The organism is Haloarcula sp. R1-2 (genome assembly GCF_011627385.1).
Classification (GTDB): Archaea; Halobacteriota; Halobacteria; order Halobacteriales; family Haloarculaceae; genus Haloarcula; species Haloarcula marismortui.
In genome coordinates this window covers 222,608-278,216 of the sequence record NZ_JAANTG010000004.1, presented here as the reverse complement: position 1 = coordinate 278,216, position 55,609 = coordinate 222,608, and the positions used below count along the sequence as shown (strand labels likewise).

The window sequence follows — 55,609 nt, the reverse complement described above, 5'->3', positions numbered from 1 at the left end:
GATACTCTCGCCAGAGCGTATATGCCACCCCGTCGTATAGCAGTTACAACGGAACGCTATGTCCGATATGCCGAATTTGTTGTACGTATGCCCTGCCGGCGAAGACGCGGACACAGCCATACCTGACGCACCGGTCTCAGTCACGGCAGTCGCCACCGTGAGGGACGCGCTGTCGGAACTGGCCGAGCACGGCTACGATGCCGTCGTCTGTGAACAGCACCTGTCAGGGTCAGAAACCGGGCTAGATGTGTTAGCGGCGATACGTGAGCAGTACGACGCGCTCCCGGTCGTTCTCTGTACGGCCGAGCCAGACGGGACGGTCGCCGCTCGCGCGACACGGCTTGATGTAACCGAGTACGTCCCTCGCAGCGAAGTGTCGCTGACAGATCGGGTGTACGACATCGTGACGCAGGGACGCGAACCGACAGGCCGGGACGACGAGAGCGACCCACCGGCGGCTCCCGATGACCGGCCGACGCGGCTCCCGCCGGAACTTGCAGACTCTTTTGATGCCATCGCCGGCAGTATCTCCGACGCCGTCGTCACCATCGACGCCGACAGCGAGGTCGTATACGCAAACGACGAGGCTGTCGAACTGACGGGCTACGACCGCAAGGAACTAGTTGGCGACGACTTCGCGAAAGTCATTCCCGAACATCTGCGAAGCGCTCACTTCGAGGGATTGGATCGATACCTTCGGACTGGCGACCGGAACGTCGACTGGGACTACCTCGAACTGCCGCTCGTGACCGCCGCCGGAGACCAGCTGACCGTCGCGGTGTCGTTCGGCGATTTCGAGCGAAACGGGCAGTGGTTCTGTACGGGCGTTCTCAGGGACATCTCCGACCGAAAGGAGCGCGAACGGGCCCTTGAAGAGACGAACCGGCGACTCGACCTGGCGCTGGACGGAACGGACACCGGCGTCTACGAGTGGAATCTAGAAACTGACGAGATGGTCTGGGACGAGGCGACCGCGGAACTCTTCGGGACGACACCGACGGCCTTCAAAGGCACCGCCTCGGCGTTCTACGAGTATATCCACCCCGACGACCGCCAGTCGCTCGAAGCGGCGTTCGAGCGGGTGTCTGAAAGCGATGAACGAGTCGACGCCGAGTTCCGTACCGACGTCGACGGGGAGACGCGGTGGCTCCGGACGCGCGGAGTCATCGAGGAACGCGACGCACAGGCTCCGCGTCTCGTCGCCATCGCCACGGATATCACAGCACGCAAGGAGCGCGAACGGACGCTGCGTGCCAACAACGACTCGCTACAGGAGCTGACACAGCTTGCTACCGGAAACGGACTCAGCGAGGCCGAGACCGTCGGTCGAGTCATCGAAATCGGGCTGGACCGACTCGACATGGCGTTTGGCTACCTGAGCCGTATCGAGGACGGAGTCCACGAAATCCAGACGGTCACTGGGAACACCCCTCTCGAATCCGGGACAGAGACGCCGCTTGCGGATACCTACTGCCAGCGAGTGCTCGACTCCGGTGACCTCTATGCGATTGCCGATGCCACCACCGAGGGGGGACACGCGGCGGACGTGTACCAGCAAAGCGGCATCGCGTGCTACGCCGGTGGCCTCATCACGGTCGCCGGCGAGCCATACGGAACGCTCTGTTTCGGGGACGAACAGGCCCGGTCGGAGTCGTTCTCCGATAGCGAGGAGGCGTTCATGAAACTGCTCGTTGAGTGGGTCAACCACGAACTCGAACGCCGCCACCGTGAGGACGAACTCGAACGGTACGAGAACATCATCGAGGCGGTCGACGACGGCGTGTACGCCCTCGACTCCGAAGGGTACTTCCAGTTCGTCAATCAGGCGATGACCGACCTGACGGGCTACTCCGAGGAAGAACTGCTTGGCTCGTACACCGGCTTCATCAAGAACGACGGCGTCGTCGAGCGCGCCGAATCCATCGTTCAGGAGATGATATTCGAGGACCGCGACGACGAGGAGACGTTCGAACTGGCGATCCAGCAGGCGTCGGGAGGGTCGTTCCCTGCGCAAGACCACATGACGCTACTGTACGACGACGACGAGCGATTCGCCGGGACCGCAGGCGTTATTCGGGATATCACGGAGCAGAAACGGCGTGACGAGGCGTTGTCCGGACTACTGGACACGACCCGGTCGCTCATGCAGGCACAGACGCCCCAGGAAGTCGCCGAAACGGTCATCGAGGCGACCCGGTCGGACCTCGGGTTCGACCACTCGCTTGTGCGGCTGTACGACGAGGAGACGGACACGCTCCGGCCAGCCGCTGCCAGCGACAAAGTCCCGGACCGGCCAGTATACAACGCCGACGAGGGGTTTCCCGGAGAAGCGTTCGAGCGCGGCGACCCGCTGGTCATCGACGAGTTCGACCGGGTCGACAACTACGACTCCGACGTTCTGTCGGCGACGATGTACCTCCCGATAGGTGACCACGGTGTCGTGAGTGTCGGTGCGCAACAGGGACACGAGTTCACCGAATCGGATGTCTCCGTCGGGAAGATTCTCGCGTCCAATGCAGCCGCCGCGTTCGACCGCGTCGAGCGCGAGCGGAGCCTGTTGCGGTACGAATCAGTGGTCGAAAATGTCCGTGATATGATGTACGTCCTCGACGACGAAGGCCGGTTCCAGCTGGTCACCGAACCGCTCGCGGAATGGCTCGGCTACGAGCGGGCGACGCTTCTGGGCCAGCACCCGCGCATTGTTCTCGATCAGGACGCGATTGATGAGTTTACATGTCGCATCGGTGACCTCTGTCAGCAGGGCGGAACCGGGGCGGTCCAGCTCGAAACGGCGCTGGAAACGGCACACGGAGAGCAGCGCCCGGCAGAGATCGAGGTGTCGCTGATCGACGCGGACCAGTTTCGTGGTACCGTCGGCGTCGTCCGGGACCTGACTGAACTCAAGCAGGCGCGGGCAGAGCTGGAAGACGAACGCGACCGGTTCTCGTACCTGTTTAACACGCTTCCAGACGCCGTCATCGAGACGGAGACAGTTGCGGATGAGTCGGTCGTCAGATCAGTCAACCCCGCGTTTTCCGACGTGTTCGGGTACGGTCAGGACACGGCCGTCGACAGTCCCCTATCCGACCTCCTCCGGCTGCCGGACACTACGAACGACGAACTACCCCAGTTTGACGATGGACAGGCAGACGGCGACCCTTTCCAGACTGAACTCCGACTGATGACCGAGACAGGGTTCCGTGACTTCCTCTTCCGGGGCGTGCCATACAGCCGGGACGGCGACAGCGTCCGCGGGTTCGGTATCTACACGGACATAACCGAACAGCGCGAGCGTGAGCGCCGGCTGAAACTGCTCAACCGGGTCCTGCGGCACAATCTCAGAAACGACCTGACCGTCGTCCTTGGCATGGCTGACGCGCTGGACGAGCGAATCGACGATGAGAATCATCGCTCCATTCTCCACAGGCTCCAGCGAAAGGCCGAAGAGATGGCGTCGCTGAGCGAGCGCGCACGCGATATGGAGCGGTCCGTGCGCCGCGACCAGTTTGGCACGGGCCCGGTCGAGGTGTCAGCGACTATCACGGATATCGTGTCATCGCATCGTGATAAGCACGCCGGCAAAATTGAAACACACCTCCCGGAGACGCCGGTTACGGCGGGTGACGGGCGGCTACATCGAATTCTGGGCGAACTCGTCGAAAACAGCCTCGAACACGGCGGCGATGACCCTTCGGTCCGCGTCGACGTCCAGGTGGACCGACAAACCGTCTCTATCACGGTCGCTGACGACGGGCCGGGGATTCCACAGCACGAACTCGATGTTGTGACGGGCGACGAACCAATAACGCAACTGCGCCACGGAACCGGACTCGGCCTGTGGCTGGTCGTCTGGGTGGCCGAAACCTACGGCGGCACGGTGGACTTCGGTAGCGGTTCGGACGGCGGGGCAGTCGTCACGCTGAAACTGCCCCGGATAGACGTCTAGATAGTGTCGCGGATCCGGTCGGCGAGCACGCTGTACTGCTCCGTGCCCGTCCCTTTCTGGACCACGGCAGTGACGCCGTGCTCTGTGGCGGCATCTGCGACATCGTCGTGCTCACGGGCCGTAAACAGCAGGAACGGGATGTCAACGCCGTTCTCCCGAAGCGCGGCACACAGCTCCATCCCGTCGAGCCGGGGCATCTTGTAGTCACTGACGACTGCGTCGAAATCGCCGTCAGTGGCCAGGTCCAGTGCCGCCTCTGGGTCGGCCTCCGTCGTTATTTCGAATCCGTCTTCCTGTCCCAGAAACGTCCCGACGATTTCTAGAACGTCTACGTCCTCGTCTACCAGTAGGACCTCGATACTCATCGATTCTATGTCTGTGGTTCCCCGATAAAAACTCTCGGTCACCGCATCGCATCTAGGTCGACCACGACTCGCTTGTCCACGGTAATCCACGTCGATAGCTTGGCAATGCCGGAAAGCCCCCGTGGTGACACGGTACAGCGGTCCGGTTCACCGGTGTACTCAACCACGGTCATCGACAGCTCGTGCGGGGCCTGCGCCTGTTCGGTGGTCGCGCTCCCTGCACCATCCGGGTCGAGATTCATCGGTAGTAGATATCTCTCGGGGAGAGTGTAAAACGGCTGCTAAGAGGTCTCTATACCGCTCCGGAGAGCTATGCCGCCTGCCCGGTGTCGACTTCGCCGTTGATACGAACGAACCCGTAGTCACACTCCGGGCAGTGCCACTTGACTTTGGTTCCCAGATGCATCGTCGTGCTCGCGACCTTCCAGAAATCGCGGTACTCTTCGCATTCAGGGCAGTAGTGTTCGAGTTCGAGGCTCATATCGAGTAGTTTCCGCGGGGGTACAGTTGAATTTCCCGGTTCCACTCGGGACGGCGAAGCAGGCAAACCACTCGAACCCCTGTCTTTCAGTATGACTCCGAGTGCGTACGAGCCGACCCATCCAACAGCACTGGCTGCCGATGCGGAGGCACCGCCGCCGTCGGCGACTGCAACGGCGACGTTCGGCATGGGCTGTTTCTGGGGCCCGGACGCGCGGTTCGGCGCGACATCAGGTGTGGTCAGGACCCGGGTCGGCTACGCTGGCGGAACGGAACCGGACCCGAGCTACTATTCGCTGGGCGACCACACCGAGGTTGTGCAGGTCGAGTACAACCCTGACACGGTGAGCTACGAAGCGCTGCTGGACGTGTTCTGGGCGAATCATGCACCGTTCTCTGCACCCCTGAAGCGCCAGTACCGCGGCGTGGTGTTGGCACACGACGACCAGCAGTGCGAGGCCGCCAAGCGGACACGAGACGACCTCGAATCGCGGACAGGGAAGACCGTTGAGACGGCCATCGAAACACTCGACCAGTTCTATCTGGCGGAAGACTACCATCAGAAGTACGAACTCCGCTCGACGCCAGTAGTCGCCGACGAACTCGAAGACACCTACGGCGACGCGTTCGTCGATTCGACGGCCGCCGCCCGGCTCAACGGCTTCGTCGCCGGCCACGGCGAGGACGACGAACGCGAGGCGCTGTTTGCCGAACTGGATATTTCACCGGCTGCGCTCTCGGAGGTCCGCCGCCGACTCTGAACGCGGTGCCGGCGGTCCACAGTCGCCACGAGGCTCGGTCGCCTATGCTTGCCACGGGACTCGGCCGCCCACGCTCCCAAAGGATTCGCCCACGGCTATAAGACGCTGGCAGTGTCAGATTTAGCTATGACTATCTATACCGGCCGCGGCGATCAGGGCCAGACAGACCTCCGGAACATGGAGCGGGTCTCGAAGGACAGCCGCCGCATCGAGGCGTACGGCACCGTCGACGAAGTGAACGCGCTGGTCGGCGTCGTCAGACCGACCGGTCACGACGACATCGACGAGAAGCTCCGCGTCGTCCAGAACCATCTCCACATCGTGCAGGCCGACTTCGCCAACCCCAGCCCAGAGGAGGGCGACCCGCGGATACAGGAGTCCCACGTCGAGACGCTGGAAGAACTCATCGACGAGGCCGACTCAGAGCTGGACCCGCTCGAATCGTTCATCCTCCCATCCGGGTCCGAACCCGGGGCGAAGCTCCACCACGCCCGCGCGGTCTGTCGCCGCGCAGAGCGCCGCTGTGTCTCCTTCGCCGCCGAGGAGGCTGGCGTCAATGAGACGGCTATCATCTACCTGAACCGGCTCTCTGACGCCCTGTTTACGCTTGCCCGCCTCGTCAACAAGCGTGAAGGCATCCGCGAGGAGAACCCCGAGTACTGACGACTACACCACTTTTGTCCGGCAGGTAGGTATCGGTGACTCGACGCCACGCCAGCGCCGGCGGTTCGCAATAGCAAAGTGACCGGCCCGGAAGGGTGAGGTATGAAAGCGACCGCGAAGGCACATCCGATTCAGGGGCTGGTCAAGTACCACGGGATGCGCGACGAGGAACTGCGACTGCCGTACCACGACAGCATCTCCGTCTGTACCGCGCCGAGCCACTCGAAGACGACGGCCGCCTTCGACCCGAACCGCGAGGAGGACGTGTACGTCATCGACGGCGAAACGGTCACCGGCCGCGGGGCCGAGCGTATCGACGCCGTCGTGGACCACGTCCGCGACCTCGCCGGCATCGACCACGGCGTCCGCTTCGAGTCGGCGAACAACTTCCCGACGAACATCGGCTTTGGATCGTCCTCATCCGGCTTTGCCGCCGCGGCGATGGCCCTTGTCGAGGCGGCCGGTCTCGACATGACGCGACCGGAAATCTCGACCGTCGCACGCCGCGGCTCCTCCTCGGCCGCCCGCGCAGTGACGGGTGCGTTCTCTCACCTCCGGACCGGCATGAACGACAGGGACTGCCGGAGCGAGCGCATCGAGACGGACCTCGAAGACGACCTGCGAATTGTCGCCGGGATGGTCCCATCCTACAAGGAAACCGAGGAAGCCCACAAGGAGGCCGCCGAGAGCCACATGTTCGAATCCCGGATGGCCCACATTCACAGCCAGATCTCGGATATGCGCGACGCGCTGTACGACGGCGATTTCGACGCTGTCTTCGACCTCGCCGAGAAAGACTCCCTGTCGCTGGCCGCCGCAACAATGACCGGCCCCGCCGGCTGGGTGTACTGGCAGCCCCGCACCATCGAGATATTCAACGCCGTCAGAGAACTCCGGAACACCGAGGACGTGCCGGTGTACTTCTCCGTCGACACCGGCGCGAGCGTCTACATCAATACGACTGAGGAGTACGTCGGCCGCGTCGAAGAGACGGTCGCCGACTGCGGCGTCGACACCCGCGTCTGGGATGTTGGCGGCCCCGCACAGATTCTCGACGAGGACAAGGCGCTGTTCTGAACTAGTCGACTGGCTGCCGGAGGCGGATCTCGACTTCGGTTCCTCCGAACCGGCTCTCCGACACCGAGATCGACCCATCCGACTCCCGGACGATCCACTGCGTGAGCCACAGCCCCGTACCCGTGCTGTGCGTGAGCGGTGTCTCCGTTCCAGTTGTGAGAACCGCCTGCTCCGTCTCAGGGAGCCCCGGCCCGTTGTCAGCTACTCGGAGCACGACGCGGTCACCTTCGACCGCCGGTTCGACTACCACGTCGACCTGAGGCGTGTCGGCATCATTGTGTTCCACTGCGTTGTCGAGGACGTTATCAAGCGCGTACGGCAGGAGTTCGTGACCGACGACATGGCCCTCGACCTGCAAGTCTTGTTGGAGTTCGATGGTCGTGTGCTCGGCTTGCAGGCGGCCGGCCCGGTCACAGAGCAATACACGTGGGTCGAAGGTTGTCTGTTCTGTCTCGTCGCTGTTTTGTAGTTTCTCAATCTGGTGGGCAGCCTCACTCAAACCACGGATATCCTCGATACGGTCCGCAATAATGTCGATATGCTCGCTCTCCCGTTCGTCGCTGAGTAGCTCCAGATGCCCGCGGATGACGGTCACGTCGTTGCGGATGTTGTGCCGAAACAGGCGGTTGAGGACCGTGAGTCGCTGCTCGCGTTGTTTTTGCTCCGAGATGTCGTGGACGAACAGCGATGCACCGTCCGTGCTCTCGCCGGTGAGTGGCGCACCCCACAGCCGCACGTCGAGCGATGACCCGTTGGCGTGCCGGTGACAGGATTCGACGCCGGTGAGCGATTCACCGTCGACAAGTGACGTCAGCAGCCTATCGAGCGTCTCCGGTGATTCGGCCAGCGTGTCGGCATACGGGCGCCCGACTACCTGACTCTCGTCCCAGCCAAACAGTCGCTCGGCACCGTCGTTCCAGAACTGAATCGACCTTTCAGCGTCCAGCACCACCACTGCGGCAGGTATTGACTGGACCATGGCTGAGAAGCGCTCCGTTAGCGACCCGACCGAATTCGCCAGTATTTCCACCTCCGTCTCGCGGTCGAGCCGAGCGTCCAGCAGCGCCAGTAGCTCAGACAGCAGCGTCCGAGACAGCGCCTCTCGCTCACGGACGGCGCCGTTCTGATACACGTCCAACAGCGCTTCGCGCGTTTCTGTGCGCCCTTCTTCAGCTAGCGATTGAAACAGCTCACCAACAAGTAACTCAGCGCCGTCGTCCATTTTAGGCTAGCCTAATCGGGGGAGTACATGAATATAAATGGAGCGATGGTCGCCGATTCGACTCTCTGCGGAGATAGGTCTATCAGCGTCTAGTTCCAACCGGGCAGTATGCGCGTCGCCGTCCTTGGAGCTGGATACGCCGGACTCACGCTCGCCAGAAAGCTCGAACAGACTCTCCCCGACAGCGTCTCACTGGTCGTCGTCGACGAACAGACGGAGCACCTCGTCCAGCACGAACTCCACCGGGTCGTCAGACGGCCGTCACTGGCCGAGGAAATTACCGTCGACCTCGATGACGTCCTCGACTGTGAGATTCGACAGGCAACGGTCACCGATGTTGACCCGGATGCCGGCGTGGCGACGCTGGACGGGTCGGAGACGCTGTCCTACGACGTGGGCGCGGTGTGTCTCGGCGCTCGGACGGCATTCTATGGGCTCCCGGGTGTGCGCGAGCACGCGACGCCACTGAAGCGCCTCGACGACGCCCACGTGATCCGCGAGCGGTTCCTCGAACTCGGTGACGGCGACCGGGTGGTCGTCGGCGGCGCTGGCCTGTCTGGCGTGCAGGTAGCCGGCGAACTGGCCGAGATGCGCGAGGACAGCGATATCGAGGTCCTCCTGCTCGAACAGGAAGACGCCGTCGCGCCGGCGTTCCCGGCGTCGTTCCAGTCGGCCGTCCACGACGCGCTGGTCGACGCCGGCGTGACAGTCAGGACCGGCACCGGTGTGGCCGAGGCCGATGCCGATGTCATTACGCTCACGGACGGCTCGGACCTGACGATGGACCAGTTCGTCTGGACCGGCGGTATCGAGGGGTCGCCGGCGCTTGACGCCGACCGACCCGTCGTCCGGGCGGACCTCCGACTCGGCGAGTCGACGTTCGCCGTCGGCGACGCCGCTCGGGTCGTCGACAGCGACGGCGAGGCTGTGCCAGCAAGCGCAGCGGCGGCCATCCGCGAGGCCCGCGTCGCCGCCGACAACATTGGAACACTCGTCGAGCGGTTACAGGGTAGCTCCGGCGAGTTCCAGCCCCGACTGACACAGTACCAGTTCAACGTGCCAGGGTGGCTCGTCTCGGTCGGCGACGACGCCGTGGCGAAGGTTGGTCCCTCTGTTCTCACCGGGCGGGCCGCGCTGGCGCTCAAGACAACTGTCGGCGCGGGCTATCTTGGAACGGTGGGTGCCGTCCAGAATGCCGTCGACCTCGTCAGCGAGGAATTGGATCTTACCGGCGAGGTAGAGAACGAGTAGAAATACTGCGACAACTGTCGACCGGCGCGTCAGTCCTCGCCGTCCGCGGTTGCGTTCCCGAGCACGTCGTCGGGTTCGATCCAGATGACGAATTCGTCTTCGCCGTCGCGGTCGACGACACCGTTGATGTAATCGCCGTCGACTGGGGCGGTGTTCACTTCGGATTCAGCGACAGGCACGACCTGCCGGACCTCGTCGACGATCCAGCCCATCGCGCCCTGTTCCTCGAACACACCTGCATCAAAGACGACGATGAGGTTCTCCGACCCGTCGCTTTCGATATCCATCATCTCCTTGGGGTTGAGGATCGTCGTAATCTGCCCCCGGAGGTCAACGACGCCCTCGACGTAGTCGTCGGTGTTGGGAACGCGGGTGACCGACTCGCGTTTGACAATCTCCTCAACGTAGTCGATGTCGAGACAGTAGTACTCGTCGCCGAGCGCGAATTCGAGTACCCGGACCAGTTCTTCTGTCTGGGTCGCGTCGTCGTCGATAGCCGCGGCGCGAGCACCACCCTCGGTCGTGGCGGTGTTGTCCGACGCCATCGCCTCCTCAATGAGTTCCTGGTCCGGCAACTCGACGCCAGTCGGCCCCTGCATCGGGCTGGCCGACGCCGACAGGTCATCCGTCGGCTGGTCGGCAACACCGGCGTCGACGTTCTCAGGGGTCATCTGTGCGGAGGCCTCTGCCGCTCGCTGTGCGGCGGCCATCGCGTCGGTGTCGCTCTGGTCAGTGGCGGCGCTGTCGGAGTCAGTGTCGGTGTCGCCGTCATTGGCAACCTGTCCATCGGCCGCAGCCGCTTCGTTAGACGCGTCATCGCTGGCGGCGGTCGCCGGTTCCGCGTCGGCGGCCTCGCCCGCCGTCGCCTCGGTTTCGCCCTCATCGTCGGGCTGTTTGCCGGACCCGTCCGCGGAGGCTTCGTCCTGCTCCGCGGTGTCGTCGGTAGTTTCTGCCTTGTTCCCCTCGCGCATCTGTCGGATGCGCTCCGCTCTGTCCATGCGTTCGTCGTCACTCATGCTGGTACCTCTGTGTCGGTAAAGCCGAACTGCTCGTCGAGTTCTTCGGCGATGTCCTCGAAGACAGCCGCCATGTCGCACGATTCCTCGGTCGCGAAGATAGACTGGCCGGCGCTGAACGCGCGCTGGAGCGCGACTCGCTTGCGGACCTCCCAGACAGGGCTGTCCGGGAACGCCATGTTGAACCATTCGAGCATCGTCTCGTCCTCGGACGTGGTCTCGACGCGGTTGGCGACGACGCCGAGTGTGTTGATCGATGCGTCGGTCTGGCGCTCCATCGCGGCCATCTGGTCCATCAGCAGTTCGATGGCCCGCTCGGAGGTGGCCTCAGTCAGTGCCGGAATGAGGACGTTCTGTGCGGCGTACATACCGGTGTCGGTCAGCTTCCCGTAGAACGGCGGGCAGTCGATGATAACGTAGTCGTAGTCGGCATCGAGTGTCGACAGCGCCCGGTCGAGCGTGTCGAGCGCGTGTGACCCTGTGACCATCTCCGGCGTGATGTTGATAGCGAACGAAGCCAGCGCGGCCTGGTCGATATCCCCGCCCTGGGTGTTGACCCGGGCGATGAGGTCGGCGATGGTCAGTTCGTGTTCGGCCTGGAGCATATCGATGCTGGAGGGGATCACGTCCATCTCCTCGCCCTCGCAGATTAGCTCACCCAGCGCCGATGGGTCGCCGGTCAGTGCGTCGAACAGCGTCGGCGGGTCGGCGTCGTACGCCTCGACGAGGCCGACGCCTTCCGTGGCGTTGCCCTGCGGGTCGAGGTCGATAAAGAGGACGTCCCGGCCGCGGTCGTTCAGTGCACCGGCTACGTTGATAGCAACTGTCGTCTTTCCGGTCCCGCCTTTCGCGTTGGTCACACAGAAGCGGGCTGGACCGGTTCCTGATTGCCGGTTCATCATCCAAGTATCCACAGGTCGACTCCGAGCCACTATAAAAATGTGGTCCCGATTATCAACGTCGCAACTGGGGGACGGAACGCGGACGAGACGGAAACACCCGCGAGCGTGTGCATGACGGCCGTCTGACGGTGTGCAAGATTTATGATTGTGTAGATTGAAGAGTCAGTATCATGACCATCAACCCGCGCGATTACGACCTCGACGAGTTACGGAAGATGGCTCGTCAGCGGGGCAACGGGATGGGCGACGAGGACGTCCCGGACCCGACGGACCTTGACATGGGGCTTGACGACGCCGATGAAGAGGTGCTTGCAGGAAGTTCGTTCCGCTCCGGGCTGTACCGTGAACTGCTGCCGTTCCTCAGTGGTGACGCACAGGAGAAGCCCTATCTCGAAGCACTGCCCGAGACCTACGCCGCAGAGTTCGTGGTCTTCGAGTGGCTTGAGTTCCTCCTGATGCACTCCGGGTATAAGGGAGCCGACGAAGCGCTCGATTACTATCGCTCGATCGACTGGCTAACCGAGGACGTACAGGACGACCTCTCGGATTACCTGCTTGGTATCGACGAGTCCGCGACCAACGACGACAACGAACTGAGCGTTGACGACCATATGCTAAGTCTCGTCTATATTGCGAAGCTCACTGCGATGACGTAACGTCCGTTTTCAGGACCAATTCTTTCCACCGAATTCCTGTTATTGAGCGGGATTCAGTATCAGCTCCCCGAGGGGACAGCTATCAGTCCTGAATACTAGGGAGAGGATATATATCGGGCGGTCGACAAGGACGACCGTATATGAGTGACGAGGATGCGGACGACGACACCGGGTCCGAATCGGACGCCGGTGTGTCGTCAGACGGCGCTGCCGCTGTTCCGGTCGGGGTCAAGCTCGGGAGCACCCGGACCGTCATTGCCCTGCCGGGCGAACACGGCACGGAGAACCAGATTATCAAGACACTGACGTGCATGGCGACGTACGAGGACGCCCTGACCGGCGAGGAGAAGATCCTCTACGGCGAAGAAGCGGCCCGCGAGTATCCGGACCGCGTCGAGTACATGCTTCGGTCGGGGCTCCCCGAGGACGCTGACCGGGCCGAGATGACCAAGACGTTCTTCGAGGCCATCATCGAGGAGCACGACATCCCGGCAAACAGCGGCGTCGTGTACGCCATCCCGACTATCGACAATCCGACCGGACTGGAGAACCTGCAGAACGTCATCGAGAACTCCTCTATCGGGCTGGACCTCGTCGAGAGCTATCCGGAGTCGCTGTGTGGCTCCATCCCGGCCTTTGGCGACGATCTTGAAGCTATCGACGAGATCTTCGTCGCTGTCAACATGGGGTCGACGAACCTCGAAGCCTCCGCGTACCGTCGCGGCGAGCAGCTCTCCCCCTTCACGACGGGCGCGGTGACCGGGAACGAAGTCGACCGGATGATCGCCAACTACGTTGAGGAAGAAACGCAGGGCCGTGTCAACATCGACAACCAGACTGCCCGAGAATACAAGGAAGAACACGCCGACTTCGTCGATTTCGAACCGTTCACCGATATCATCCAGCAGCCCGGCGGCGGCTCACACGAGTTCACTATCGAGCGCTCTGTGATGGACGCGGTCAACGAGTACCTCGACGACGCCGTCGACGAACTGGCGAACACGTTCCTGCCGGAGCTGGCAAACGACTACATGAAAGTGTACCAGCTCGCGCTGGACCGCCCGATCGCCATCACCGGCGGTATGGCCTGCATCCCCGGCATCGTCGACGAGTTCGAAGAACGACTCAGTGCGGAGCTGAACCGCGACATTGATGTCATCGCTGCCGACGAACCGGACATCGCGCCGACCATCGGCGCACAGCGGATCGCGGCGCGTCTCGTCGAGACCAACTAGGGATTCCGCCAGCAGTCCAGCCACCGCTCGATTCTGGGCTCGGACTGTTCCATCTTGTGACCACGATCGGCCGAGAGCAGTTCGAATACGTCAGTGTCGATTCCGAGGCTGGTCGCGCCGGTCGAGAGACCACCACCCTGTCGCTCCTGCGACGACCCCCCACCGAGTTGGGTACGTGGCATACACTCGGCTACAGGAGCCTGACACCTAAAGCCAAGTCAGACAACCGGCTGACGGACGCGGAACGGGCCCAGCGACTGTGTCTTTCCCCATCCCTGTTCTCGCTAGCCGCTTCGGAGAACCGTCAACTCTCGTTATTAATTGTGGCTGTTTACCACCCCTCATGTGATGTACTGCCACTAAGCGGCTGTTACAGCCTGTCTCCCGCCCAGACCGACTATGGTCAGGAGAAAATTTATATCCTTCAGTAGAATATATACAATTATAATGGATTGCACCAACTGTGGCACGCGGATGTCATACAACGACCAGACGACAAAACTCACCGAGTTCGTCTGTCCCAGTTGTCACGAAACCGTCATCGACTGGAAAGCCGAGGCCCGCAACGCCCGCGTTCACTGACCGGTCCCGTCCGCTTTTTGATCGATAGTCCACTGTCAGCCACTGCTCTGGCTATTGACTCTCTTTTCCGAACCGTTCCTGACTTCGACAGCGGCCCATGCTGGCGCTCCTGCGTCGGCCGGCGATGTGTCGCCGAGCGCTTTGCTGCCCACATCAACGATGGTGCCCACAAGAGTGTGCATATTCGTTCAGAAACGATTGCCGAATCTTTTTATATTTCAGGAGGAGATAACGAGGCAATGGCAGATTCGTCACGCATCGGCTGTCTCTTCGTCGACGCCTGTACGGACGAGCAGGCGACGGCGTACGACTGGTGTCAGGAGGCGGTCGACGGTGCGGAGCGATGTGCACTCTCTTCGGTCGAGCCGACCGAATACGACGTCCTCTGGTGGCATCGGGACGAACTGTTCGACGAGCGCTCGCTGGCTGACGCACCGGCGCTGGCTGCGTACGTTCGCGACGGCGGGACCCTCCTGCTGACGCTGAGTGCGCTCCCGGCTGTCGAACCGCTGGGGTTCGAGGAGGTCGCGCCAGACGCCACCGGCTGGGAAGAGGTTCCGGAGCCGACCGGCCACCTCTGGCAGGCGCTGTACGACGACCACCCGATTCACGCAGACTACGACACCCTTCGCGTTCACACCCGCGGTGCCGGTGTCACGATACCCTACGCGAGATACGAGTCTATCGCGCCCCGGTCAGGGGACGTGCTCGCGAGCACAATCCGGGGCGACACCGATGTAGTCAAACAGATGGCGATACTCTCTTGGGAGCCCGGCGACGGGCAGGTACTGGGCATCGGGTCCTCCGTCGCGTTCGCACAGCCGACCCACGACGTGTGTCAGGGCAACCGCGAGACGCTCATCGAGAACGCACTGGCGTTTCTGGCGGCAGACGAACGGCACCCGCTGACCGGCCGCCCGAAGGATGTTGACACGCTCGGGCAGTTGCGCGAGCGTCTCGACGACGACCCGAGTCGTCCGTCCTATCATGTGACGCCGCCGGCAAACTGGCTCAACGACCCGAACGGGCTCATCCACTGGAACGGTCGCTATCACCTGTTCTACCAGTACAACCCCGCCGGACCGTTTCACAACACGATCCACTGGGGCCACGCCGTCAGCGACGACCTCGTCCACTGGGAGGACCGCCCCGTCGCGCTCACGCCCTCGCCCGACGGGCCGGACCGGGATGGCTGCTGGTCCGGCTGTGCGGTCGACAACGCTGGCGTTCCGACCGTGCTGTACACGGGCGGCCGCGACAAGCGCCAGCTCCCCTGTATCGCCACCGCTGCGGACGACGACCTTACGGCCTGGGACAAGGACCCGGAAAACCCCATCATCGAGGAGCTACCGGCCGAACCGGAAGTGCTCCGCACCGAGGACTGGGAGGGAGAGTTCCGGGACCACTGCGTCTGGCGCGAGAACGAAACTTGGTACCAGCTCATCGGAGCCGGTATCGAGGGCGGCGGCGGCGCGGCGCTGCTGTACGAGTCCGCCGACCTCCGGAACTGGGAGTACCAGGGGCCGATCCTTGCTGGCGACCGCGACACCGCCGGGACTGTCTGGGAGTGCCCGGAACTACTCGATTTCGGCGACAGACAGCTCCTCCACATCTCGAACTACGAGGACGTGGTGTACTTTCTCGGCACCTATGAGGACGGCGAGTTCGATGTCGACCGGCGCGACAAGCTCGACCACGGCGACTTCTACGCCCCGCAGTCGATGTGGACCGACGACGGCCGCATCCTGACATGGGGATGGCTTCCTGAAGCCCGCGACGTGAGCGGGCAGTGGGACGCCGGCTGGTCCGGTGCGATGTCGCTGCCCCGGGAGTTGTCGCTGGCCGACGACGGCGGCCTCTGCCAGCGGCCAGCTCCTGAGCTCACAGAGCTACGGGGCGAGAACACCAGTTACGACGTGGTGCGCCTCGATGCCGGCGATACCGAGCAGTTGTCAGTCGAGAGCCGGTCATTCGAGCTTCGTGCCACGGTTCGACTGGAAGACGCCGAGGCCATCGAGCTGTCCGTCCTCGAATCGCCGGACGGCGAGGAACGGACGCCGATTCGATACTCGTATGAGAGCGAAATCGCCGTCGACCGGTCGGCCTCAAGCACTGACCCGCAGGCAACCGGCGACACCCAGACGATGCGAGTCCGACCGTACGACGCGCCGCTGTCGCTGCGTGTCTTCGTCGACGGGAGCGTTGTTGAGGTGTTCGCCAACGAACGGCACTGCCTGACCAGCCGTGTGTACCCGACCCGCGAGGACGCCACCGGCATCTCGCTGTCGGCCGAGGGCGGGCACGCGACTATCGCGTCGCTGGACGTCTGGGAACTGGACTCTGTCTGGTAGACAGTCCCGGCCGAATTCCTGTGAAAAGACCGCTTTGAGACGCTTTACTTCCGCTCAGCCTCGGCTCGCGCGCCGTAGCCACCGGTACTGGTATCGTTGTGTTTCCCGCGCCGAATCAGCTCTCGGTCCGTCAGTGGGAGTGTCTCGCCGTCCAGCGGGATGTGCCAGTGCCCGAGCGACCCGATAATGCGTGTCCGGCTCCCCTCCACCTCAAGCCGGAGCGTCGGGCCGAGTGAGCCGCCGAACCGGCGCATCTGCTCAGACTCGGACAGATGGGCGATTTCGTCTAGCGTCTCGCCGTCGAAGTCGTAGTAGTTGAAGAAGCTCTGGACCAGCACCTCGTCGCCGTGGGGAAACGCCATCCACGAGTAGGACTGGAACGGCGCGTTTTCGGGGTTCGTAGCGACGAGGCCCGACTCGTTTAGCGGGACGTAATCGCCGCGGAGGTCCTCGGCGACAAAGCCATACAGCGCGTCGAACCCCTCAAGGCCCGGCGCGAACGTGTGGAGGTGGCTGGAGATAAAGAGGTAGTAGAGGCCGTCCCGATACACGACGTGGGGTCGTTCGAGTTCCTGATTGACGCCCACAGCGTCCAGCAGTGGGTCTTCGAGCTCCCACGCCAGCGGGTCGCCCGTCGGCGAGCGAGCGATGCCCACGCTCCCGTTAAATTCCTGTAGCGCGTCGTCGCCACCACAGACGTCGCTGCCCTCCGGTACTGGCGTGTTCGCCTCGAACAGGAGCCACGTCTCGCCCGTTTCTGGGTCTTCGAAGAACCACGGGTCGCGGAAGGTGTATATCATCCTGCGGGACTGGTCTTCGCGCTCGTAGCGGTCGCCGTCGGGCTGGAGCAGTTCGTGATGGGTCCACGGACCGCAAAGCTCGAACTCGTCGGCCGTTTCGATGCTGCCGCCGCCCGCGCCGACGATGCGTTGTGTGTAGGTCAGGTCTTCGGCCCCTTCCTCGCCGGCCGCAGTGTAGAACAAATAAACGCTGCCGTCGTCGTCATACAGTGCCGACCCGGCCCACTGGCGCTGGCCCAGCGGCTCCTCGAACACCGGGCCGGCGTTGTGCCAGTTGCGACCGTCGTCGGAGTAGAAACAGCGGATGGTCGCCACATCGTGGCGCTTACCGGGCAACAGGTCCGATGGGGCGGTCAGCGAGAAACAGACCCGGTAGCCATCGACTGTCGCCAGCGTGCCGTCGCGGTTACGGAGGAACCAGGTATCCCAGATATGGACCTCGGGAATCTGTTCGGTTTGGGGCGGGTAGACGATGGGGGCAACGGTGTCGTCAGTCCGCTCGATCCGACTCGCCTGCTCGCGTGTCCACCCGGCGCGCCCCTTCGTTCCGGAACAACCCTCGCCGAGCGCCTCGTTTGTCATACCTCACGTTGGGCCGACCACGGCTATAAATGTTGCCGGGAAGGTACCACGGGTGTTGTATGAAGATTTTCTAATACGTGTGTTCTCGGGGGAGGGCTGGCTGAAAAAAACAGACAGTTAGTAGTTCAGAACCGGCAAGCAGTGCGTTACTCGCTTGAGTCCTCACTTCCGCTGGCACCCTCTGGGCCGGTGATATCGAGCGGCCGGACCCACTCATACCAGATGAAGACGACGCCGAGGCCGTACCCCAGCGCCCAGACAGCGCTCCCGACCCAGGGGTAGCCAAGCGTGCTGAATCCCCAGTTTGCGAGGCCCGGGAGGATGATAGCAGCGAGAACCGTCAGCACTAATATCGCTGTGTCTCGGGTATTCACAGTTGTGGCCTCCCAATCGCTGTGCCGTTCATACCTCAAGATAGGCTCGGACACTCGTGAGTCTGTCGGAACACCGAACCGTGACCGGGACGGAACTGACGCCGTAGCCGTCCCATTTTTATCATCGTATGCCCTACCCCGGATGTCGGGAATGTCTCAGAACCACACAGACCGGTCGTCTTCGGAAGACATCGAGTGGTGCTACGATGCTGTCCATCGTGTGTCGCGGACGTTTAGTCTCACAATTTCGGAACTCAACGAACCGATGGCCCGGGACATCTGTCTGGGCTATCTTCTTTGTCGTGTGGCTGACACGATTGAGGACGCCGGCCATCTCCCTCCAGCGGTACAGACCGAACTCTTGCAGACGTATAGTCGCTCGCTCGAACCATCGAGCGGGACGACCGTGTCATCGTTCCACGACGCCGTCGAGGAGTGGATTCCCACGACGACGAACGCTGACTGGGAAGTCGTCGAGAACGCGGGCCGTATCGTCGACGTGTTTCACACGCTTGACGACCACTCCACGCAGACCATCCGCGGGCCGGTCCGGGAGCTCGTCGATGGGATGGCGATGTTCGTCGACCGCTACGCCGACGCCGGTGGGCTTCGAATCAAGACGCTCGACGAACTCGAAGAGTACTGCTGGTACGCCGCAGGCACTGTGGGCACGCTGGTGACCGGGCTGGTTTCCCATGAAGCCACCGACGAGCAGATCGCCCAGATGGAGGAAAACGCCCGCTCCTTTGCCCTGCTGCTCCAGCTCGTCAACGTCGCCAAGGACGCCGCAACGGACATGGAAGAGGAGAACAACGTCTACCTCCCGCTGGAACTACTCCACGAACAGGGGCTTGATCACAGCGACGTGAGCGACACCGGCAACGTCGATTCGCTGGTGCCCGTCATCGAGCAGGTCACCGAGCGAGCAGAGGGCTATCTCGACGACGCACAGGCGTGGCTCGAAGCCATGCCCGAAACCCGCGGTAACACCCTCTCAGCGTGGGCCATTCCGTTCCTGCTCGCGGTCGGGACGATCCGTGAACTACGCGAACGACCCGCCGACGTCATCGAGCAGGGCAACGTCAAAATTTCTCGCGAGGAGGTCCACTCCGTGACACAGCAGTTCGGCGGCGACAACGACCCCTCTATCGGGGAACTGCGGGCCAAAATCCGCCAACAGCCGCTCCACCAGTACTGACGACCACCAGAGACATTCCCTTTTGCAGTCGCGTCCGTGGCCCGGCCATCGTTGCACATACACACGGACAGCGCCCCGCTCTATCGGTGACTGCTGGCCTCCGCCTCGCGTGCGTCGTACTTCTGAACGAGTTCGCGGAGCCACCAGAGCTTCAATCCGCCCATCGCAAGCGTTGCGACTGTGGCGCTGACCGGCCGACGACGCCAGGCAGCGTACAGAGCAACGACCGACGCTAGCGCGCCGCCGGTGTTACAGATGTTCGGGTACCTGAGGCCCATGGTCCCGTTGGCCTGTTCAGTGATCCACCACCGCTCTGCCAGCACAGCACGGGTCATCCAGGCGTCCTCGGTCTCGGGCGGGGCAAACAGGACTGGATTGACCAGTGTCCACAGGAGGGCCGCAGTCAGGAGCCGCCAGTCCCGCTGATACACTGCGTACACGATGACAGCGCCGGTCGGCACGCGCGACCAGCCGCTCTTTGGATTCGCATGGCGGGTCCAGAACCAATCCCGCACGCTGTCCGCTCGCACTGTTGTCATATATCCAACTCAACGTGGTCGAGGGAAAACGCTACTGCCACTCGAAGCCGGGGACAGAACACTCATGTCCGCCCTGTGTGAACGCCGTCTATGGCCACAGCGGCGTCGGGACTCTCCGAGCCACAGGTACTCGCCCGGACGAAAGACCGGCTGTTTGCGGACCGCGAGGACGCCTACGTCGTCGCGGACACGCAGTTCGCACAGCAACGTTGGCTGGACGACACCCCTATCGAGGCGGCCGTGCAGGCGACGCTCGCGCCGTTCAACCACGTCCGGGTCGGAACGGGCTATCCCGACCTCGTCGGCGTACAGACGCTCTCGACGGACCTGTTGTCCGTCGACCGACTCGGTGACCGGCCGCCGCTGATCGCCATCGAGGCGAAGGGGTACACCGGCAACGGTGGCGTCGACGCTGAGCGCGGGGTCGTGCAGGCCCACGACCGACTCAACGAGGCCAACGTGGCCTTCCTGACCGCGCCACGGAGTGGCATCTCCACCGCCGCGCGGACGATGGCCCGCGAGCTAAACGTCGGCGTGCTGGGCGTCGACTCCGATGGCTCGGTCTCGGTCCTCGAACGGCCCCGCGTGGTCGGCCACGGGTCGATGGACGCCGCTTCGGCGATCCGGTTCCAGGCCAGCGCTCAGGGTGTCGCCGACCAGAATTTCGGACTCAACCATCCGAAGAACTACATTGCGGTGCCGCTGGCCGTCCACCACGAGGGCGACACGCGGGACCTGCTTGCGTCTCACGTGGTCAGAGCCGTCGACGGTGCTCTCGCCGGGGCGGCGTTTCTGAACCTGATCGACACCGGTCAGGGCACGCTCACGCTGACGCCGCTGGGTCGGGAGGTTGTCCGGTTCGCGCTCCGGACGGTCGGCGACATAGACGCCGCACTCCGCCGGTTCGAGGACTGGCAGCGGTCCCGCAAGCGATTCATCGACATCGCGCCACAGTGGGGCCAGCTCGTCCGCCGTGTCGTCTCAGACTATCCAGCCACGGAACTCCTCGTTGACGGGCTCTACGCCTGCCATCGGGACGGCTACGAGTCCCCGTCGCTCGTCGAGTTCGTCGAGTACCTCCACGCGCTGCACCCCGAGTTCACCGTCGAACTGTTCCTCCGCGGCGACGAGACCGTCCGCCAGCGGGTGTTGACCGGCGACGGGGAACTCCGCCGCTCGGAACTGGCCGACGGCAGCGTCTATCACTCCCCCACTGTGTTCCAACTGAAGGCGATCTACTACCACGCCGGCATCGTGACTGACCGGGGCGCAGAACCCTCGAATCTCGACCCTGAGACGGACGAGTGGGCGCTGTGTGACCCGCTCGCGTAGCGGCGGGCATCCAGGCGCTCCAGTAGCTCTACCGACACATAACGCTGAAGCGTGGGTAGCCCCTACTGTGATACAATGTCTCAGACCCTGGAGCTCCCCAACGGCGATGTCGTCTCGCCCGACGACGTGTTCTGCTACAACGACTACCCCTACCGACTCGTCTGGCTGGATGACGATACCCACGAGTTCGCGCTCTCCCCGCTGTACTGGGGCGACAGCGGCATGGACATCCCGTTCCGCGACCGGGAGGCACTCGTCGACCAGTGGGAAGTCGATTCTCACGGACAGATGACGGCCGAAGAGTGGGCGGACTGGCTCGACGACGCGACAGAGGACCCCCGCTACAGCGACGACGAGGTCACGTCGCTTGCGGCCGCGCTCCCGACAGAGTGGGACTCCACGGGCGGGGACCCGGACTCCGGCGGCGGAATTCTGGACCGCCTCGGACTGTAAGCGCTGTCGCCGGACTCTGAAAGGTATTAATCCGTTCGTCCTGCAACCCCTGTCATGGAACCACTCTGGCTCGCCGCTGGCGGGGCCGCTCTCGCCGTGGGCCTCGCGCTGGCGTTTGCGATTACCCGCCGCTCATCCAGCAGTGCGTCGAAACGCGCCCACGAGGCCGCACAGGAGCGAGAACCGCCGGTCGAACTCGGGGAGACCTACGAGTTCGGCATCACCGAATTCAGTGACCACCACTCCGGCGACCGCGTCGCTGTTGGGAAAGTCGAGGGCTTCGTCCTATTCACCGAAGACGTGCCGTCGTCGGTGTCAGCCGGCGACGTGATCCGAGCGACGGTGCTGTCGTTCAACCGGGGCCACACCTCCGCCGACGCTCGATTCGTCGAACGCGCCTGAGCGAATTGAGCGTCGGCAGTAGCGGAAGCGAACACAGCCTGGCCGACGCCGACTCGCCAGTCCCGATGTGGATGGAGAAACCGATATGTGCCTACCACGATAAAACAGGGCATGAGCGAATCGGACGGGCAGAGCACGCCACAGGACACCCGGGAGGTCATTATGGAGGCCACCTTTCGGGCGCTGAGCAAGCACGGCTATAAGGACTTGCGGGTCCGGGACATCGGCGAGGAGATGGAGATGTCTCGGCAGGTGATCCACTATCATTTCGACGGCAAGTACGACCTGATATCTTCGTTTCTGGAGTACATTATCGACCAGTACGAGGGCAGTGTCGAAGTCGATGATGAAACCGACCCCCGTACAGAACTCGATGTCCGCATCGACCGGTGCCTGTTCGGTCCGGAATTCGACGACTTTTCACACTGGGACCGGATGAAGGTGTACCACGAGCTGTACGCCTACGCGCAAAACGACGACGAGCACCGGGCGCTGTTCAACGAGCACTACGACCGACTTCGCAAAAGCATCTCCACAGTCATCGAAGACGGAGTCGAGCAGGGCACGTTTCGCGATGTTGACGCTGAACTGATGGGGCAGCTCATCACGGACGTGATTCACGCGGCCCGCGGCCGGCGGATTGCGCTTGGCCACGAGGACGCACCCGACGAGGCCAAGCGGGCCGTCAACGACTTTATTCTCGACTCGCTGTACCCGCCGCAGTAGATTGGGCTGAAAAGGCAGCGTCAGAGGGGGCTAATACCGACGCTGAGCGCCCATGTTCCAGTTGCCGACGCCGCGACGACGAGCGCCCCGCCTGCAAGCGTCACGTTCTTCAGGAAACTGTTCAGTTCGTCCTGCCGGTCCTCGTCCGGCACGGCCCAGAAGTCGTGCATCGCAACCGCCGAGACGATGAGGAACACGGCGAGGGCGACCGCTGCGACGACTGGGAAGACACCCACGGTCACACCGAGCCCGCCAAGGATGAGGAGCCCACCGGACGCGAGGACGGAGAATCTCGGCGCCGGGAGGCCCTTGTACTCGGCGTAGCCGGCCATCTGTTCGGTCTGCGTAAAGTGGCTCAGGCCCGTAAAGGCGAGCACGCCGCCGAAGAGGACACGGCCGGCGACGAGCAACACGACGTTGAGTTCGGGTGCCATCACAAACTCACCACCGAGCCCACGCGGGCGTTTCCAGCAGTGTGATTCGGGATAGTAGCGGAATTCATTGTGGGAGTCGATTCTGGCTGCATCGTTAGAGTTCCGGCACGTCTGACGGCATATCGAAGTCGTGGTAGTACTCGCCTTTCTCTTTCGAGAGAATGTCGAGGACAGCGGCAGCACCGTCACCGGCTGCGATGACCGCTTGCCACTTCTCCGCTCGACCCATCGCACCGGTCGCGTACACGTTCTCGACTGACGTTTCCATGTCGACAGTCACGTCGACGACATCTTCATCGGTGAACGCACAGCCGAGACCCTCGGCGAGGCTTCGGTCACCACCAGTCGCGAGAACGACGTACTCCGCGGTGTACTCGTCGTCGTCCGTTGTGAGGACAAATCCGTCGTCAGTCTGTTCGATGGCCGTGACTTCTGTCTCGTACAGCGTTGCGCCACGGTCCCGGGCCTGCCCACGGGCAATCGTGAGGAACTCCTCGCCGCTAATTGAGCGCACGGCGGGGTAATTGAACAGGTGCGCCTTGTGCATCCACGACTCGTCCGTATCGAAGGTGATCGTTTCGAGGTCGTTCTTCGCAGCGTACTGTGCCGCACTCAGGCCGGCGGGGCCGCCGCCGACAACTGCTACATCTGCCATGTTACAGGACACGGACCGCCCACAGAAGAGTTTTACCATCTGGTAAAATATAGTCGAAGCCTCACGTCTGGCCCTGACCCACGCGACGCCCCCACTTACAGAACGTACGGTCCGCGCTGTCGAATCGGCTCGCCGTGCGGGCGACCCGAGACGGCGACGACGCGGAGTGAGTCATCGCTCTGGAGCGTCACCGACCGCGTGTCAGTGACCGGCAGCACATCACCCGCAGTGAACGGTTGCCCCTCGACCGTTCCGTCGCCGGCGACACCGTAGAGAAATCCGGACCACCCTTCCGGGACCGACCACGTCCATGTGTCGGCCACGGCGGCATCGAGATACTCCATCGGCGTGTGGAGGCTGATCGGTGAGCCCTCGCCGATAACTGTCGTGACCGTCGCGCCGCCCTGCTCCGCCGTCGGCAGCGTGTCGACCGTCGCATCGCCGTAGTCCGGGTCAGCGTCCTTCTCCGCCTGCGGCAGGTTCACCCAGAGCTGGAGGCCGGTGCAGGCCTGCCCGTCGGCGGGGAATTCGGAGTGGCGCATCCCGCTCCCGGTCGTGATACGCATCGCGTCGTTCTCGTATGCGGTATTTGCAACGCCCAGCGAGTCTTCGTGCTCCATACCACCCTCAATCATGTACGAGACGATCTCGAACCCGCGATGGGGATGCATCGGAAACCCGTTGTCGGGGTCGATGTAGAACTGCTCGAACAGGACAACCGGGTCCAGATTGTACGGATAGCTGTCCGTCGGAAACGCACGATTCGAATTCACGCCCGTCCCATGCCGGACTTTCTCTCCGGATAGCGGCCCGACAGCCGACGCCTGCGACTCGCTTTCGGTCATACACCTCTTTGTTTACCGAGCGGTAAAAACGGCGTGGCTGCAGCGCAACCGACCGCTATCTAGACTCCCCGTGGCGCTACGACGGTGGTACCAAACTCGTGCTGCGCTCACCGAGGCTAATTCTGGATACTCTGTGTGGCAACTCCAAATTACGAGAATGGTCCCAAACGGTCGTACGCCCTCCTTCAAAAGCGTGCAGTGAGCGGATGGGTTGGGGCGGATTCGAACCTCTGAGAGAGGCTTATAGCCTCTCTCAAGCCCGCAGCTCGCGTAACTCGCTGCGGACGCCGACTTCCTGGAAGGACATCGGTGTGGACTTAGCCAGTTCTGCACGAAGCGAGCAGTGTGGTGCGCTACGCGCGCGCGTGGTGAAGTACGACTATCACCATGTACTCCGAAGAGATTCCACCATCGGCAGCGATAGAGCAGTACCTAACCGCCCGAGGAAACGAACTTTCGGACGCGACGATACAGAATCACAGGTATCGACTCAAACAGTTCAGGCTCTGGTGCGAGGAAGAGGGGTTCGACGATATGCGCGAACTTTCGGGTCGAGAAACGGAGTCATTCCGTCTGGCTCGAGAGGATGATGACTTGGCTCCGATGACAGTTCGGAACCAGATGATGACGCTCCGCGTATTCACGGAATGGTGTGAGACGCAGGGTTATGTGAAGCCGGGCACCGCTGATCGGATCAGAACGCCCGCCGTCGCAAAGTCTGATCGGAGCCGTGACGATCACGTCTCTCAAGAAACAGCCGAGGAGATAATCGAGGCCTATTCGAAGTATGACTTCGGTTCGCTCCGACACATCCTCTTCTACCTCATATATCGGACGGGTATGCGAACTGGTGCCGTCAGAGCCCTGGATATTGGCGACGTTGATCTCGGACAAGATGCCTACATTTCAGTCCGACATCGGCCAGAGACAGGTACGCCTCTGAAGCGAGGTGCCGAGGGTGGCGAGCGACATATCTCGTTACTGGACGAAGAACTGGTTGAGGCTCTCGAGGCCTATTTTGAGCGGAATCGTCACGAGGTTGAAGACGATCATGGACGCAAGCCGTTGCTCACGAGCAGGGAGGGACGTATTGCGAAGACGACGATCCAGTCTCATATATACAGAGCAACGCAGCCGTGTGAACGAACAGGCAATTGTCCACACGACGAGAATCCCGATATCTGCTCGTACAGATCTGCTGATTCGGCCTCACAGTGCCCGTCCTCGGTTAGCCCCCACGCAATTCGGCGATCTTCGATAACCATGTTTCTTGACGCTGATGTAGAGAAGGACGTCGTCTCTGGCCGATGCAATGTCAGCAGAAAACGGCTCGAGGAGCACTACGATGCCAGGAGTGAGGAGCAGAAGCGAGCTCGTCGTCAACGTCAACTTGATGACTCACTCTGACAGAACAATCTACTAATCTACCGACTCCGAAGATAATTCTGGAAATATACACCAGAACACTATATTCTTCCCAAAATGAGTATAAATTAGCCATCAAAATACCATAAATCGAAGCACTTAGGTAATCAAATATACAAATTTTAATATGGCAATTCATCCAGACGTGTCGGATACGGAAGACTCAGACGAATCGGATACAGAAGATTCAGACGAATCGGATAACGACGAGAGTATTCGAAATAAGAAACAGTACTCGATGTACCTCGACGAGGAGCTCCAAGAGGAACTGGATGATATCTTCAAGAAATTTAATGCGCGTCGAAAACTGAACGATGAGCCACATGTTGAGAAGAACCGGCACTTCCATCAGGGGCTGATCGAGGCAGCGCTTCTGGATGCCGACTGGGAAGATTATGTCGAAAGGCGATTCGAGAAAACGTCGGAATAACTCTGACTCTGTCTGTCCACACACCCACCCCTTGCGTCATCTGCGCTAACCAAGGATAGTATGGGGGAGACTCTGACGCATGTTCACCCCCACCCCTTACGTCATCTGCGCTAACCGAGGAGAGAGTAAGAACAAGCGGGCGTCGCTTCTGACACCCAGTGTGTGGATTATATAAAGAATTGATTCTCCTATGACGCTCCTGTCGCCCATGACAGGTGGTTTTAAATACATGGGTTGTCACAGTCTTGTCATCATGATGTTTGACGAGGAGGTGGATATCTTCACCAACGAGGATGTGTTGCGTACAGACTGGGTGCCTGATGAGATCCCTGAGCGGGAGGACGAAATGGACAAGATTGAGTTCGCAATGAGGCCCATCACGAACGGATCAACTCCTCACAATCTATTCCTCTACGGAAAATCGGGACAGGGTAAGACGGCGGTTACAAAGTTCATGCTCGAAGATCTGCAAGAATACTTCGAGAGCGAGGAGAGTGATATTGATAAGGAGCTCAATATCAGTTACGTCTCTTGTCAGGATGCAGAATCTTCTTATCAAGTACTCGGCGAGATTCTAACCGTACTGGAAGACGACACAGAAAAGCGTCCGAAGGGATTCTCGACTGGAGATCTCAATAAGCGCTTGTTCGATAATTTGGAGGAAAGTGGCGGATTCCATATTTTGATTCTCGATGAGATAGACGCTGTTGGCTCGGATGACAGTATTCTCTATCAGATTCCACGTGCTGCAGCTAACGGAAAAATCGAAGAAGCACAGGTGAGCATCGTGGGAATCTCGAACGACTTCAAATTTTACAACCAGTTCTCTCGTAAGGTGGACGATACCCTGTCTGCTGTAGAGATTCACTTCGAGCCGTACGACGCTGATCAACTTCGGACTATCCTCCAGCAACGGGTGGAAATTTCGTTCAAAGATGGTGTCCTTGAGCCGGGTGTGATTCCACAGTGCGCTGCTTTGGCTGCACAGGATCACGGTTCGGCTCGACAGGCGATAGAGTACATCCATCGAGCTGGGGAACTGGCCCGACACAACGTGGATGAAAGCGTTACAGAGGAACACGTCTCGCGAGCTCAGGATCAGATCGATCGGGAAAAGCTGATCGAAAACTTCCGTTCGATGACGACTCAGGATAAGTTAGCTCTCACTGGGCTGCTGGTTCTCGAGCTCAAATCAGAGACACCATCTCGGACGAAAGAGATCTACGATGAGTATGTGAACGTAACGGAGATGATAGACGCTGAAACCTATACACAGCGTCGCATGTACGAACACCTGCAGGCAATGACGACACATGGGTTCGCGGACTCGAAGGAGATCAATCGAGGCCACCGAGAAGGACGTCATCTCGAATTCGAGCTCGCGATTGGCGTCGACGAAGCCCTGGATGCCTTGGAGCAGGAGCCTCGGTTCAATGGCCTATCGGAGAAGCTGTATGAGATCCAGTCAGTCCAGTAGTATGTCTCAGATGTATCGCTCGTGACGTACGGGGTGACGTAACTAATTCTTCTCAAAACCGCTTATGACGTAAGGGGTGTGTGACGACGAATTGCGACATACCCCCGGACGGTATCCGGGAGCGCTTATGACAGAAGGGGGGTGTGTGTGTTCGACTACCTCTGTTCCCAATCACGCTCAGTATTTGGCTCAGGCATCTTCTTGAAGTTCGACTTTTTTGTGAAGTTAGAGTGATTCATATATGGGGCAGGACTCTCCTCCAGCATACTGTCTTGAACGAGCTCCTCGTTAGTCTCGAACCCGACGAGCTCAACCGAGTTCGCCTCCTCGTCGACATACGTGCTGACGAAGATATCCGCATTTTCGTGATCATAGCCCTGCTTCAGGAGCAACCACCCGTTCTGATACGTAGTCGCCTTGACATCAACCGTGACAGTCTCTCCGTCGATCTCGAGCAGGCAATCGATACCGTCGTCACCCGTGGCAGAGATCGAGCGATCAACCTCAGCCTCTTCGTAGAGTAGGGACATGGCTTTCTCGGCCATGAGGCCCGTCTCGTGGAGCTCCAGGCCGTCGTCGGAGGTGTAGTTCGTGTCTGCCGTCCTTCCGTCCTCGTACGACTGGTTGCGGGCTCGAGCAATTTCTTCGACGTCGACCATCTCTTCGTCGGTGAGCTCGATCCGGACTCGGCCAGAAACTCGGCCATCCTTCGTGCTCGACGACGTGCTGTTGCAGTACGACTCGACTGATTCCTTACCGAAGTCAGTTAGACTCATTGCGACAGAAGCTCGCCAGACGTTGCGCTCAACTGACGAGTATTCGAGAACGGCAGCGGTTCACACGAGTATGTAGATGGAAGGAGTCAGCGCCGGATCAGACTATAAACGCCAGCTGCGAGGAAGAGGACGACGACGCCTGGTGTCCCCCAGATGGTGGCCACGATCATCGTCATACAGACGATCGAGAGTACTGGGCCAACGTCTATCCTCATTCGTCTGCCCCCAGGAAGTCTCGTAGACGCATCGTCCGATCCGACACACTCCAGGTATCCGGCGACCCATTTCGCTGAACTTCTCTCTCGATCAGGCCCGCTCGTCGGAGTGCAGCCAGCAGTGACGCGTTAAGCTCGAAGTCAGCTGCCTGGAACGTCGACTCGGACTCGGGTAGTTCCTGGAGGAGATCCTCGTGGCGCTCGACCGTGTCCAAGACGTACTCGGACAGGAACGGTGTGTCAACCTCGTCTACACTTATTGCCTCCAGTACGTCCTCACAGTCGTCTGTGAGCTCCCAGTCGACGACACGCCCGAAAGAGCTGCCTGAATCTTCGACGAGGCCAGCGGATTTCAGAGTGTACAGCTCTGAGCGCCCAAATTCGTCCAGGTGCTTGCACCGGAACGTGCTCCCGTTCAGCTCCGAGAGCATCTCGACGTGCTCGTTAACGAGTCGGAACTGTCGGAGGCGATCTGTGCTCGATTCTTCGGCTGCTTCAACTTCTCTCTCTTCAACAGACATTTGCGACGAAAAACGAGGCTCGCTTCTGGGCCCCCCGGTTGCATGTATCTGTAGTCTCGTCGCTACTTAAAGGGGGTAAACCCTATCGATCTTCGGGGATGATCCCGCCGTCGGACGCCTGGATCGCCTTAGCGCACGTCAGACGGATGTAGCAATAGTCGCCAGAATCTTTGTCGAATTTTCTTCTGCTCAAATGAGACGCCCTAATCATTCTTTCCATAGCGTCTATGTCAGATTGGTAATATTTACCGATGTTCTCAGCCGTCCAGTAGGCCAGCTTAGATGCCAGTTTGAAGTCGGCCACGCTCGCGTCCGAACATCCGTGCCCATCGTCGTTCCAGAGCTTTGCGAACTCGTCGTCGGCCTCGCACGCCGTCTCGATCAGTTCCCGATCTTCGTCTGTCATCGGCTTCTTAGCTTCCGGTGACGACTGCCCAGGATCCCAGTTCAGCTTCTTCGTGGACGTGTTCTTCCTCCGACCGCCAGACGAGCTCGAACCCGAACTGTCCTCGTCTTCACCAGACTCCATCCATTTCTTCTGAATCTCCCGAGCTTCTGGGCCACACTCAGTGATCTCCGTCGAGAAGCCCTTTAGAGTGCGTCCTGTTACAGTCAGATATCTGTCTTCTTCATACAGTTCCAGATCCATTCCGTCCCCGACCGGGACTTTGTTCGCGCACCCATCCACGAGTCCGTCAGTGAAGAAATAGATGTGTAGGCCGGTTCCTGACGGACTAAGCTCGACAAAACCACCTGGGAGAGTCCAGACTATTTGCAAAGCGAACTCGGCGATACTTCCCGACTCGAGATCCACGCAATCGTCCAGGTCGAATCCGGCCAGCCTGTTCTCGTCAGAGCAAACAAGTCCGATACCATCGTAGGACGGCGAATTAGGACGTTTAGACTTCTGAACTACGTCCATTGCCTCCTCGAACGTGACTGCTCCTTCTTCCGTAGTCGGATCCGTTTTGTAGAACTGCATGTTAGGTGCGTACGGAACCTTAGATTCCTCTCCGTCTTCGTCTGTCTCAATTCGGTAGACGATGAATAATTCTCTCTCCCGAAGACTCTCTGGGATCTTGAATCGTCCTTCCTCGATGACAGGATGCATCTCTGTCGAAGGCGAGTCGTCCAGGTGTTCACACATCTCTTCGTCCGTCTCGTCCGCAGTCGTTTTCGTACTCATAAGCCGATTCACATCATCCACGATGCGACGTAGTTCCTCGTGAGAGGATATTTGGCTGCGTTCAGTACCCCAGGTAGCTGCCGTCGTCTCCGACCGCGTCGTCCGAACCTCGATCGCCTGTCACCGCGAAGTCGTCCTCGATCGGCCCCGAACCGTGTAGGGCACGAGGCTCTTCATGATTTGGCTCGACGACAGCGTCGTGTTCGGGATCGTCCATGTCGACGCCGTCGGGCTCGACCGGTGGGCTGTCCGCGATCTCGGCCTCAATCTCAGCGTCTTCGGTTCGAGACTCGGCCACCGTGGCCTCGTGCAACATCTGTAGTTCGGGATCGTTACATCGTGCTTCGGCCTCGATGCGCTCGATTGTGTCGCGATCTACGTTCAGTGGCCCGTGACGAGCGAACTTGTCTACGGGCGACGCGCTTGGTGACTCAGGTGAGTCAGTCGTAGGAACATCCATTGCGACGTGAGTTCCCATCTGAGTTTTCGTCATGTCACATCTCAGATGGGTTATACGGTTAAGTATTTGTTCCGTGAACGAGGCTCGCTTTTGCCTCGTACTATCGAATCTGTAGTCTCGACGATTGACTTAAGGGGAGAATGTATCACGCTAATTATCAAAGAGTCGTGTGCTACACGAGCTGTACAAATCCTGACTACTGGTGCCCGTTCAGCAGATTATTCATGTTCTTAGTTGAACCCTTTTTCATCGGATTATGATCAGCGTCGATAGAATTTGTATGGGTGACTATTTTCATACCCTTACCCTTCTTTCGCTTAACCGTTATTTTATCCCCCACCCTCTCTTTATCCATTGAACCCAAGTTTATATGTCCATCAGAAAGAGAGACTATTCCATTACCATTTCGACTGATTCGATCTATAGTAACGGTATAGACGCTCCCAGGGTTCATTTCTGATTTCCGGCTTATCATGTCTATGAGTCAGGTTACCATCATTTATATTTTTCCCAGCTGAATATATATCTCGTCCAGTCAGAAGTTTCGCAGCGTTCCGAGACGTAGTATGCGTGTGTTCGAATCTATCTCTTTCTCCCCGATTGGTTTCAAAGACTTCAGCCTCGGGTTCCTCTTGGCACTGGCGCTGCGTCGTGGCCGACTCCGGTTACTCTTAGACAAGGTACTCCCCGACGACGGGCAACCGTAGCTCCATATCGCAGTCACTGGCTTATCGAGACTGAATCTATGCTTGGCACATCAATAGGCCACCAGACAAAAATCAGTCTTCAGTATCGCTTCCACGAATTCGATAATACAATACCCGAACTGATACCAACCCAATCGCAGAAATTGCTGGATGCCATACCCCGCCAGCAACGTTCTGAGCAATCAGTTCACCCTGTACTATTGAGCTCGTCACCAGTATTTGAACGGAGACAGCCATAAGAAAAAGTACAAGAGTCACGTTTGTATTGACACTTGAGGACGCCTTCGCGCGATAATCTGCTGGCATCCCGTCTTCGTCTTCCAACCCCTCAAGTTCGGCAACTATCATCGCAGGAGAGCGAAGCGAGGACGTAAAGCCATTAATCGTCGCAAGTGCAATGAATACAATCGGATAGATTCCCGGAGTAAGTGGGTGGAGGAAGTCATAGGTACCAATCAGAACTGCTGTCCAAGCAAATACTTTGAATTTCGGCTCCCGTAGATATGTCCGGAATAGCGTTATCTCTGCCAATATCTTCAAACGTGTATCTATGTCATATCTCGATTCAGTTTCGATAGATCTCTCGAGAATAGGGATAATGTGTTCAATACCAATCTCCTCAGTCTTACTCACGTCAAACTGTTCGTAGAGTTCCTCTCGAATATCTGCTTCCGATCGCTCCACAGGCCCGTCGTCGTGTCCTCCTTCAGGCGGTGGATCCTCAGTTTCACTTTCCCCTGTCTCCATGCAAAATAATATTCGCATGGTTACATAAATTCACCACGTACACTGTGAACTGTTCTCTTTTTTCAATCCGGACGTGCAAAGCACACGTCTAACCTAGGGGGTTCACACCCAACAAATGTACCTGTAGTTCTCTACTACTGTCTCAGTATACCCAATTCAACACAGATTAGAGACGTCACCCATGTATCGGTAGCTACATCGAATATCTGGGCTGATTATGCGGACGCACCCGCCCCTCCCCCCGGTACTAAATCGGCCACAAGTCTGTGTCTCACGAATAGATGAGTTTTCAGTACAACTGGTACCCAGTAATTTCCACCACCACCTGCATATCATACGAAAGACGCTATCTCGACTTTGATTATGAAGACGCACCCCCGTCCCCCTCGGTACCAGATACTGATTCACGCCAAACGATGCCCCTGTCGCCCCCTTCCAATGCTTCGAAGCACACGTCCTGCAGTACATGGGCTTCGACCAATGGTGTCAGAAATAACTCACGTAGGGGTACATAAAGGGGTGCCCCGAGATCGTGTGGCCAGACAGGGGCTCAGTCGACTTATAAATGATTCTGAGATCGGGCAGTATAGGGTATGGCTCTGTGAACAGTCTCAGAAGTCCAAACTTCTTGACAATCTGAATAAGAGGCGTCACAAGCGATCCTGACAGCGTCACAGTCGACGCTGGCAACCAGTCAGGCGAACCAGACTCTCGTCCAAGCGCTGCTCGCTCCATCTGCTCCGACAGTGCGGGTTCGGGCCCGACGGCCTCCTGATCGTCGACGACGTCAGCACAATAGTCGGGAAATACGCTCGGCGGTGGGCACCGGTATGATGGTAGTGAGGGAGAGCCGAGATCAAAGACAACGTCCCAGGCAGTCGGCCCCTATCCAGCCCAATCGAATCCGATGTAGTACCACGATCACAGGTAGCCCATGCTATCAGTAAGTCTGAACCCACGGCTAATCGCAAGATAACGCAGGTATGGTATCAACTTGGACTTTGTTTCAGGAGAATAGTCATGATTCGTAGTTAAAGCTTTGACACATCTGCCAGGAGAGACAGCCACGTCAATCTCAATGCGTCCGAAGATACAGGGGGATATGGCATCAATACCTATATCCGAGACTGCTCGTCTCGGCATCATCCACACACGTTTTGCGGTCGTCGCAGACGACGAAGCACGTTGTATGGTATACGCTCTCACTATCTTTGAGGGCCACCTCTCTCGATCGTGGTCGACGTGGATCGGTGCCAGGCGAACGAGCTCGTACTGATCTACCATGTCTGACTTCTATAGCCAATGTCCTGAGTGTCGTTCTGAAAATATGCAGCCCGGTGGGGGATGTATCACATGCCTTGAATGTGGCTTCTCACCCTGTGGCTAACCGTCGAATCGAGGCTTTTTGAACATTCGTAAGAAAATCATATCTCCGTCGCACCCTATTTTCGCCCTCATTCCTCTCAGAAGCAATATGGCTCTGAGATGGCGCACGCGCGATTTTTTGAGGGGCAAACGAACCAACCCTTAGCCCCCTCCCCTGCTCGCTCGTGAGAGGCCACAGATTTCCTTAGAATCGATCTGGAGGTTATGGCGCATCCTCCATATCGGACTTCGGCTCATTCAGGCCCGATTAGAGGCCGACTGTTGGCTCTCAATCGGTTCAGGCTCAAGTCGAGAGGGGTTGGACAGGAGGGGGGGCCACTACGTTCTATACAACACAGCATATGTAGTATACGAACAGGACTGCCGTCAGTTAGTACACTACAGCAGTGAACACCGTTGTTGTAGTATAGAGGTAGAGATACTGTAGTCTAAGACGTCTAACGTAGAATACGAAAGGGATACTTTCTGTAAGTACACTACAGCATTAGCACCGTTGTTGTAATATATAGAGGGTAGTAATACTGTAGTAGAAGACGTCTATCGTTGAATAAGAAGGGGCGGTAGGTTGTACAAGAACAGGCCCTGTACCCTACAGAGCCACAGCAGAACTTGTTCTTGTCCGACCATACGCCAGCCGAGCTCGCAGTCATCGAGTTAGAACAGGCTGTCCTCGATCTCCACGATTGCAGATTCTGCCATATTTTCTTACGAGTGTTCAATTATCTACGCCTTCGTTGAACCCGACTATCTCCCTCGTCCCCGAAGTATTGCTTCCCTGTCAACAACTCAACAACGGTGTCCACCGCTGTGTGTATCAGACAACCAAGGGGCTCTGATGATATGTCTCTCTCGGACGTACCATCAGACAGTTGCATTGTCTGAGCCAAACCTCGGGGAGTTATTTTGTCGATTCACCCGCAAGGGTATCTATGGAAACAATCAAGCTCAGAGACGACGTATACGAGCGCTTGGGATCAGAGAAGAGAGAGGAAGAGGACTTTAACGCGGTTATAAGCCGACTCTTGGATGAGTCAGAAAACGATTGGCGCGAAGGGTTCGGAACGATTGATTCCGACGAAGCCGACGAATTACTGGAATCAATACAGAGAGAATAGGTAGTCACCACAGCTGCGCTATGTCGCATCAAACGCTATCAAGATGTCGCCGTCGAATGAGTCGTGCACCTTGAGAACCACGTTCGAGAATGCCCGTACTGTAGGAGCAAACGACGACTATTCGCGACTGAGCTCGTCTCTCGATCTCAAAGCTACTGCTCGCTTCTGTGTCGGCCTCGACGCTTGCTCTGTCCGTCGCGAGCGATCTACGGGAAATCCTCGATCGCTCTCAGAGTAATGGGATACCCATCAAACACTGACGCCTGTATATGAACGAATTTCCTTTCTCTGAACGAATAGATCCTAACAGCTGTATTGGGTTTAAGTCTGAAAGCGAAGTACATCGTATCGAGGGGACTGCCTGAATGTCAGATAGTGATGACGGTAATACCATAATACTGGACACAAAGTACTGGATCCGACTCAAGAAATGTCCAGATGATCTTGCCCAGTTCAAAGAAGCGCTATCTGAAGACGACGAGGTATTATTCAGCTATGGGAATTACATGGAACTCATCAAGCGGGACGAGCAAGATACTCTTTCAAGAATATTAGCTGAGACTGTTGAGACATACATTCCGAGCATGGATTATGACGGAGATACGTACATATCTTCAGATGATCCTGTCGATCTCATCCCGGAAGAGAGTCTGAAACCAACGGTTAGAAGCCATGCAATGGACTTCGGCGAAGAGAAGACGCTACGCTTCCTCTTCCGAGCTCATGATTGGGATCCCAGTGAAACAGTCTACACTGAGATGACAGACACCATGCGCGATATTGAAGATAAATATGGCTTTGAAAATTCCTACGCTGCAGCATTCCCCGACTATCTTGAGGAAAGTGACGATGGCGAGTTCATTATTCGAGAGGAAGAGATTGATGTCGCAGAGTATGTGAGGAAGCTATTCGGGCTGTACCGTATTCGATTTATGAAAGATAACGAGAATATAGACGAGCACGATCTCCCAGATATGGAGATATGCACTCACGCAGTATTGACTGACTGTGATTTACTGCTTATTGAGTCAAAATGGAAAAATCTGGAGATCGTGAACAAGGTAACGTCCCATTTAGAAGGGAATGAAACCCTCCAAGTGATTGATAGCTTCGAAGAACTAATTAGAATAGTCGGTAATTGAGCGGGACACTTCTTAACATAAAGAAATTCGTTTACCCTCAAGAGGAGCCATACAACGGTTTATATGCATATATTCTATTTCACCAGAACCGTGTAGCACAGACACTATACTCGGCAACCCAGCATCGTAGGTGAATTCATGCCAAATGTCCAGTGAGACTGGGCACAGAATTTATAAGTTTCAGAATTATAACTATAATAATAGTTCGGAGCAGCCGGTTGGTGCCCGAAAGAATACACATACCGAGAAAATACTATCACAAAATATACAATTATTTGGACTATGCAGAACAGTATTTACCAGTTGTCTCATTTTCCTCAATTTGTCCCGAGTTAGATGGCTGACTGTCAATTAGTGGAATTTTGGCAATAGTGGCAAGAGGAATCAAATCCCGATTGGTTGGTGTAGAAAAGAGTATTGTTAAACTTCCTGTCAAGAACCCGAATGGTGGATTTCAAGATGGAACACAGAACGCTGCTAAGATGGAAATTGAACTGAAAAAAGAGTAGTATACAATCTTAAGCACAGTCGACCGAGATCACGCTATTGCTCCGGCTATACTACTTATCAAATTTTCCATACTATAAGCACCAAGTATGATAGAGAGGCTAAAGGTGAGAACTACGAAGACAATGAATAAAATCTCTGTAGCATAACTTAGCAGGTTTCTCCTACTAATCTCGGTGATAACACTGCTGAATGCCTTTTTTACAGCACGCTTATTATCCATTACTCTATAAGAAAATGGATCTGATTCGGATCCGTACTTCTGGACAAGGTGATCAGCTTCAATAGCTGTCTCTTCGGAACGGCTTGTTAAATATCCAGTATTGTCATTTTTCGTCATTACCAGCTCGACATCGTCATCCCGATCCAATGCCTTCTGATTCTTTCTATACTGCTGCCTGATCTTCCGTCTTGACTTTCTGGCCTCAGAAAAATTTGGATATATCTTTTTAAAAAAGCCAACAATCTGACTCATTATATTGTCGAGACATGGATATCCGATTCCGCCTTAACATGGACAGTATATTCGCCATCAGTAGCAGAATAAGCGTCTTTCACCCACTTATGATCTAAAACCTCGTCGACAGTGAGCCCAGCACTTGCTATTTCGATTTTAACAGTTCGCTCTCCATTCTGATGGGGTTTAGAACGCCTTGATTGAAACTCAGATTCAATCCGGGCCTCGATACGCTCCTCGTTCGACATACACTTGGATATCATGTCGGTTGCAATAATCCTTTTTCCGCGCGTACCGTCCAACTCTTAATTAGAGCCCATTAAGCAGTCTTGAGACAATCCACAATAACGAGCGTCGATACACCCGGTAGTACTACTATCATCAATCCCCTAAACATTAGAAATTTCACCGTTGAAGGAGCTATAGAGTATCGCAGTCCTGGTGAAGTGTAACGTCACTGTGTCTTTTATGATATACCAATGAGTGACGACTACACCGATGAGACGGTGGTTCTGGATAATATCGAGATCAATCGATACGAGGTTCCAGTGGAGCTAATCCTTGACGAATACGACGATCTTGATCGACTCCAACATGATATTGTGACAACGACAGTCAACGCGATTCTGAATCATGTCGACAATTTCTATCGCGACGGAGACGACGCTCGTGATCACATCAAGAGCAGGATTGAGTACGACGAGGCTCACGTCCAACGAGAGTTCGAGATGGGTGAGGCCGAGATAATTACGGTTGAGACAGTCACCCAGCTTGGGCAGGCAACAGAGGGTGAGGCATGACAGAGGACGCCGACATGGTTGAGTGCGAATACTGTGGCGAGAAGTTCAAGAGCGCAGGACTGGGTACGCATCAACGCTTTTGCGACGCCGTAGATGCCGATGAATCCGATGATGAGGAGGAAGAAAACAGCTTTCGAGAGGACGTCATCGAGCGTGACGACGGGGCCTGCCTCGTCTGTGGCAACGATGACTTCCTCGTTGCACACGTCGTTGACGAGTCCGAACCCGACGAGCTCGTTAATAGACTCACACTCTGTGAACGATGCGACATGGATCTCGATGGACTTCACCCCATGACGAAGCGAACGAAGGCCCATCACTGAGATACTGCATCATGTTAGCCGGAGGTTTGTTATGATGCATACCGATAGACAATGGCAATGCAGGATGCTGAAGTAGTCGTCAAAGGCGAAATACACAGTTCAAAGGGTGATCTGGATGAAGAACGTGAAATTCTGTTGAACGGTGTCGATCATCTGATACTCGAAGGTACAGAATCTCATGACGTTGATTATACAGTATCCCAGCAGTGGTTTCGTCTATTGGCCTTCCTGACGCAATATCTATTTTTTAAGCCGATAGAGTTGGATAACAGCGTTCTTGAGGATATTGCCTTAGCTCAGGACGCTACAATAAATAAAACAAGAGCGTCGAATCTTTCTGTGCTTGAAAATTCCAATACAATATATCAAATAATAGCGTTTGTTGGCTTCGCAGGGATGATACTTGGATCTGGGTTTCTTGCTTACCAAGGAAGGAATTTCGTCGGTATATGTGTCTTCGTTCTTGGCTTTCTACTACCAGTCTTGATGCTACGGGTTCACGAATCCAATCATAATTCCGGAAACCGTAATGAGAAGATGGCATCAATGATTGTTGATGCAGCCAGCAAAGGTGGACGGGTAGTCGCAATCATGGGTGGAAGTCACGTAGAACCAGTCTGTGACGCTCTCCCAGAACAAATCGAAGTTGAAAAGAAGTCACCAGCGTACTCGGCTGTTTCTGTAGCGAGCGCTAAAGATCTCGCGTATCCACTTCTCGTATTTATAAGCGTGTTAATCGTAGTATATTCGATATGGGAGAGCATAGCTGGCTACGGCCTGGGAATGTTGTTTAGTTTCGTTTAGTTTGTTTCAATTTCTTGGACTGTATCGAGCAGTTCTTGATTGTACTCCTCTCCGTCTTCGCCGTGATGGACTCGGTAGTGACAGTTTGGACAAAGAGCTATGACTGTATCGGGGGTATCTGAGCCTCCGTCACTGAGCTCATGAACGTGATGTGCGTGAAGATAGGGCTCTCCAGTCTTGCTCGTGAATGGGGCGGGCTCTTCGCAACCCTCACATTCTCCATCTGCTCTGGCCATCACGTAATCACGAACTTCAGAGGCACGACTGTACTGCTGTTTCGTCTGTGTTGACGTTGTCGCTGATTCAGGGACTTCTTCGACGGCAGCCTCATTAGCCTGTTCACGTAATTCTGTTAGATCAGACTCGTACTCAGAACCTGATGATTCCGTAGAAGTCTGTGATTCGCCGGAATCAGAGACGTCACCTTCCGACTCTGGCGAGGTAGTTTCGGACTCACCATCATTTTTATCTCCTTGAGAATCTGTCGGCAAGTCTGTCGAATTCTCGTCTACTCCACTTTTATTGTGAAAACTTTCGTCTGGAATTATATCCTCAACGTCAGGAGAAATACTCTTTCCCAAACTCATTTTCATATGAACTTCATCGGGAACTTCAGTATCCAGAATATTCCTTGATTTGTCAGTGAGAGTTATTTCAAATGCCCTCGTATGGAATTTCTTCCCTCTTATTTTCTTTGGATTGATATGATGTGGGCCTTGGAAATTCACTCCTTTCTTTTCACACTTTGTACGTATTTCTGATGCCCATGACTTGAGATCATCCAATGAAGCAGAACTCGCGTAAATATATGCTCTGTTCTGATGCCCTTGTTGAACCATTGCTTACCTAAACAGATACTATCGCAATATAATTTCTGACAGTTAGCTTATACAATATGGGCAATTTCATAGCTACGCAATGTGCTATCTCAATGCCTGAGAAGGGTAACGTCCGTGGAGCACGTAGTAGAGTATGCAGCCCCTCTCTCCTCTCTCTATCTTCTCTTTCCATCTCTCTATCTTTCTCTTTCGTCGCAACGAATGTTTGCTCAGTGCTCTGAATGCGATCGTCTCTGTGGTAACGAGAAGCAGTTAGAATACCATCGCGAGAAGGCACACCGTTCTGCTGTTTCTTTTGGAAACAGCAGCATGCAGGAGTCTTCCAGCGTGAAGACGACTGATTCAGAGAACTGACTGACATCTTTCGCAATTAATGTTATTTATGTCTGATAGAACCAAGGGAGGCCAGCCTGGCAACGGTAATGGAGAGAAGCATTCACTCTTCTCGGATCGAGAGAAGCTCTACAATCGTCTTTCAGACTCTGAGAAGGAGCTTGTCGTCGAAGTCTCGACGGATCTGCTCGCAAAGTTCGACGGTGAAGTTGGAGCCTACGAACGTGAGGCGATTCGAAATGTAGCGGTTGATACCGTCAAACGCTGGCGTTATAACGAGCACACGCTCGAGGACGACATCCTCGACGATACGAGCGAACGGGCTCGTGATGCCTACAATCGGCTTGCCTCCAACATGACTCGTGAGCTCGAAAAACTCGGGCTCCTCGAAGACGGCCCCGAGATGACGAAGGCAGAGGCCCAGTCTGACTGGATGGGGCAGCTGTCCGAAGCCGAAGAAGCTGTCGACGACGAATAATCGCGCTTTTGTTCTGCTCTGGATGTCTTCTTCCCACCCTCTCGAGTCCTATGTCGATGGCGAAGAGCGCTACGTAAACTTCGCGAACGACATTTTGGGTACTGAGCTCACTGACGTCCAGACAGAGATTATTCGACACGTCACGACAAACCGTCAGACTGCTATCTGTTCCGGAAACGGTGTCGGGAAGTCCTATTCTGTCGCAGCTCTGTGCCTCTCCTTCCTCTATTGTAATCCAGGCGGGAGTGTGATGATTACCAGTGGCTCGTACGCCCAGATGGAGCAGACTGTCTGGCCTGAAGTCAAGCGGTTGCTTTCGGAAGCCCGCGATCATGGCGTCCCACTTCCTGGTGAGGTGAAGGAGGCACAGCCACGAATTGAATTCGACGAACAGCCAACGAAGTCCTTTCGAGCAGTCAGTGCCACCCATCCCGACTCACTCGAAGGACGTCACGCTGAGAAGATGCTCGTCATCGTCGACGAGGCCGACAAGCCTGGTGTTAACGAAGCTGTCCTCGAGTCCGCACGATCCTCTGTCACGGATGACAACGATCGCTTCGTCGTCATCGGAAACCCGCCTCGTGAGGAGGCCAACTCCTTCTGGGATGTCCTCACGGATCCCATGTTTCGGACGGTGAACTTCACCTCCTTCGAGTCTCGAAACGTCAAAGTTGACGCCGGACTCGTTGATGCTCCGAAGCTACCCGGCCTCGTCGATCTCTCACAAGTGAAGGAAGACTGGGCCAGCTGGCACCAGAGCAAGGAGTTCCCTGGTGTCGAGGCCTGCATGGAGATGGTTGAACGGGACGCGGAGGACGACGTTCTCCGTCCAACCGTCGACAATCTGGACGAACGGTGGTACCGTCGTCGGCTCGGTTGTATCCCTGACGACGGCTCTCGTTCTGTCCGACCGTTCCACGTCGAAGACGTCCAGTCGGCTATCGAAAACTGGGAACACGTCGCAGACGACATAGAGTACCACGCTTTCGGGGTGGACGTCGCACGCGGTGGTGGTGATAGAACTGTCATCGCCGGAATCACACCCGAACGTGTCGACATTCTGGCCGACGTCGAGTCGCCAGGAGATCACGCTGTGAACAAGCGCCTCGTCGAACAGCACGTCGGCGACAGTGAGGTTCCAGTCATCATCGATGCTATTGGGGAGGGCTCTGGCGTTGCCGATCAACTCAGTCGCACGTACAACGTAACGCGGTTCAAGAGTTCGGAGAAGGCAATCGAGCGCGACAAGTTCAACGACAAACGAACTGAGAGTCTCGTCAAATTCGGCAATTGGCTCGACGATGGCTCTGTTGAACCCGACTCCGAGCTCGCAACAGAGCTTCGTTCAGCTGCCAGGCATATCGAGCTCACTGAGAAGGAACTCAGGGCCGGCGTCACCTGGAAGGCAACGTCCAAGTCGGATCTCAAGAAGTCTGATGCACTTGGACGTTCGCCTGACTTGCTTGACGCAGCATCGCTGGCTGCGTGGGGGATGAATGTCGAACGAGCTGGCGAACAGGCGGGCTACAGTTTCTACTCATACTAATTCTTACATAAAATGGATTTTTCGAATACATTTGGTAATCTACGAGAGGCAGTTCTGGGGGACGGTACGCCCGACACGATCAACGAAGATCGTCACGGTGGCTACGGGCCCTACAGAGACTCACGCGAAATCGATACCATCACGCCTGATGATGAGGATCTCGAGAAGTTCTGGGATCAGTACCAGGTATGCGCCCTCGTCCGGGTTCCGATCAGGATGTACGGTGAGGACATCACCGAGCCCGGACACCGAATCGAAGCCGACAGTGACGAGCTCGAAGACGACATGGAGGAGTGGCTCGACGAGTGTGCCATCATCAACGGTGAAGCAGATCACAGTATCACGGAACTCTGGGACAGCTGTATCACCCAGAAGGAAGTCCGTGGGACGGCACTCGTCGAGATCGTTCCGAAGCTGAACAATTCAGACGAGATGTGGGGCTTCCGAATGATCAACGCGTCGACGGTGAATGCCTATACATACGACAACAAGGCTGTCCTGATTCGCCCCGACGATATCGATCAGGAAGACGCGGTAACGACTCCGAGAGGGGAAGCAGCAGCCTACGGCCAGTGGGACAACGACGCTATTGCCGGCCCGTTCGACTCCCGAAAGACAATCTTCCTTTCCCAGAACGACGTCCTGAAGATGGTACAAGACGGGGACACTGGTGACATATTCGGTACTTCGTCTGTGGCACCAGTTTCCTCAGAGATCGACGAACTGCGCCAGATGCTCGACGATTTATCTTCTGCTGTTCACTCCAAGGGGTACCCACATTGGATCTTCAAACTGGGTGAGCCCAACGGAGACGTCAGTGATCCCCGAGCAGGTATCTGGCCTGATGAGGAGATGAAGAACTACCAGATGTCCCACAAGGAGGGCAACTGGAGTACGGGACAGAAGGACTTCGTCCCAGGCGACGTGGATGTCGAGACGATCTCGAGCGACGTTCCCGAGATTGAACAGCTGCTCGACTGGTATGTCGAACAGATCATCAGTGCGATGCCGACGCCCAAGTACAAGATCGGGCACGCAGACAGTGTCAATCGGGACATTACGAAGACGCAGCAGGAACAGTACGAGCGGAAAGTGAAGGGCGAACGTCGTCGTCTGGAGGACATGTTCGAGCCTACGATCAAACGGAAGGCTCGCGAGATGGGCTACGGAGAGGCAGCCGTTGAGTCAATTGAGCTCAAGATCCAGGAGTCGACGGAAGAGAACCCGCTCGAACGCGACGATTTCGATGCCGACGACTTCACGAGTTTCGCACAGGGGATCGAACGTATCTCTGGAGGCAACCCACAGGAGGTCGTTGCACCCGAAGAAGCGCGTGAGATGCTTGGACTCCCGACCGATGATGGTTCTCCCGACGCAGAAGGTGGAGGTAACGCCGACGAAAATGGCTCTGAGGCCACCGAAGCAGCGCTTGAGTCTGAGATGGGGGAGCTCAGTGAGGACGACGAACAAGTTATTGAACAATTCAAGGAAACCTATGGGGAGCCAGCCGTCCCCGATGGTGGCTCCGAACACACTGACGACTGATGCCTGACTAACTAATTGGCTGGTGCGGGAGCGGGGCCCCCCCCTCTCTTCTCCCGTGCCAACTGCCGAAAATTCTCTCTAACAAATTCTATGAGTCTCGATCCAACCCAGACGAAGACGCTTCGGAAGAAGCACGAAGCTGAGTACTACAAACGGTTCCGACAGTTGAAGGGCCAGCTTCGCACTGCTATCCAGGAGCGCGACGTTCTTCACCTGGGTTCGCAACGAGCTCGTAACGCTGCTCCGGATCCACGGGAGTACCAGTTCCTCTCCGACTCGGAGAAGCGTCGTCGCTTTGAGGCCTGGCTGCAGAAACAGATAGATAACGGCGTCCTCGTCGTCGAGAACCCAGACTCTGTCCGTCGTGGAAATCATTACCCGGCTCAGTATCTCCGGAAGGCCTACTCTAAGGGCGCTCAAGACGCAGGGAAGGAACTTCGGAGCCGAGGCGTCGACGTCCAGCAGGACTCCGTTGAGGACGTTTTCAACGCACCTGTGCATCGTCAGAAGTTGGAACAGTTGCACACCCGTGTGTTCGAGAACCTGAACGGGATCACCTCCGACATGAGCGACGAGATTGGGGACGAACTGGCGAAGGCGCTGTCGGAGGGCTACAACCCTCGGAAGGCTGCTCGGAATATCAACGATCGCGTCGACAAGGTCGGAATCACACGAGCTCGTCTTCTGGGCCGAACCGAGATCATCCATGCTCACGCAGAGGGTACCCTCGATCGGCTCGGACGGGAGGGTTTCGAGGAAGTACAGGCTGATATCGAATGGAGCACAGCTGGAGACTCACGTGTGTGTCCAATCTGTGCCTCGTTCCAGGGTAACACGTACACGCTTGAGGAGGCACGAGGGAAGTTGCCAGCCCATCCTCGCTGCCGATGTAGTTGGCTTCCTGTGACGAACTCATAGGCTGTCTGAGCCAACAATTGTCGCTACGTATCGCTACGAGACTGACTATCAGATTATTACCTACTATGCCTATCATCTGGACTAACGAAGAAAGTCGTGTTACATCCATCCACTACAAGCCCGAACTACTGGATGAGAATGATAAACAGGGATCGATTAGAGTAGATTCTATTCCGAATAGGGATAGTGCTCAAGAAAATGAGGAGTTGCACTACGATAGCCAGCAGGGGCTGTACTTCCAGGAACGGGTGAGTAACTCGTAACAATGGCAACTAACGATTACGTCTACGCACAGAGTTCGAGTGATCCATCTGCTCTCAGTATGCTGAATAAGAATGATGGGTCGGTAGCAAACACTGTCTCAGTCACATCCAATGAAATTAAATCTGTAGAGACTGACTTTGATGGCAATATCTATGTGGGTACTACTGGTGATGAGGTTGTCAAATACAACTCATATTTCAACGAACAGTGGAGAGTTTCTAACGGTGCTGTAAATCAGATCATTCTTTCGAAGGATCTAAAACAGCTATACGCTGGTTCGTTCGGTGTTACTGCTTACGATATAGATACAGGTAATATTGTCTGGGAGAATTCTGAGGGGTATGATAGCATTCTGGATATAACGATCGGCCCAGAAGATTATATTTATTATTCAGATCAGGATTCTTTTGCCATCAGAGTAGATCCTGGTACAGGTAATACTGATAGCACTTGGGAGGTAGAGGATGGATATCAGAACAAGTGTGGGCTTACATGGATTGACGGATATTTTTTCGTTGCAGATAATGCAGGGTATCTTCGTAAATACAGTGGGTGGAAAGGAACGAAAGAGTTTGGAAAGTACTACTCTGATTTTATTTCAAATATATCTCGACATGAAGATGGAAGTATATATATTGGAGATAGTAATGAGGATGTCTGGAAAATAGACTCTGATGGTAGTGTCATTTGGAACGTTCCTGCGTCAGAAGATAGGGACTTTATTCGATCTGTCTCCGTCGACCGTGATGGTTCAGTCTACGTAGGCGACGCTGGTGGTTATATCCACAAGTTGAATGCAACAGATGGGAGTACTGAATGGGAATCATCCAATGCAGGTATGTCGGTATATGCAGGATCTATTTCGGCATTTCCTAAGTATGACACATATGTAGACGGATTGTGGTTCACTAAGATGGACTTGTCGGGCACTGCGACGTTATCGGGGAATGCAGCTGAGAATGCAAAAATTATCGCTATTGACGAAGGTAATAATCGGGTAGCCGAACGAACGCAGGCTGACGCGAACGGTAACTGGAGTCTCAAGGCGAAGGGGCAACCACTTCACCTCATTGCTCAGTATACTGATTCTGATGGCAACAAGTACAGCGCTACCAGCTACCCATTTATTGACTGATGACATATACTCCTCCGTCGAAAGACAATATCAACTTCGAATTCGAGAGCTACAGTGCTCCTTCTTCCGATAGTCTCGACTTCGATTTCACGGACTCGGTAACGAAGTCGGCTACGGCGACGAAGGTATCGGGTTCGGCGACCACAATGACAGCTTCGGGCGCGATCTTTGCAGCTGCGTCGGCCACGAAGATTGCCAGTACGTCCTCCCTCAAAACCGGTTCAGGCGCTACCACGTCGGCTCCAATCGCGACGAAGGTAAGTGGGGCCACGACGATGCAGACGCCGTCGGGAACGAGCTCATCGGCTGCCTCGGCATCCAAGTACGTAGGCAGTACTTCGATGCAGACAGTGAGGGCTGCCATTCCTGCGACCGCGACGAAGACGTCGTCGATCGCGACGATGCAGACGGCGTCTGGAGCCCGAGGGATCGCTGCGTCGTCGTCGAAGGTAGCAGCCGACACGTCGTTCCCGACGCCGTCGACGATCTCCTCAACGGTGACGCCAGAGTCGGACTTCAACTACGTCGGATCAGGAAACCAACTTGATCGATACAACGCTGATGGGAGCATCAATTGGAGTACCTCCGTCAGTGCATCCTACGCAGAAGTCGACTCTAACAGTGTTGTCTACGTATCTGATATAGGGAGTGATTCGATAGAGGCCTACGACGATACTGGATCCCAAGTTTGGGCTAACACATTCGAGACTAATGGTGTGGGACAGACTGCCGTCAGTGAGAACGCACTCTACTTTGCCCGCGCTAACGAGGACGATTCGCACGCGTACGTCAGGATGGCAAAGGACACAGGTTCTGTCAAGTGGGAAGAGAGAACTATTGGTGCTCGAAGGCCGACTGGTGTCACGATTGACGGAAGTGACAATCTCTACACCTGCTTCAACGATGGGTTGGTAACGAGGTACAATACTGATGGAACGAAGGAGTGGAGTCGTGACTTCAGTACCAATTACGATGTAGCACAGAATCTCGTAGCTGATGGGAGTGGAAATCTGTACGTCCATCTTAGTGGTGGAAATGGCCCTGATACGAAGAAGTTGGATACTGCTGACGGGAGTACGCTGACAACGAAGGCAGCAGGATATGACAGTATCACGAGTCTCGAGATTGACGAAAACGGTGTTCTCTATCGTTGTGGGGAGAATGGTACTGACAAAGTACTTGAGAGATATGATTTCGAGTCTGATACAGTTGAGTGGACAGACACATTCACATATTCTGCAGAGAGCCTGAACGTTACTGCAGAAGGAAATGTCTACATTGAGAGATACGACGGTTCAGACAATACAGTCTTCAAGTATGACAGACGCGATGGATCCAGTCTGGGAACAGTAGGCTCGTATGGTTCTACCCCAGAGATCGCAATCTACCCCAAGTACGCTGCGAATAAGTCTACCTGGGTTTCAGGTGGTACCGCTTCGATCACAGTCGAGAAGACGCCCGGTTCGTCCGCAATGTCTGTTGCGTCTGGTGATAAAATCGTGACGCCTACGTCGACGAAGACGACAGCGTCCACCTCACCGTTCACGCCTGACGCATTGAGCTCGTCGAGCCCGACAGCCTCGAAAGAGGGTGGGACGGCGACGATGTCGACAGGATCTGGAACCGGAATCGCGACGCCGTCTGGAACGAAGGTGGCGCGTTCGTCGACGATGCTCTCTCCTGTCGGAACAGCCGGTGCGTCTCCGACCGCAACGAAGGTTGTCTCGACGGCGACACCATTTACGCCGACAGAGAGTGCCTATGGAACCGTAACCAAGGTGACGGCATCGTCGACGATGCAAACACCGTCGGTAGCTGTAACGGAGTCTGCGTCGGCACCGAAGGCGAATGCGTCCAGTACGACACTCTCGCCGTCGGTAACGAGTACATCGACATCATCTGCAACGAATGTGGGTGTGTCCAGTACACCACAGACAGCGTCCAGTACCAGCACAACAAGTGCTTCGTCGACGAAGGTGTCTGGTATCTCCAAACTGATGACTCCCGCTGGACACGGACAAGCTGCCTCTGTGGCGACGATGGCAGCTGCCACGTCGGCCACGAAGACAGGTAGTGCTCGAAAAGGAGTCGAAGCTACCTCGACGCCTGTCTCAGCCTCCACGACGTTGCAGACTCCGTTGATAGCTGTAACGAAGCCTACGTCGGCCACGAAGGTGGCTGCGTCCAGTACGACAGTGTCACCCTCGGTGGCTGTAACGGAGTCAGCGTCGGCCACGAAGGTGACTGCGTCCAGTACAACACAGACGCCGTCCAGTACTGGCACAGCCAGTGTTTCGTCGACGAAGGTACCTGGTAGCACCACACCGTTGACTCCCGTTGGGGATGGACTGGCTGCAACTGTGGCCACCACAGTCACAGCCTCGTCGTCCACGAAGACGGGTAGTGCTCGAGAGGGAGTCGATGCTACCTCGACGCCTGTCTCGGCCTCGACGACGATGGCGACTCCGTCGGGTACGACGACCGCAAGGCCGGCATCGGAGAAGACGACAGCCTCCGCGTCCTCCCTCTCCACCTCCGTGTACACTGCGTCGAGTGTGAGTGCAACAAAGGTTACGAGTACCACAACTGCGTTCGAGGCCGACGCAGGCGTGCTTTCGAAAGCACTCGCAATCAAGTCTGGCGCGACGACGGAGATGCGTACGCCATTCCAGTTTGTCCGTCAGATCCGAACCGTCGATTCCTCCAGGAACAACTCTGACTTGGTCGGGCCCAACGACTCGAGTCTCACTACCTCCAGGAATACCTCGGATCTGTCTGGATCTGAAAACCAGTGAGTTCGTTCTGAGTCCATACCCTATCTCAGTGTCCAAGAAGTGTCACGTACGTAGAGCACGTAAGGGGTAGTAGAGAACGCGCTCTCGTTTTTTCGATTGAACACGTCGCTGATCAGCTATCACCCGGACACGGTGTCCGAACTCATTCGCGGTTTTTCGTAACTTATGCCTGCTAATCTACACGATCTCGGAGAGAATCTCGTCCTTACCGCAGCCCTTGGCTCGCGCGACATGGACGTTGGACTCTATAACGATAGTACAGACGCACTGAGCGACAGTTCAGCTTACGCTGACATTACTACTGAACCAACAGGTTCTGCCTATTCGGTTCAGACGTCTGCTGGTGGCACTGTGTCAAACAACAGTGGCACGAATGAGATTGATCTGGGCTCGATCTCGTTCGACACGAGTGACTCCACGCAGACTGTGGACGCGCTCTACGTTCGCGATACCACGTCTGGCGATCTCATCTTCACCAACACCCTGGACTCGGGCTACGATCTGTCGGCGATCGATACGCTTGATCTCTCGAACGTCGGCCTGCAGCTGGAGTAATCTGATTTCTATTGATGGGTGGAACCTTCTATCTCAAGTCGTCTGACACTGCGCCTGTAATCGAAGCCACGCTTACTGACTCGACAGGTTCGCCCATCAATCTCACAGGGGCCTCTGTTCGGTTCGCGATGCTCGAACCTCGCGGTGCGGTCGTTACGATCGATACGGGGGCGACGATTGCCGACACAACAAATGGCGTCGTTCGGTACTCGTGGGCCGAAGAAGATACTGCCACACCTGGCCGGTATCGGGCCGAATTCGTCGTGACGTACGAGGACGGGAGTGTCGAGACATTCCCGAACGTCGGCTACCACGATATCATCATTTCTCAATAATTCTATGACTGCTGATTCTGAGACACACGAACGGACATCTGGAGCCCCGACTGGGATTGCTCGATGTTCGGCTCACGATGCCGACGAGGCCCCGTATAGAGTCCACGGTGTCGCAATCGGAGCAAACGATGTGACGGTCGGTGAGCACGGCCAGAAGCTGTGGCCTGCCGACGAACTCCGTCGCTCTGCATCCACGCTCGTTGGGGTTCCCCTAACGAAGAACCATGATGACGAACGCGTTGAATCTGTCATCGGCGAAGTCGTCGACGTTGGGTACTCGGACGGTGTCGGTATCGTCTACGAGGCTGAGGTCGACGACGAAGAGATAGCCGAGAAGATTCAACGTGGCCGGCTTGAGGTTTCGATTCACGCCGTTCACGCGGTCGGTGGGCACACTGACGACGGGGCGATGATCGTCGAGAACATTCGGTTCCTCGATCTCTCTGTCGTCCCACGCGGTGCTGCTCCGTCGAATTCTGTCAAGTCTGGCGAAAGTCCAGCCGAAGCGCTGGCTTCCCTCTCGACCGACGACGTGGCTGAGATGTTGGAAGACGACGAGCGCTATGACGCCCAAAACGCGGACGGTGGGCAGAGTACTCGGACTGGTTCTACTACGGATTTCGATTCTAATATGACTGATACTGAAACTGACTCTCTGGACGAAGCTCCCGAGGTTGACGCCGACGAGGCTGAACTTAACGAAGAGGCTGCTGAGGCCTCCGAAGTCGAAGAAGCCGAACTCGACGACGGTACTGATGTCGAGGCCGGGGCCGATCCCGAAGCGGAAGCAGAACTGACTGAGGCCGACGAGGCCGACGTCGAGTCTGCGACCCAGGAAACTGAACTCCAAGAGGATATTGCTGAACTTCGAGCAGAGAACGAGGAGCTTCGTCAGGAGCTCGAGTCGGTTCGGATGGAATATGCCGAGCGACTCGCCGACGACGGGCCGTTTACGGCGTCGGAACTGGCGGAAACCTTCGCGTTCGACACGCTCAAGGAGAAGTTCGAAGCCGAAGAGGCGTCGCTCGCACAGAGCGAGGCTCAGGCCTCGACACAGGATGACGTCCCTGCCCCGCAGACGGGCGATACGTCGTCCGAGGAAGAGCTCTCTACCACTTCTGAAGACAACGAAGCGGAGATCGCCTCGCTTGAGGAGAAGGTAGCGAAGTACGACGATCTCGGTTGGGACAACGCCAGGGCGGAAGTCGAAGCTGAACTGGCCGAGCTGCGCGAGTGACGATTTTCACTCAATTCTAATTTATCTGAGGTTTTATTCTAATGTCTAACGACGGAAATGTCAACAGTAGCGAAGTTATCGATCAGGAAGCGGTTCGAGCGGAAATTGAAGGCGTTGCGGAGGAGAACCTGGTTTACCGCCGGGCCTTCCGTAGCATCGACAGCACGAATTACGACTCCAACACTGTCGAGATCCCTGTCAACCAGGATACGACTGCCTCCGCTGGCATCGTCCCCGAAGGTGGCTCGTATCCTTCGAGCGACGAGCAGTTCGAGAAGGTGACGATCTCGCACGACAAGTACGGTGCAGAAGTCGAGATCACCTACGAGGCCATCCAGGACTCGAAGTTTGACGTAGTTACCCTCCAGACGGAGGACGAGGGCCGTGATCTCGCAGAAGCTCTCGATTCCGCTGCCGAAGACGAGATTCTTCTGGACGACGACGGTGACGGGAACTTCGACAACCTCCAGGATGCCGTTGTCGGCGATGCAGGTGGCTCCATGGACTATGCAACTGCTATCGACGCGATGGCAGCTCTCGAAGATCTGAGCTACGATCCAGATCTGCTCATCGTCTCGGCACAGTCGAAGGCCGACCTAATGAAGTCCGACAAGTTCACGCACGCAACCGAGCTCGGTGACGAGACGGTGCGTGATGGTGCCTTCGGACAGATCGCCGGCATCGACGTCTACGTCGGTGACGGTGGTTCGCTCGGAGCAGGTGAGGCTCTGATGTTCGACACCGATCGGTACGGCATCGAGTCCGTCCGAGAGGACTTCACCTCGGTACAGTACGAGAAGGAGTCCGAGAACAAGCGCGTCGTCCAGGTTCGTACCCGAATGGGTTGGAAGTGTATCCGTCCGGAAGCCGGCGTCAAGATCGAGGCGTAATCTGGCGTCTTTCATCCACTACTCGTTCTGAGTAGTGGGGGCTTCTATCCATGTCACGAATCAATTATCACGACGTTGCCGAGATTTTCGAGACGGATCTCAGTGAGTCTGATCTCATTGCCTTCGTCGAGGACGCACATCGCATCGTCGAGAACCGATGTTCGGCACACACATCGGATGAAGACGCGCTGGCAGCCGTTGAAACATACCTGGCTGCACACCTTGCGTCCTCGAAGGATCCCCGCGTTCAATCGGCCTCTCACGAGTCCGTAGATATCGAATACAACGCTGGTGGAGATCGATACTGGCATCGTGCCGTCCTCGCTGATCCGACGAATCGGCTCGCACGTCCGAACGGGTTCACCACCCTTACGACGTAGAATCTGACAAATACACCCCTTTGGAACCCCAATGTCTCCCTCTGAACCCCACCCCCTGCCCGTTGTGAAGGACAACCGTCCAGGTGTATTTCCACCTGGACTCGTGTCCGGCCCCGACACCGAGTCGATCAAGCACGACGGCTGGATGGGGATCTACGTAGTTGGGAATCAGTCCGAGACACTCCTCAAGTCTGACACGACGATGGACGTCGAGCCATGACGGGGATGAGTCTGTTCGGAATGAGCTCGCTTCTCGACACACTCGATTACGAGGAGTCAGGGGAGACTCGATATCTGGTCGGGACGAACGTGGAGTACGCTGTCTACGTCGAGTTCGGAACGAGCTCGAATCAAGCGCAACCATATCTTCGTCCGGCTGTCCGTCGGGCCGTACGCTCGCTGGATCGTTCCTTCAATGGGGCCGAGTCGCCCCAGGAAGTCGCAGAACAGTTAGCACTCACAATCGAAGCTGAGGCGAAACGAGAGGCTCCCGTCGATACTGGAACGCTGAAGAATTCTATCACTGCCGAACGACTTGAATGACGTCTTTCTATTCACAGACGACTCGTACAGTCCAACGAGTCCACGATCAGGTTGCCCACGACTTCACTGTCTACCAGTATGACTGGGACGGGAGTGGTGGGACGAACGAGTATGCCTCGGGAGGCGACTGGACAGAGTCGTCGTCTACGGTAGCTGGCACCATTGAGTTTCCAGACGATTCCCGTCGTACCGCAGGCCCGGATGGAGACGATGTAACGGTGTCTGTCGTCATCTACATGAAGCCTGACGACGTCGATGTCGAGCTTGGCACGGATGATGAATCACGGGCGACTGAGTTCGTCGACACCCAGACTGGGTCGCGATATCAGACGGTGACAATTCGGAACCAACGCTCGCTGCTGGCTATCGAATGTACGGAGATCTAATTGATGCCACAGACTATTCCTGACGTCAAACTCACCGTTCGTGATCTGATCCAGAACACGTTGGATTCGACGTCCTTCCCTGTTGGGCTGGACTCAGACGACATTCACACGGGGTGGTATGATAATGGCAAGTCTGCCCCCCAGATTTCGGTGACGAACGATGAAGAGAGTCCGTTCGGAGGCGGTGAGACGGGCTTCAGTGCTATCGACGGTAGTGGCCAGGGTGGCATCCAGACACGCAGCGGAACTGTTCTGGTAACAGCCTGGGCCGGTTCTCGTGACGACTACGAGGACAGGGGTTTGGAACAACTCCAGGCCGAGGAGATGGCCGACGAAATCGAGCGTATCGTCGGACAGAATCAGTCTCCTGGTTCTCTTCGATCTCTCGCCGTTGACTCCCGAACGAGGCTCGTTGATCAGGACGCCAGTCCGTCCGAGCACTCCGTCCAATTCGAGCTCCGATTTACTTGGATCAAAACCCCTCGGTAGGGGCGTTCGATCCAACCCGTATTGCTTGCTAACTATTCGATTTTCGATAATTTTCAATTTATTCTATTATGTCTAACCAGGCTACTAACCCTGATTCTGGTATCCGTAACCACCGTGTCGAGTTCGTTCGAGAAGACAGCCCCGGCGTCGTCCCTGCTGATCCGTCGTGGAACCTCTTCTCGGATACCCTCGAGACTGCGCTGGTGACGGAAGCCGACGTACAGATTGAAGCCCAGCGCGGTGTTGGCGACTACGAGGTTCAGAACCACTTTGCAGGCCCTGAAGATCACTCGGCCTCGATCGAGTATCACCTGCAGAAGTTCTTCGTCGACGGTAGTGGGAACCCGAACGATGCGTCTGGCGATGCAATGGTTCGCGCAGCCAACGGTGGTGTGGCGAATACTCACACGATCGTTGATCGAGCCGAGCACGGTGGCACACGCACCTATACGGTTGCCAAGGGTGCGTACCCGAACCTGGACGAGCTTTCGGGTGATCCAGGTTCTGGCCTTCCGATCGCCGTCTCACTGGCCTACGAAGTCAAGTCTGCTCGAGCCTACACAGTTAAGCAGCCCTCGGGTGAGACGCTGACTGTATCCTCGACTGACTCGTCTGACTCCACGCAGACACTCACTATCGAGTCCGACGACGCGTCTACCACCGAAGAGGTTCCCCTCGACGGAACCACGTCTGTCACCACGACGGAGACGTTTGATTCTATCGACGCCCTCGAGCTCGATGCCGAAACCGTCGGCAACGTCGTGATCGAAGACGGTGGCGGGAATGAGCTCGCACGACTCAACGGTTCGGACGCTTACGATGTGGCCGGTGGCGATCTCGGAATCCCCGCCCTGGGTTCCGGCTCCCACGCCGGCTCCATTGGTTCAGACTACGAGCAGTTCATCGACGATCAGATTACAAAAGGTGGTGCCGACCTGGCTGCTGAGGTTCGCTCCGCATCCTTCAGCGTATCGAATAACTACGAGAAGGCAGGCGTCATGGGTAGCTCCGAACAGGCTATCCACGTTGGAACTCAGGATACTGAGTTCACCGCGACGGTGGCCGGTAACTTCTCGGGCCAGGAGAATCTGAACGATCACATCCAGACGAATGAATTCGATCTCGTCTGGAACTTCGACGGTGGCTCGGTTACCTTCCACGACGCTGTTCTGAGCTCACCTGGCGAAGTTGGGCCCAGTGCAGGTGATGTGATTTCGACGCAGGACTCGACGTTCGAGGCCAAGGGCATCTCCTTCACCTCCAACTAAGGACTAACGTCCTCCTTTCGACTGTCGGACGTCTTCGCCACGCGAAGACTTCCGTACCTGTGAATCCTCTATCTGAGGATACCCACGTCGCGCAGCTTTCACACTACAACCACCGTGTGAAACGCGGTTCGCTGAGACAACTTACGAGACTATTCTACTATGTCAGAGACTACCGACGAGATGAATATCGCAAAGCCCGACGACTTCTTCGTTACCCGTAACGAGGATGACGAACTACAGCCTGTAACCGAGCCTCTTCCAGGAGTCGAAGAATCGATTCGTGTGATTCCGATGACGATGGGTGATCTGAACGAATATGGTGGCTCCGAAGGACAGCTGAACCCTGCC

The 55,609-nt window shown here is 56.9% G+C and carries 61 protein-coding genes (1 of these 61 only partly in view); 37 read left to right on the top strand and 24 right to left on the bottom strand.

Features of this window, described 5'->3' with window-relative positions; genetic code table 11:
- Positions 1-58 precede the first annotated feature (58 nt).
- Complete coding sequence (locus G9C82_RS17540; RefSeq protein ID WP_127014819.1) at positions 59-3,946, top strand: PAS domain S-box protein; 3,888 nt, start codon at positions 59-61, stop codon at positions 3,944-3,946.
- Here the strand turns inward: G9C82_RS17540 and G9C82_RS17535 are convergent.
- From G9C82_RS17535 to G9C82_RS17525, 3 genes are all read right to left on the bottom strand, one after another.
- Positions 3,943-4,311 carry a response regulator gene (locus G9C82_RS17535; protein ID WP_004957169.1) on the bottom strand — a complete coding sequence of 123 codons (369 nt, stop codon included), beginning with the start codon at positions 4,309-4,311 and terminating at the stop codon, positions 3,943-3,945. The genes G9C82_RS17540 and G9C82_RS17535 overlap by 4 nt on opposite strands.
- 38 nt (positions 4,312-4,349) lie before the next feature.
- Entirely contained in the window at positions 4,350-4,553 is a 204-nt protein-coding gene (locus G9C82_RS17530) for a hypothetical protein (RefSeq protein ID WP_004957167.1), read from the bottom strand.
- A gap of 68 nt (positions 4,554-4,621) precedes the next feature.
- Positions 4,622-4,792, bottom strand: a complete 171-nt coding sequence (locus G9C82_RS17525; protein WP_004518162.1) for a hypothetical protein — start codon at positions 4,790-4,792, stop codon at positions 4,622-4,624.
- Positions 4,793-4,883: 91 nt separating this feature from the next.
- Between G9C82_RS17525 and msrA the strand changes: the two genes are divergently transcribed.
- From msrA to mvaD, 3 genes are all read left to right on the top strand, one after another.
- Positions 4,884-5,552 (top strand): peptide-methionine (S)-S-oxide reductase MsrA, encoded by a 669-nt coding sequence (gene msrA / locus G9C82_RS17520; RefSeq protein ID WP_127014818.1) that lies wholly within the window; start codon positions 4,884-4,886, stop codon positions 5,550-5,552.
- A gap of 126 nt (positions 5,553-5,678) precedes the next feature.
- Positions 5,679-6,215: a cob(I)yrinic acid a,c-diamide adenosyltransferase gene (locus G9C82_RS17515; RefSeq protein WP_004957159.1), complete on the top strand. Its 537-nt coding sequence runs from the start codon at positions 5,679-5,681 to the stop codon at positions 6,213-6,215.
- Positions 6,216-6,317: 102 nt separating this feature from the next.
- A complete protein-coding gene (mvaD, locus tag G9C82_RS17510) occupies positions 6,318-7,292 on the top strand; it encodes a phosphomevalonate decarboxylase MvaD (protein WP_127014817.1) in 975 nt (324 codons plus the stop codon).
- 1 nt (position 7,293) lies between these two features.
- Here mvaD and G9C82_RS17505 read toward each other — a convergent pair whose 3' ends face one another.
- Positions 7,294-8,514: a PAS domain-containing protein gene (locus tag G9C82_RS17505; protein ID WP_127014816.1), complete on the bottom strand. Its 1,221-nt coding sequence runs from the start codon at positions 8,512-8,514 to the stop codon at positions 7,294-7,296.
- A 108-nt stretch (positions 8,515-8,622) separates the two neighbouring features.
- Between G9C82_RS17505 and G9C82_RS17500 the strand changes: the two genes are divergently transcribed.
- Positions 8,623-9,765, top strand: a complete 1,143-nt coding sequence (locus G9C82_RS17500) for an NAD(P)/FAD-dependent oxidoreductase (RefSeq protein WP_127014815.1) — start codon at positions 8,623-8,625, stop codon at positions 9,763-9,765.
- A 29-nt stretch (positions 9,766-9,794) separates the two neighbouring features.
- Here the strand turns inward: G9C82_RS17500 and G9C82_RS17495 are convergent, their stop codons facing one another.
- Together G9C82_RS17495 and G9C82_RS17490 are read right to left on the bottom strand one after the other, a co-directional pair.
- Complete coding sequence (locus G9C82_RS17495; RefSeq protein ID WP_127014814.1) at positions 9,795-10,781, bottom strand: chemotaxis protein CheW; 987 nt, start codon at positions 10,779-10,781, stop codon at positions 9,795-9,797.
- Positions 10,778-11,683 carry a ParA family protein gene (locus tag G9C82_RS17490; RefSeq protein WP_004957149.1) on the bottom strand — a complete coding sequence of 302 codons (906 nt, stop codon included), beginning with the start codon at positions 11,681-11,683 and terminating at the stop codon, positions 10,778-10,780. The genes G9C82_RS17495 and G9C82_RS17490 overlap by 4 nt, the downstream gene beginning before the upstream one ends.
- A 170-nt stretch (positions 11,684-11,853) precedes the next feature.
- Here G9C82_RS17490 and G9C82_RS17485 point away from each other — a divergent pair, with 170 nt between their 5' ends.
- Together G9C82_RS17485 and G9C82_RS17480 are read left to right on the top strand one after the other, a co-directional pair.
- Positions 11,854-12,339, top strand: a complete 486-nt coding sequence (locus tag G9C82_RS17485; protein ID WP_004957147.1) for a FlaD/FlaE family flagellar protein — start codon at positions 11,854-11,856, stop codon at positions 12,337-12,339.
- Between the two features lie 140 nt (positions 12,340-12,479).
- On the top strand, positions 12,480-13,574 hold the full coding sequence (locus G9C82_RS17480) for a rod shape-determining protein (protein ID WP_004957146.1): 1,095 nt from the start codon (positions 12,480-12,482) through the stop codon (positions 13,572-13,574).
- On the opposite strand, the gene G9C82_RS17475 is transcribed toward G9C82_RS17480, so the two are convergent.
- Complete coding sequence (locus G9C82_RS17475; protein ID WP_007190784.1) at positions 13,571-13,756, bottom strand: hypothetical protein; 186 nt, start codon at positions 13,754-13,756, stop codon at positions 13,571-13,573. The genes G9C82_RS17480 and G9C82_RS17475 overlap by 4 nt on opposite strands.
- Positions 13,757-14,021: 265 nt before the next feature.
- On the opposite strand from G9C82_RS17475, the gene G9C82_RS20940 reads away from it, so the two are divergent.
- On the top strand, positions 14,022-14,156 hold the full coding sequence (locus tag G9C82_RS20940) for a hypothetical protein (protein WP_023843340.1): 135 nt from the start codon (positions 14,022-14,024) through the stop codon (positions 14,154-14,156).
- A gap of 239 nt (positions 14,157-14,395) precedes the next feature.
- Positions 14,396-16,507 (top strand): GH32 C-terminal domain-containing protein, encoded by a 2,112-nt coding sequence (locus G9C82_RS17470; RefSeq protein ID WP_127014813.1) that lies wholly within the window; start codon positions 14,396-14,398, stop codon positions 16,505-16,507.
- 44 nt (positions 16,508-16,551) lie between these two features.
- On the opposite strand, the gene G9C82_RS17465 is transcribed toward G9C82_RS17470, so the two are convergent.
- Together G9C82_RS17465 and G9C82_RS17460 are read right to left on the bottom strand one after the other, a co-directional pair.
- On the bottom strand, positions 16,552-17,889 hold the full coding sequence (locus G9C82_RS17465) for a glycoside hydrolase family 68 protein (protein ID WP_127014812.1): 1,338 nt from the start codon (positions 17,887-17,889) through the stop codon (positions 16,552-16,554).
- Positions 17,890-18,035: 146 nt separating this feature from the next.
- Positions 18,036-18,263: a hypothetical protein gene (locus tag G9C82_RS17460; protein ID WP_241244130.1), complete on the bottom strand. Its 228-nt coding sequence runs from the start codon at positions 18,261-18,263 to the stop codon at positions 18,036-18,038.
- Between the two features lie 151 nt (positions 18,264-18,414).
- On the opposite strand from G9C82_RS17460, the gene G9C82_RS17455 reads away from it, so the two are divergent.
- Positions 18,415-19,461 (top strand): phytoene/squalene synthase family protein, encoded by a 1,047-nt coding sequence (locus G9C82_RS17455; RefSeq protein ID WP_004957137.1) that lies wholly within the window; start codon positions 18,415-18,417, stop codon positions 19,459-19,461.
- An 80-nt stretch (positions 19,462-19,541) separates the two neighbouring features.
- Here the strand turns inward: G9C82_RS17455 and G9C82_RS17450 are convergent, their stop codons facing one another.
- Positions 19,542-20,000, bottom strand: coding sequence for a DUF6653 family protein (locus G9C82_RS17450; RefSeq protein WP_127014811.1), 459 nt, complete (start codon positions 19,998-20,000; stop codon positions 19,542-19,544).
- Positions 20,001-20,090: 90 nt separating this feature from the next.
- Between G9C82_RS17450 and G9C82_RS17445 the strand changes: the two genes are divergently transcribed.
- The 4 genes from G9C82_RS17445 (at position 20,091) to G9C82_RS17430 (ending at position 22,913) form a co-directional block, all read left to right on the top strand.
- Complete coding sequence (locus tag G9C82_RS17445) at positions 20,091-21,332, top strand: hypothetical protein (protein WP_127014810.1); 1,242 nt, start codon at positions 20,091-20,093, stop codon at positions 21,330-21,332.
- Between the two features lie 75 nt (positions 21,333-21,407).
- On the top strand, positions 21,408-21,785 hold the full coding sequence (locus tag G9C82_RS17440) for a hypothetical protein (protein WP_007190792.1): 378 nt from the start codon (positions 21,408-21,410) through the stop codon (positions 21,783-21,785).
- Between the two features lie 54 nt (positions 21,786-21,839).
- Positions 21,840-22,187 (top strand): TRAM domain-containing protein, encoded by a 348-nt coding sequence (locus G9C82_RS17435; RefSeq protein WP_004957129.1) that lies wholly within the window; start codon positions 21,840-21,842, stop codon positions 22,185-22,187.
- Between the two features lie 111 nt (positions 22,188-22,298).
- Positions 22,299-22,913, top strand: a complete 615-nt coding sequence (locus G9C82_RS17430; protein ID WP_004957127.1) for a TetR/AcrR family transcriptional regulator — start codon at positions 22,299-22,301, stop codon at positions 22,911-22,913.
- 20 nt (positions 22,914-22,933) lie between these two features.
- Here the strand turns inward: G9C82_RS17430 and G9C82_RS17425 are convergent, their stop codons facing one another.
- The 3 genes from G9C82_RS17425 to G9C82_RS17415 form a co-directional block, all read right to left on the bottom strand.
- A complete protein-coding gene (locus G9C82_RS17425) occupies positions 22,934-23,347 on the bottom strand; it encodes a DoxX family membrane protein (RefSeq protein WP_007190793.1) in 414 nt (137 codons plus the stop codon).
- Positions 23,348-23,441: 94 nt separating this feature from the next.
- Positions 23,442-24,002 (bottom strand): NAD(P)/FAD-dependent oxidoreductase, encoded by a 561-nt coding sequence (locus tag G9C82_RS17420; protein WP_127014809.1) that lies wholly within the window; start codon positions 24,000-24,002, stop codon positions 23,442-23,444.
- A 95-nt stretch (positions 24,003-24,097) separates the two neighbouring features.
- Complete coding sequence (locus tag G9C82_RS17415) at positions 24,098-24,847, bottom strand: pirin family protein (protein ID WP_127014808.1); 750 nt, start codon at positions 24,845-24,847, stop codon at positions 24,098-24,100.
- 387 nt (positions 24,848-25,234) lie between these two features.
- Here G9C82_RS17415 and G9C82_RS17410 point away from each other — a divergent pair, with 387 nt between their 5' ends.
- From G9C82_RS17410 to G9C82_RS17400, 3 genes are all read left to right on the top strand, one after another.
- On the top strand, positions 25,235-26,254 hold the full coding sequence (locus G9C82_RS17410) for a site-specific integrase (RefSeq protein WP_127014807.1): 1,020 nt from the start codon (positions 25,235-25,237) through the stop codon (positions 26,252-26,254).
- Between the two features lie 145 nt (positions 26,255-26,399).
- Entirely contained in the window at positions 26,400-26,702 is a 303-nt protein-coding gene (locus tag G9C82_RS17405) for a hypothetical protein (protein WP_127014806.1), read from the top strand.
- A 253-nt stretch (positions 26,703-26,955) separates the two neighbouring features.
- Positions 26,956-28,179 carry a Cdc6/Cdc18 family protein gene (locus G9C82_RS17400; protein ID WP_164734775.1) on the top strand — a complete coding sequence of 408 codons (1,224 nt, stop codon included), beginning with the start codon at positions 26,956-26,958 and terminating at the stop codon, positions 28,177-28,179.
- Positions 28,180-28,334: 155 nt separating this feature from the next.
- On the opposite strand, the gene G9C82_RS17395 is transcribed toward G9C82_RS17400, so the two are convergent.
- From G9C82_RS17395 to G9C82_RS17370, 6 genes are all read right to left on the bottom strand, one after another.
- Positions 28,335-28,955, bottom strand: a complete 621-nt coding sequence (locus G9C82_RS17395) for a hypothetical protein (protein ID WP_127014804.1) — start codon at positions 28,953-28,955, stop codon at positions 28,335-28,337.
- Between the two features lie 211 nt (positions 28,956-29,166).
- Entirely contained in the window at positions 29,167-29,691 is a 525-nt protein-coding gene (locus G9C82_RS17390; protein WP_127014803.1) for a hypothetical protein, read from the bottom strand.
- A gap of 82 nt (positions 29,692-29,773) precedes the next feature.
- The gene (locus tag G9C82_RS17385) at positions 29,774-30,877 is read right to left on the bottom strand and encodes a hypothetical protein (protein WP_127014802.1); all 1,104 of its coding nucleotides are present in this window, start codon (positions 30,875-30,877) and stop codon (positions 29,774-29,776) included.
- Positions 30,878-30,938: 61 nt separating this feature from the next.
- Positions 30,939-31,370, bottom strand: coding sequence for a hypothetical protein (locus tag G9C82_RS17380; protein WP_127014801.1), 432 nt, complete (start codon positions 31,368-31,370; stop codon positions 30,939-30,941).
- 163 nt (positions 31,371-31,533) lie between these two features.
- Positions 31,534-31,812: a hypothetical protein gene (locus tag G9C82_RS17375; protein WP_127014800.1), complete on the bottom strand. Its 279-nt coding sequence runs from the start codon at positions 31,810-31,812 to the stop codon at positions 31,534-31,536.
- Between the two features lie 304 nt (positions 31,813-32,116).
- Positions 32,117-32,791 (bottom strand): hypothetical protein, encoded by a 675-nt coding sequence (locus G9C82_RS17370; RefSeq protein ID WP_127014799.1) that lies wholly within the window; start codon positions 32,789-32,791, stop codon positions 32,117-32,119.
- A 2,315-nt stretch (positions 32,792-35,106) separates the two neighbouring features.
- Here G9C82_RS17370 and G9C82_RS17365 point away from each other — a divergent pair.
- Positions 35,107-35,292 (top strand): antitoxin VapB family protein, encoded by a 186-nt coding sequence (locus G9C82_RS17365; RefSeq protein ID WP_127014798.1) that lies wholly within the window; start codon positions 35,107-35,109, stop codon positions 35,290-35,292.
- Positions 35,293-35,657: 365 nt separating this feature from the next.
- Entirely contained in the window at positions 35,658-36,434 is a 777-nt protein-coding gene (locus G9C82_RS17360; protein WP_127014797.1) for a hypothetical protein, read from the top strand.
- A gap of 538 nt (positions 36,435-36,972) precedes the next feature.
- Here the strand turns inward: G9C82_RS17360 and G9C82_RS17355 are convergent.
- Positions 36,973-37,416: a hypothetical protein gene (locus G9C82_RS17355; protein ID WP_127014796.1), complete on the bottom strand. Its 444-nt coding sequence runs from the start codon at positions 37,414-37,416 to the stop codon at positions 36,973-36,975.
- On the bottom strand, positions 37,416-37,646 hold the full coding sequence (locus tag G9C82_RS17350) for a hypothetical protein (protein ID WP_127014795.1): 231 nt from the start codon (positions 37,644-37,646) through the stop codon (positions 37,416-37,418). The genes G9C82_RS17355 and G9C82_RS17350 overlap by 1 nt, the downstream gene beginning before the upstream one ends.
- A 231-nt stretch (positions 37,647-37,877) precedes the next feature.
- Here G9C82_RS17350 and G9C82_RS17345 point away from each other — a divergent pair, with 231 nt between their 5' ends.
- Genes G9C82_RS17345 through G9C82_RS17335 form a run of 3 tightly spaced genes read left to right on the top strand, consistent with a single transcriptional unit; the run spans position 37,878 to position 39,325 of the window.
- On the top strand, positions 37,878-38,198 hold the full coding sequence (locus G9C82_RS17345; RefSeq protein WP_127014794.1) for a hypothetical protein: 321 nt from the start codon (positions 37,878-37,880) through the stop codon (positions 38,196-38,198).
- Complete coding sequence (locus G9C82_RS17340) at positions 38,195-38,521, top strand: hypothetical protein (protein ID WP_127014793.1); 327 nt, start codon at positions 38,195-38,197, stop codon at positions 38,519-38,521. The genes G9C82_RS17345 and G9C82_RS17340 overlap by 4 nt, the downstream gene beginning before the upstream one ends.
- Positions 38,522-38,578: 57 nt before the next feature.
- Complete coding sequence (locus G9C82_RS17335) at positions 38,579-39,325, top strand: hypothetical protein (protein WP_127014792.1); 747 nt, start codon at positions 38,579-38,581, stop codon at positions 39,323-39,325.
- Here the strand turns inward: G9C82_RS17335 and G9C82_RS17330 are convergent.
- The gene (locus G9C82_RS17330; RefSeq protein ID WP_206508219.1) at positions 39,322-40,164 is read right to left on the bottom strand and encodes an HNH endonuclease; all 843 of its coding nucleotides are present in this window, start codon (positions 40,162-40,164) and stop codon (positions 39,322-39,324) included. The two genes, G9C82_RS17335 and G9C82_RS17330, sit on opposite strands and share 4 nt — an antisense overlap.
- A 382-nt stretch (positions 40,165-40,546) precedes the next feature.
- Here G9C82_RS17330 and G9C82_RS17325 point away from each other — a divergent pair, with 382 nt between their 5' ends.
- The 5 genes from G9C82_RS17325 to G9C82_RS17305 all read left to right on the top strand — a co-directional run bounded on the left by G9C82_RS17325 (position 40,547) and on the right by G9C82_RS17305 (position 46,383).
- Positions 40,547-40,975: a hypothetical protein gene (locus tag G9C82_RS17325; protein ID WP_127014791.1), complete on the top strand. Its 429-nt coding sequence runs from the start codon at positions 40,547-40,549 to the stop codon at positions 40,973-40,975.
- Between the two features lie 250 nt (positions 40,976-41,225).
- Complete coding sequence (locus G9C82_RS17320; protein WP_164734774.1) at positions 41,226-42,521, top strand: hypothetical protein; 1,296 nt, start codon at positions 41,226-41,228, stop codon at positions 42,519-42,521.
- 12 nt (positions 42,522-42,533) lie between these two features.
- Complete coding sequence (locus tag G9C82_RS17315) at positions 42,534-44,066, top strand: phage portal protein (protein ID WP_127014790.1); 1,533 nt, start codon at positions 42,534-42,536, stop codon at positions 44,064-44,066.
- A gap of 90 nt (positions 44,067-44,156) precedes the next feature.
- Positions 44,157-44,984, top strand: a complete 828-nt coding sequence (locus G9C82_RS17310; protein ID WP_127014789.1) for a minor capsid protein — start codon at positions 44,157-44,159, stop codon at positions 44,982-44,984.
- Positions 44,985-45,249: 265 nt separating this feature from the next.
- A complete protein-coding gene (locus G9C82_RS17305; RefSeq protein ID WP_127014788.1) occupies positions 45,250-46,383 on the top strand; it encodes a PQQ-binding-like beta-propeller repeat protein in 1,134 nt (377 codons plus the stop codon).
- A gap of 49 nt (positions 46,384-46,432) precedes the next feature.
- On the opposite strand, the gene G9C82_RS17300 is transcribed toward G9C82_RS17305, so the two are convergent.
- A complete protein-coding gene (locus G9C82_RS17300; protein ID WP_127014787.1) occupies positions 46,433-46,903 on the bottom strand; it encodes a hypothetical protein in 471 nt (156 codons plus the stop codon).
- A gap of 1,239 nt (positions 46,904-48,142) precedes the next feature.
- Positions 48,143-48,967 (bottom strand): hypothetical protein, encoded by an 825-nt coding sequence (locus G9C82_RS17295; protein ID WP_127014786.1) that lies wholly within the window; start codon positions 48,965-48,967, stop codon positions 48,143-48,145.
- Positions 48,968-49,529: 562 nt separating this feature from the next.
- On the opposite strand from G9C82_RS17295, the gene G9C82_RS17290 reads away from it, so the two are divergent.
- From G9C82_RS17290 to G9C82_RS17245, 10 genes are all read left to right on the top strand, one after another.
- Entirely contained in the window at positions 49,530-49,733 is a 204-nt protein-coding gene (locus G9C82_RS17290) for a hypothetical protein (protein ID WP_127014785.1), read from the top strand.
- A gap of 14 nt (positions 49,734-49,747) precedes the next feature.
- A complete protein-coding gene (locus G9C82_RS17285; protein WP_127014784.1) occupies positions 49,748-50,068 on the top strand; it encodes a BppU family phage baseplate upper protein in 321 nt (106 codons plus the stop codon).
- A gap of 4 nt (positions 50,069-50,072) precedes the next feature.
- Positions 50,073-51,305, top strand: coding sequence for a hypothetical protein (locus G9C82_RS17280; protein WP_127014783.1), 1,233 nt, complete (start codon positions 50,073-50,075; stop codon positions 51,303-51,305).
- A 41-nt stretch (positions 51,306-51,346) separates the two neighbouring features.
- Positions 51,347-52,195: a phage major capsid protein gene (locus G9C82_RS17275; RefSeq protein WP_127014782.1), complete on the top strand. Its 849-nt coding sequence runs from the start codon at positions 51,347-51,349 to the stop codon at positions 52,193-52,195.
- Between the two features lie 50 nt (positions 52,196-52,245).
- Complete coding sequence (locus G9C82_RS17270) at positions 52,246-52,575, top strand: hypothetical protein (protein WP_127014781.1); 330 nt, start codon at positions 52,246-52,248, stop codon at positions 52,573-52,575.
- Positions 52,576-52,791: 216 nt separating this feature from the next.
- Positions 52,792-53,118, top strand: a complete 327-nt coding sequence (locus G9C82_RS17265) for an HK97 gp10 family phage protein (RefSeq protein WP_127014780.1) — start codon at positions 52,792-52,794, stop codon at positions 53,116-53,118.
- The gene (locus tag G9C82_RS17260) at positions 53,115-53,504 is read left to right on the top strand and encodes a hypothetical protein (RefSeq protein WP_127014779.1); all 390 of its coding nucleotides are present in this window, start codon (positions 53,115-53,117) and stop codon (positions 53,502-53,504) included. Before G9C82_RS17265 ends, G9C82_RS17260 begins: the two co-directional genes overlap by 4 nt.
- Positions 53,505-53,507: 3 nt before the next feature.
- On the top strand, positions 53,508-53,993 hold the full coding sequence (locus G9C82_RS17255; RefSeq protein WP_127014778.1) for a hypothetical protein: 486 nt from the start codon (positions 53,508-53,510) through the stop codon (positions 53,991-53,993).
- Between the two features lie 68 nt (positions 53,994-54,061).
- Positions 54,062-55,261, top strand: coding sequence for a hypothetical protein (locus G9C82_RS17250; RefSeq protein ID WP_127014777.1), 1,200 nt, complete (start codon positions 54,062-54,064; stop codon positions 55,259-55,261).
- A 159-nt stretch (positions 55,262-55,420) separates the two neighbouring features.
- A protein-coding gene (locus G9C82_RS17245) for a hypothetical protein (RefSeq protein WP_127014776.1) crosses the window boundary here: on the top strand, positions 55,421-55,609 show its beginning. 264 nt of this gene lie beyond the right edge of the window; only the first 189 of its 453 coding nucleotides appear in the window; its start codon is at positions 55,421-55,423; its stop codon lies beyond the right edge, outside the window.

Coding starts and splice junctions, on each gene's coding strand:
- G9C82_RS17540 (WP_127014819.1), top strand. CDS start 59: ATGTCCGATATGCCGAATTTGTTGTACGTATGCCCTGCCGGCGAAGAC.
- G9C82_RS17535 (WP_004957169.1), bottom strand. CDS start 4,311: ATGAGTATCGAGGTCCTACTGGTAGACGAGGACGTAGACGTTCTAGAA.
- G9C82_RS17530 (WP_004957167.1), bottom strand. CDS start 4,553: ATGAATCTCGACCCGGATGGTGCAGGGAGCGCGACCACCGAACAGGCG.
- G9C82_RS17525 (WP_004518162.1), bottom strand. CDS start 4,792: ATGAGCCTCGAACTCGAACACTACTGCCCTGAATGCGAAGAGTACCGC.
- msrA (WP_127014818.1), top strand. CDS start 4,884: ATGACTCCGAGTGCGTACGAGCCGACCCATCCAACAGCACTGGCTGCC.
- G9C82_RS17515 (WP_004957159.1), top strand. CDS start 5,679: ATGACTATCTATACCGGCCGCGGCGATCAGGGCCAGACAGACCTCCGG.
- mvaD (WP_127014817.1), top strand. CDS start 6,318: ATGAAAGCGACCGCGAAGGCACATCCGATTCAGGGGCTGGTCAAGTAC.
- G9C82_RS17505 (WP_127014816.1), bottom strand. CDS start 8,514: ATGGACGACGGCGCTGAGTTACTTGTTGGTGAGCTGTTTCAATCGCTA.
- G9C82_RS17500 (WP_127014815.1), top strand. CDS start 8,623: ATGCGCGTCGCCGTCCTTGGAGCTGGATACGCCGGACTCACGCTCGCC.
- G9C82_RS17495 (WP_127014814.1), bottom strand. CDS start 10,781: ATGAGTGACGACGAACGCATGGACAGAGCGGAGCGCATCCGACAGATG.
- G9C82_RS17490 (WP_004957149.1), bottom strand. CDS start 11,683: ATGATGAACCGGCAATCAGGAACCGGTCCAGCCCGCTTCTGTGTGACC.
- G9C82_RS17485 (WP_004957147.1), top strand. CDS start 11,854: ATGACCATCAACCCGCGCGATTACGACCTCGACGAGTTACGGAAGATG.
- G9C82_RS17480 (WP_004957146.1), top strand. CDS start 12,480: ATGAGTGACGAGGATGCGGACGACGACACCGGGTCCGAATCGGACGCC.
- G9C82_RS17475 (WP_007190784.1), bottom strand. CDS start 13,756: ATGCCACGTACCCAACTCGGTGGGGGGTCGTCGCAGGAGCGACAGGGT.
- G9C82_RS20940 (WP_023843340.1), top strand. CDS start 14,022: ATGGATTGCACCAACTGTGGCACGCGGATGTCATACAACGACCAGACG.
- G9C82_RS17470 (WP_127014813.1), top strand. CDS start 14,396: ATGGCAGATTCGTCACGCATCGGCTGTCTCTTCGTCGACGCCTGTACG.
- G9C82_RS17465 (WP_127014812.1), bottom strand. CDS start 17,889: ATGACAAACGAGGCGCTCGGCGAGGGTTGTTCCGGAACGAAGGGGCGC.
- G9C82_RS17455 (WP_004957137.1), top strand. CDS start 18,415: ATGTCTCAGAACCACACAGACCGGTCGTCTTCGGAAGACATCGAGTGG.
- G9C82_RS17450 (WP_127014811.1), bottom strand. CDS start 20,000: ATGACAACAGTGCGAGCGGACAGCGTGCGGGATTGGTTCTGGACCCGC.
- G9C82_RS17445 (WP_127014810.1), top strand. CDS start 20,091: ATGGCCACAGCGGCGTCGGGACTCTCCGAGCCACAGGTACTCGCCCGG.
- G9C82_RS17440 (WP_007190792.1), top strand. CDS start 21,408: ATGTCTCAGACCCTGGAGCTCCCCAACGGCGATGTCGTCTCGCCCGAC.
- G9C82_RS17435 (WP_004957129.1), top strand. CDS start 21,840: ATGGAACCACTCTGGCTCGCCGCTGGCGGGGCCGCTCTCGCCGTGGGC.
- G9C82_RS17430 (WP_004957127.1), top strand. CDS start 22,299: ATGAGCGAATCGGACGGGCAGAGCACGCCACAGGACACCCGGGAGGTC.
- G9C82_RS17425 (WP_007190793.1), bottom strand. CDS start 23,347: ATGGCACCCGAACTCAACGTCGTGTTGCTCGTCGCCGGCCGTGTCCTC.
- G9C82_RS17420 (WP_127014809.1), bottom strand. CDS start 24,002: ATGGCAGATGTAGCAGTTGTCGGCGGCGGCCCCGCCGGCCTGAGTGCG.
- G9C82_RS17415 (WP_127014808.1), bottom strand. CDS start 24,847: ATGACCGAAAGCGAGTCGCAGGCGTCGGCTGTCGGGCCGCTATCCGGA.
- G9C82_RS17410 (WP_127014807.1), top strand. CDS start 25,235: ATGTACTCCGAAGAGATTCCACCATCGGCAGCGATAGAGCAGTACCTA.
- G9C82_RS17405 (WP_127014806.1), top strand. CDS start 26,400: ATGGCAATTCATCCAGACGTGTCGGATACGGAAGACTCAGACGAATCG.
- G9C82_RS17400 (WP_164734775.1), top strand. CDS start 26,956: ATGATGTTTGACGAGGAGGTGGATATCTTCACCAACGAGGATGTGTTG.
- G9C82_RS17395 (WP_127014804.1), bottom strand. CDS start 28,955: ATGAGTCTAACTGACTTCGGTAAGGAATCAGTCGAGTCGTACTGCAAC.
- G9C82_RS17390 (WP_127014803.1), bottom strand. CDS start 29,691: ATGTCTGTTGAAGAGAGAGAAGTTGAAGCAGCCGAAGAATCGAGCACA.
- G9C82_RS17385 (WP_127014802.1), bottom strand. CDS start 30,877: ATGAGTACGAAAACGACTGCGGACGAGACGGACGAAGAGATGTGTGAA.
- G9C82_RS17380 (WP_127014801.1), bottom strand. CDS start 31,370: ATGACGAAAACTCAGATGGGAACTCACGTCGCAATGGATGTTCCTACG.
- G9C82_RS17375 (WP_127014800.1), bottom strand. CDS start 31,812: ATGATAAGCCGGAAATCAGAAATGAACCCTGGGAGCGTCTATACCGTT.
- G9C82_RS17370 (WP_127014799.1), bottom strand. CDS start 32,791: ATGGAGACAGGGGAAAGTGAAACTGAGGATCCACCGCCTGAAGGAGGA.
- G9C82_RS17365 (WP_127014798.1), top strand. CDS start 35,107: ATGGAAACAATCAAGCTCAGAGACGACGTATACGAGCGCTTGGGATCA.
- G9C82_RS17360 (WP_127014797.1), top strand. CDS start 35,658: ATGTCAGATAGTGATGACGGTAATACCATAATACTGGACACAAAGTAC.
- G9C82_RS17355 (WP_127014796.1), bottom strand. CDS start 37,416: ATGAGTCAGATTGTTGGCTTTTTTAAAAAGATATATCCAAATTTTTCT.
- G9C82_RS17350 (WP_127014795.1), bottom strand. CDS start 37,646: ATGTCGAACGAGGAGCGTATCGAGGCCCGGATTGAATCTGAGTTTCAA.
- G9C82_RS17345 (WP_127014794.1), top strand. CDS start 37,878: ATGAGTGACGACTACACCGATGAGACGGTGGTTCTGGATAATATCGAG.
- G9C82_RS17340 (WP_127014793.1), top strand. CDS start 38,195: ATGACAGAGGACGCCGACATGGTTGAGTGCGAATACTGTGGCGAGAAG.
- G9C82_RS17335 (WP_127014792.1), top strand. CDS start 38,579: ATGCAGGATGCTGAAGTAGTCGTCAAAGGCGAAATACACAGTTCAAAG.
- G9C82_RS17330 (WP_206508219.1), bottom strand. CDS start 40,164: ATGGTTCAACAAGGGCATCAGAACAGAGCATATATTTACGCGAGTTCT.
- G9C82_RS17325 (WP_127014791.1), top strand. CDS start 40,547: ATGTCTGATAGAACCAAGGGAGGCCAGCCTGGCAACGGTAATGGAGAG.
- G9C82_RS17320 (WP_164734774.1), top strand. CDS start 41,226: ATGATTACCAGTGGCTCGTACGCCCAGATGGAGCAGACTGTCTGGCCT.
- G9C82_RS17315 (WP_127014790.1), top strand. CDS start 42,534: ATGGATTTTTCGAATACATTTGGTAATCTACGAGAGGCAGTTCTGGGG.
- G9C82_RS17310 (WP_127014789.1), top strand. CDS start 44,157: ATGAGTCTCGATCCAACCCAGACGAAGACGCTTCGGAAGAAGCACGAA.
- G9C82_RS17305 (WP_127014788.1), top strand. CDS start 45,250: ATGGCAACTAACGATTACGTCTACGCACAGAGTTCGAGTGATCCATCT.
- G9C82_RS17285 (WP_127014784.1), top strand. CDS start 49,748: ATGGGTGGAACCTTCTATCTCAAGTCGTCTGACACTGCGCCTGTAATC.
- G9C82_RS17280 (WP_127014783.1), top strand. CDS start 50,073: ATGACTGCTGATTCTGAGACACACGAACGGACATCTGGAGCCCCGACT.
- G9C82_RS17275 (WP_127014782.1), top strand. CDS start 51,347: ATGTCTAACGACGGAAATGTCAACAGTAGCGAAGTTATCGATCAGGAA.
- G9C82_RS17270 (WP_127014781.1), top strand. CDS start 52,246: ATGTCACGAATCAATTATCACGACGTTGCCGAGATTTTCGAGACGGAT.
- G9C82_RS17265 (WP_127014780.1), top strand. CDS start 52,792: ATGACGGGGATGAGTCTGTTCGGAATGAGCTCGCTTCTCGACACACTC.
- G9C82_RS17260 (WP_127014779.1), top strand. CDS start 53,115: ATGACGTCTTTCTATTCACAGACGACTCGTACAGTCCAACGAGTCCAC.
- G9C82_RS17255 (WP_127014778.1), top strand. CDS start 53,508: ATGCCACAGACTATTCCTGACGTCAAACTCACCGTTCGTGATCTGATC.
- G9C82_RS17250 (WP_127014777.1), top strand. CDS start 54,062: ATGTCTAACCAGGCTACTAACCCTGATTCTGGTATCCGTAACCACCGT.